At 64.8% G+C, this 56,371-nt stretch carries 48 protein-coding genes and 1 other RNA gene; 23 read left to right on the top strand and 26 right to left on the bottom strand.

What is annotated here, in order from left to right:
- Window positions 1-130: 130 nt before the first annotated feature.
- The gene (locus tag AC1Q6X_RS17035; RefSeq protein ID WP_070312834.1) at window positions 131-460 is read left to right on the top strand and encodes a hypothetical protein; all 330 of its coding nucleotides are present in this window, start codon (window positions 131-133) and stop codon (window positions 458-460) included.
- A gap of 57 nt (window positions 461-517) precedes the next feature.
- On the opposite strand, the gene AC1Q6X_RS17030 is transcribed toward AC1Q6X_RS17035, so the two are convergent.
- From AC1Q6X_RS17030 to phaP, 5 genes are all read right to left on the bottom strand, one after another.
- Window positions 518-2,371 carry a sensor domain-containing diguanylate cyclase gene (locus tag AC1Q6X_RS17030; RefSeq protein ID WP_492497980.1) on the bottom strand — a complete coding sequence of 618 codons (1,854 nt, stop codon included), beginning with the start codon at window positions 2,369-2,371 and terminating at the stop codon, window positions 518-520.
- Between the two features lie 383 nt (window positions 2,372-2,754).
- Window positions 2,755-4,455 carry a methyl-accepting chemotaxis protein gene (locus AC1Q6X_RS17025; protein WP_492497887.1) on the bottom strand — a complete coding sequence of 567 codons (1,701 nt, stop codon included), beginning with the start codon at window positions 4,453-4,455 and terminating at the stop codon, window positions 2,755-2,757.
- Window positions 4,456-4,580: 125 nt separating this feature from the next.
- Window positions 4,581-6,389, bottom strand: a complete 1,809-nt coding sequence (locus tag AC1Q6X_RS17020) for an ABC transporter ATP-binding protein (RefSeq protein WP_492497886.1) — start codon at window positions 6,387-6,389, stop codon at window positions 4,581-4,583.
- Window positions 6,379-8,130 carry an ABC transporter ATP-binding protein gene (locus AC1Q6X_RS17015; RefSeq protein WP_492497885.1) on the bottom strand — a complete coding sequence of 584 codons (1,752 nt, stop codon included), beginning with the start codon at window positions 8,128-8,130 and terminating at the stop codon, window positions 6,379-6,381. The genes AC1Q6X_RS17020 and AC1Q6X_RS17015 overlap by 11 nt, the downstream gene beginning before the upstream one ends.
- A 166-nt stretch (window positions 8,131-8,296) precedes the next feature.
- Window positions 8,297-9,175: a TIGR01841 family phasin gene (phaP, locus tag AC1Q6X_RS17010; RefSeq protein WP_492497884.1), complete on the bottom strand. Its 879-nt coding sequence runs from the start codon at window positions 9,173-9,175 to the stop codon at window positions 8,297-8,299.
- Window positions 9,176-9,557: 382 nt separating this feature from the next.
- On the opposite strand from phaP, the gene AC1Q6X_RS17005 reads away from it, so the two are divergent.
- From AC1Q6X_RS17005 to AC1Q6X_RS16950, 12 genes are all read left to right on the top strand, one after another.
- Window positions 9,558-10,832, top strand: a complete 1,275-nt coding sequence (locus tag AC1Q6X_RS17005; protein WP_409027957.1) for an amidohydrolase family protein — start codon at window positions 9,558-9,560, stop codon at window positions 10,830-10,832.
- 36 nt (window positions 10,833-10,868) lie between these two features.
- Window positions 10,869-11,387 (top strand): GNAT family N-acetyltransferase, encoded by a 519-nt coding sequence (locus AC1Q6X_RS17000; RefSeq protein WP_492497883.1) that lies wholly within the window; start codon window positions 10,869-10,871, stop codon window positions 11,385-11,387.
- An 8-nt stretch (window positions 11,388-11,395) separates the two neighbouring features.
- A complete protein-coding gene (locus AC1Q6X_RS16995; protein ID WP_492497882.1) occupies window positions 11,396-11,926 on the top strand; it encodes a GNAT family N-acetyltransferase in 531 nt (176 codons plus the stop codon).
- Between the two features lie 173 nt (window positions 11,927-12,099).
- Window positions 12,100-13,344 (top strand): ABC transporter substrate-binding protein, encoded by a 1,245-nt coding sequence (locus tag AC1Q6X_RS16990; RefSeq protein WP_492497978.1) that lies wholly within the window; start codon window positions 12,100-12,102, stop codon window positions 13,342-13,344.
- Window positions 13,345-13,464: 120 nt separating this feature from the next.
- On the top strand, window positions 13,465-14,355 hold the full coding sequence (locus AC1Q6X_RS16985) for a carbohydrate ABC transporter permease (protein WP_121671187.1): 891 nt from the start codon (window positions 13,465-13,467) through the stop codon (window positions 14,353-14,355).
- Window positions 14,343-15,170, top strand: coding sequence for a carbohydrate ABC transporter permease (locus tag AC1Q6X_RS16980; RefSeq protein WP_070289186.1), 828 nt, complete (start codon window positions 14,343-14,345; stop codon window positions 15,168-15,170). The genes AC1Q6X_RS16985 and AC1Q6X_RS16980 overlap by 13 nt, the downstream gene beginning before the upstream one ends.
- Before the next feature lie 10 nt (window positions 15,171-15,180).
- The gene (locus AC1Q6X_RS16975) at window positions 15,181-16,221 is read left to right on the top strand and encodes an NAD(P)-dependent alcohol dehydrogenase (RefSeq protein ID WP_492497881.1); all 1,041 of its coding nucleotides are present in this window, start codon (window positions 15,181-15,183) and stop codon (window positions 16,219-16,221) included.
- A 2-nt stretch (window positions 16,222-16,223) separates the two neighbouring features.
- Window positions 16,224-17,360, top strand: coding sequence for an ABC transporter ATP-binding protein (locus AC1Q6X_RS16970; RefSeq protein WP_492497880.1), 1,137 nt, complete (start codon window positions 16,224-16,226; stop codon window positions 17,358-17,360).
- 35 nt (window positions 17,361-17,395) lie between these two features.
- Window positions 17,396-18,286, top strand: coding sequence for an AraC family transcriptional regulator (locus AC1Q6X_RS16965; protein ID WP_070289188.1), 891 nt, complete (start codon window positions 17,396-17,398; stop codon window positions 18,284-18,286).
- Between the two features lie 17 nt (window positions 18,287-18,303).
- On the top strand, window positions 18,304-19,779 hold the full coding sequence (gene xylB, locus AC1Q6X_RS16960; protein ID WP_492497879.1) for a xylulokinase: 1,476 nt from the start codon (window positions 18,304-18,306) through the stop codon (window positions 19,777-19,779).
- Window positions 19,780-20,005: 226 nt separating this feature from the next.
- Entirely contained in the window at window positions 20,006-21,634 is a 1,629-nt protein-coding gene (locus tag AC1Q6X_RS16955) for a methyl-accepting chemotaxis protein (protein ID WP_492497878.1), read from the top strand.
- A gap of 168 nt (window positions 21,635-21,802) precedes the next feature.
- Window positions 21,803-23,611 carry a putative bifunctional diguanylate cyclase/phosphodiesterase gene (locus AC1Q6X_RS16950; protein WP_409027964.1) on the top strand — a complete coding sequence of 603 codons (1,809 nt, stop codon included), beginning with the start codon at window positions 21,803-21,805 and terminating at the stop codon, window positions 23,609-23,611.
- Here AC1Q6X_RS16950 and AC1Q6X_RS16945 read toward each other — a convergent pair.
- The 8 genes from AC1Q6X_RS16945 to AC1Q6X_RS16910 form a co-directional block, all read right to left on the bottom strand.
- The gene (locus AC1Q6X_RS16945; RefSeq protein WP_070221888.1) at window positions 23,598-23,966 is read right to left on the bottom strand and encodes a DUF3325 domain-containing protein; all 369 of its coding nucleotides are present in this window, start codon (window positions 23,964-23,966) and stop codon (window positions 23,598-23,600) included. The genes AC1Q6X_RS16950 and AC1Q6X_RS16945 overlap by 14 nt on opposite strands.
- Complete coding sequence (locus AC1Q6X_RS16940) at window positions 23,966-25,588, bottom strand: PepSY-associated TM helix domain-containing protein (protein WP_492497877.1); 1,623 nt, start codon at window positions 25,586-25,588, stop codon at window positions 23,966-23,968. The genes AC1Q6X_RS16945 and AC1Q6X_RS16940 overlap by 1 nt, the downstream gene beginning before the upstream one ends.
- Window positions 25,585-25,920, bottom strand: coding sequence for a DUF3649 domain-containing protein (locus AC1Q6X_RS16935; protein ID WP_230502443.1), 336 nt, complete (start codon window positions 25,918-25,920; stop codon window positions 25,585-25,587). The genes AC1Q6X_RS16940 and AC1Q6X_RS16935 overlap by 4 nt, the downstream gene beginning before the upstream one ends.
- A 2-nt stretch (window positions 25,921-25,922) precedes the next feature.
- Window positions 25,923-26,669, bottom strand: coding sequence for a DUF4198 domain-containing protein (locus AC1Q6X_RS16930; RefSeq protein WP_099409562.1), 747 nt, complete (start codon window positions 26,667-26,669; stop codon window positions 25,923-25,925).
- A 59-nt stretch (window positions 26,670-26,728) separates the two neighbouring features.
- Window positions 26,729-28,990 carry a TonB-dependent siderophore receptor gene (locus AC1Q6X_RS16925; RefSeq protein ID WP_230502445.1) on the bottom strand — a complete coding sequence of 754 codons (2,262 nt, stop codon included), beginning with the start codon at window positions 28,988-28,990 and terminating at the stop codon, window positions 26,729-26,731.
- A gap of 274 nt (window positions 28,991-29,264) precedes the next feature.
- On the bottom strand, window positions 29,265-31,688 hold the full coding sequence (locus AC1Q6X_RS16920) for a TonB-dependent siderophore receptor (protein ID WP_492497876.1): 2,424 nt from the start codon (window positions 31,686-31,688) through the stop codon (window positions 29,265-29,267).
- A gap of 85 nt (window positions 31,689-31,773) precedes the next feature.
- Window positions 31,774-32,868 carry a FecR family protein gene (locus tag AC1Q6X_RS16915; RefSeq protein ID WP_492497875.1) on the bottom strand — a complete coding sequence of 365 codons (1,095 nt, stop codon included), beginning with the start codon at window positions 32,866-32,868 and terminating at the stop codon, window positions 31,774-31,776.
- Between the two features lie 8 nt (window positions 32,869-32,876).
- Window positions 32,877-33,371: a sigma-70 family RNA polymerase sigma factor gene (locus AC1Q6X_RS16910; protein ID WP_492497874.1), complete on the bottom strand. Its 495-nt coding sequence runs from the start codon at window positions 33,369-33,371 to the stop codon at window positions 32,877-32,879.
- Between the two features lie 168 nt (window positions 33,372-33,539).
- Between AC1Q6X_RS16910 and AC1Q6X_RS16905 the strand changes: the two genes are divergently transcribed.
- A complete protein-coding gene (locus tag AC1Q6X_RS16905; protein WP_492497873.1) occupies window positions 33,540-35,171 on the top strand; it encodes an alpha-D-glucose phosphate-specific phosphoglucomutase in 1,632 nt (543 codons plus the stop codon).
- 111 nt (window positions 35,172-35,282) lie between these two features.
- On the opposite strand, the gene AC1Q6X_RS16900 is transcribed toward AC1Q6X_RS16905, so the two are convergent.
- Together AC1Q6X_RS16900 and AC1Q6X_RS16895 are read right to left on the bottom strand one after the other, a co-directional pair.
- Complete coding sequence (locus tag AC1Q6X_RS16900; protein ID WP_070311781.1) at window positions 35,283-36,857, bottom strand: POT-type proton-dependent oligopeptide transporter; 1,575 nt, start codon at window positions 36,855-36,857, stop codon at window positions 35,283-35,285.
- Window positions 36,858-36,939: 82 nt separating this feature from the next.
- Window positions 36,940-37,509, bottom strand: coding sequence for a GNAT family N-acetyltransferase (locus AC1Q6X_RS16895; RefSeq protein ID WP_492497872.1), 570 nt, complete (start codon window positions 37,507-37,509; stop codon window positions 36,940-36,942).
- Window positions 37,510-37,655: 146 nt separating this feature from the next.
- On the opposite strand from AC1Q6X_RS16895, the gene AC1Q6X_RS16890 reads away from it, so the two are divergent.
- Window positions 37,656-38,846 (top strand): MFS transporter, encoded by a 1,191-nt coding sequence (locus AC1Q6X_RS16890; protein WP_492497871.1) that lies wholly within the window; start codon window positions 37,656-37,658, stop codon window positions 38,844-38,846.
- A 4-nt stretch (window positions 38,847-38,850) separates the two neighbouring features.
- On the opposite strand, the gene AC1Q6X_RS16885 is transcribed toward AC1Q6X_RS16890, so the two are convergent.
- The 3 genes from AC1Q6X_RS16885 to groES all read right to left on the bottom strand — a co-directional run bounded on the left by AC1Q6X_RS16885 (window position 38,851) and on the right by groES (window position 41,535).
- Complete coding sequence (locus AC1Q6X_RS16885) at window positions 38,851-39,360, bottom strand: hypothetical protein (protein ID WP_492497870.1); 510 nt, start codon at window positions 39,358-39,360, stop codon at window positions 38,851-38,853.
- Window positions 39,361-39,544: 184 nt separating this feature from the next.
- The gene (gene groL / locus AC1Q6X_RS16880) at window positions 39,545-41,194 is read right to left on the bottom strand and encodes a chaperonin GroEL (RefSeq protein WP_128142111.1); all 1,650 of its coding nucleotides are present in this window, start codon (window positions 41,192-41,194) and stop codon (window positions 39,545-39,547) included.
- 50 nt (window positions 41,195-41,244) lie between these two features.
- Window positions 41,245-41,535, bottom strand: coding sequence for a co-chaperone GroES (gene groES / locus AC1Q6X_RS16875; RefSeq protein WP_010400979.1), 291 nt, complete (start codon window positions 41,533-41,535; stop codon window positions 41,245-41,247).
- 524 nt (window positions 41,536-42,059) lie between these two features.
- Between groES and AC1Q6X_RS16870 the strand changes: the two genes are divergently transcribed.
- The 5 genes from AC1Q6X_RS16870 to AC1Q6X_RS16850 all read left to right on the top strand — a co-directional run bounded on the left by AC1Q6X_RS16870 (window position 42,060) and on the right by AC1Q6X_RS16850 (window position 44,321).
- Entirely contained in the window at window positions 42,060-42,806 is a 747-nt protein-coding gene (locus tag AC1Q6X_RS16870) for a hypothetical protein (RefSeq protein ID WP_492497869.1), read from the top strand.
- 156 nt (window positions 42,807-42,962) lie between these two features.
- The gene (locus AC1Q6X_RS16865; RefSeq protein WP_034747342.1) at window positions 42,963-43,226 is read left to right on the top strand and encodes a hypothetical protein; all 264 of its coding nucleotides are present in this window, start codon (window positions 42,963-42,965) and stop codon (window positions 43,224-43,226) included.
- On the top strand, window positions 43,226-43,537 hold the full coding sequence (locus tag AC1Q6X_RS16860; protein WP_034747344.1) for a cell division protein ZapA: 312 nt from the start codon (window positions 43,226-43,228) through the stop codon (window positions 43,535-43,537). Before AC1Q6X_RS16865 ends, AC1Q6X_RS16860 begins: the two co-directional genes overlap by 1 nt.
- A gap of 54 nt (window positions 43,538-43,591) precedes the next feature.
- Window positions 43,592-43,769, top strand: a non-coding RNA gene (ssrS, locus tag AC1Q6X_RS16855) — 6S RNA.
- 87 nt (window positions 43,770-43,856) lie between these two features.
- Window positions 43,857-44,321, top strand: coding sequence for an EVE domain-containing protein (locus tag AC1Q6X_RS16850; protein ID WP_070289203.1), 465 nt, complete (start codon window positions 43,857-43,859; stop codon window positions 44,319-44,321).
- 8 nt (window positions 44,322-44,329) lie between these two features.
- Here the strand turns inward: AC1Q6X_RS16850 and lgt are convergent, their stop codons facing one another.
- Together lgt and AC1Q6X_RS16840 are read right to left on the bottom strand one after the other, a co-directional pair.
- Window positions 44,330-45,154, bottom strand: coding sequence for a prolipoprotein diacylglyceryl transferase (lgt, locus tag AC1Q6X_RS16845; protein ID WP_070311784.1), 825 nt, complete (start codon window positions 45,152-45,154; stop codon window positions 44,330-44,332).
- Between the two features lie 79 nt (window positions 45,155-45,233).
- Complete coding sequence (locus AC1Q6X_RS16840; RefSeq protein ID WP_492497868.1) at window positions 45,234-46,145, bottom strand: LysR family transcriptional regulator; 912 nt, start codon at window positions 46,143-46,145, stop codon at window positions 45,234-45,236.
- Window positions 46,146-46,318: 173 nt separating this feature from the next.
- Here AC1Q6X_RS16840 and ilvD point away from each other — a divergent pair, with 173 nt between their 5' ends.
- Both ilvD and AC1Q6X_RS16830 read left to right on the top strand, forming a co-directional pair.
- Window positions 46,319-48,184, top strand: coding sequence for a dihydroxy-acid dehydratase (gene ilvD, locus AC1Q6X_RS16835; protein ID WP_070221904.1), 1,866 nt, complete (start codon window positions 46,319-46,321; stop codon window positions 48,182-48,184).
- A 220-nt stretch (window positions 48,185-48,404) separates the two neighbouring features.
- A complete protein-coding gene (locus AC1Q6X_RS16830) occupies window positions 48,405-48,716 on the top strand; it encodes a c-type cytochrome (RefSeq protein ID WP_070221905.1) in 312 nt (103 codons plus the stop codon).
- A gap of 21 nt (window positions 48,717-48,737) precedes the next feature.
- Here AC1Q6X_RS16830 and AC1Q6X_RS16825 read toward each other — a convergent pair whose 3' ends face one another.
- On the bottom strand, window positions 48,738-49,757 hold the full coding sequence (locus AC1Q6X_RS16825) for an NAD-dependent epimerase/dehydratase family protein (RefSeq protein WP_492497977.1): 1,020 nt from the start codon (window positions 49,755-49,757) through the stop codon (window positions 48,738-48,740).
- Between the two features lie 108 nt (window positions 49,758-49,865).
- Between AC1Q6X_RS16825 and AC1Q6X_RS16820 the strand changes: the two genes are divergently transcribed.
- A complete protein-coding gene (locus tag AC1Q6X_RS16820) occupies window positions 49,866-50,768 on the top strand; it encodes a LysR family transcriptional regulator (protein WP_492497867.1) in 903 nt (300 codons plus the stop codon).
- Here the strand turns inward: AC1Q6X_RS16820 and AC1Q6X_RS16815 are convergent.
- From AC1Q6X_RS16815 to folD, 5 genes are all read right to left on the bottom strand, one after another.
- The gene (locus AC1Q6X_RS16815) at window positions 50,761-51,903 is read right to left on the bottom strand and encodes a branched-chain amino acid ABC transporter substrate-binding protein (RefSeq protein WP_070289205.1); all 1,143 of its coding nucleotides are present in this window, start codon (window positions 51,901-51,903) and stop codon (window positions 50,761-50,763) included. The genes AC1Q6X_RS16820 and AC1Q6X_RS16815 overlap by 8 nt on opposite strands.
- Before the next feature lie 382 nt (window positions 51,904-52,285).
- The gene (locus AC1Q6X_RS16810) at window positions 52,286-52,660 is read right to left on the bottom strand and encodes a DUF2486 family protein (RefSeq protein ID WP_070289206.1); all 375 of its coding nucleotides are present in this window, start codon (window positions 52,658-52,660) and stop codon (window positions 52,286-52,288) included.
- Window positions 52,657-53,082 carry a DNA polymerase III subunit chi gene (locus AC1Q6X_RS16805; protein ID WP_492401874.1) on the bottom strand — a complete coding sequence of 142 codons (426 nt, stop codon included), beginning with the start codon at window positions 53,080-53,082 and terminating at the stop codon, window positions 52,657-52,659. Before AC1Q6X_RS16805 ends, AC1Q6X_RS16810 begins: the two co-directional genes overlap by 4 nt.
- 8 nt (window positions 53,083-53,090) lie before the next feature.
- The gene (locus AC1Q6X_RS16800; protein ID WP_492497866.1) at window positions 53,091-55,160 is read right to left on the bottom strand and encodes a M3 family metallopeptidase; all 2,070 of its coding nucleotides are present in this window, start codon (window positions 55,158-55,160) and stop codon (window positions 53,091-53,093) included.
- A 47-nt stretch (window positions 55,161-55,207) separates the two neighbouring features.
- The gene (gene folD / locus AC1Q6X_RS16795; RefSeq protein ID WP_070311789.1) at window positions 55,208-56,053 is read right to left on the bottom strand and encodes a bifunctional methylenetetrahydrofolate dehydrogenase/methenyltetrahydrofolate cyclohydrolase FolD; all 846 of its coding nucleotides are present in this window, start codon (window positions 56,051-56,053) and stop codon (window positions 55,208-55,210) included.
- Window positions 56,054-56,371: the final 318 nt, after the last annotated feature.

Genomic DNA, 56,371 nt, shown 5'->3' with positions numbered 1-56,371 from the left:
CAAGATACCATTGCTTACAACTACGCTACAAAAGCCTGTTTTTATGTGCGTTAGCGCACGCTAGAAAATTTTAGGCAGGTGTATATTGCGAACTGATCTGTGTCTTTTGATAACAATGAAAGGGAATACCATGAAAGTAAGCAAAAATTGGATGACCGTGTGCGCCGCCGGCATGATGGTTGTGGCATTGGCTGCCTGCCAGAAGAAGAGCGATGTCGCCGCCGGTCCTGCGGAACAAGCTGGCCAGAAGATCGATGCGGCCGCTGCCAAGGCTGAAGCCGACATCAAGGCCGCAGCAACCAAAGCTGACGCCGCCGTGAGCCAGGCCGCTTCCGATACGGGCGCCAAGATGGACCAGGTCGCCGCTGACGCCGACAAGAAAATGAGCGAAGCGGCCGACGCCGTCGGCAAGAAAGTGGAAAAAGCCGGTGAAAAGATGCAGGACGCCGCGCACAAGTAATCACCGTCATCACCGCGCCAGGACCAGCTAACGCCGGCCCGGTTCCCGCAGCTGTCGTCAGGTGACGGCAGCTGCGGCGACGCCATCGCCCGCTTGGCCGCCTGGCGTCAACGTTTGCGTTCCAGCCGTGTCCGGCCTGTCCGCCTCGTCCGTCCCCCCCAGTACCACGCTCAAATCGACAAAGCCGTCGCGCCACGCGCGTTCCAGGTCTTGCTCCACCACTTCCAGGGTCGTTCTTTCCACATGATGAAAACCGCGCAAGCCATACGCCCGGTTGCGCCCGTGCGCCTTGGCCAGGTACAGCGCCATGTCGATCAGGTTGACGCTGCGTTCCCACGTGAGCGGCCGTCCCAGCGGCGCCAGCGGATAGGGCGCAAAGCCCACGGACACGTGCACCTGAATGGTCTGCCCCTGGTAGTCGATGCGTTGCGCCGCCATGCCGTTGAGGATGCGCCGCGCGATCTCGTCGAGCCCGTCGCGCGCGACGGCCGGCAGGAAGGCAAGGAATTCCTCGCCGCCCCAGCGCACGATCATGTCCGTTTCGCGCAACACGTCGTGCAGGGTTTCGGCGATCGTCGTCAGCACCAGGTCGCCCGCCGCATGGCCGTAAGCGTCGTTGATGTGCTTGAAGTGGTCGACGTCGAGCAGGAACAGCGCGCCCACGACATCGTCGCCGGCATAGGCGGGCTGCGGCTTGCCCGCATGGCTGCGCATGAATTCCTGGAAATGGCGGCGGTTGTACAGGGCCGTCAGCGGGTCGCGCGAACTCTGGCGCTTGAGTTCCTGGTTTTTTACCTTCAGCTGCACGTTCGCATGGCGCACCTTGCGGTACAGCAAGCCAACGATGGCGGACGCCATGGCCAGTACCAGCGCCAGCAGCCACCACACGCGCTGCTGCAGACGGCGGTTGTCGATTTCGGTGCTCTTGAGCTGATTTTCGCGGCTCAGCAGCTCGATCTGGCGCTGTTTCTTTTCCGCCTCATACTTTTCTTGCAGTTCATACACGGCCTTTTGCCGCTGCTTTTCGAACAGCTGGTTGGAAATGCCGCGCTCGCGGTGGTACGCGGTGACGGCGCCGCGCAGGTCGCCCGCCTTTTCCAGCGCCATGCCGTATTCCAGCAGCACGGCCTGCATTTCCGGCTGGTTGGCCGTGCGTTCGTAGTAGGCCAGGCCCGTGGCCACGCTTTGCTTGCCTTCCTGCAGCCGTCCCTGGCCGATCAGCGCCTGGCCGATGTTCAGCCGCGCCGTCGCCTCCACCTGTTCATCGTTGACGAGGTCCGCCGCCGTGATCGCTTCATTTGCATAGCGCAAGGCGCGCGCGTAGTCGCCTTCCTTGAGGTAGCTGTCCGACAGGTTGACGAGGGTGACGGCCACCATGCCGCGCGCGCCCAGCTGGCGTTCCAGCGCCAGGGCCGCCAGCAGGGCGCGCTGGCCCCGCTGCGGCTGCTGCGCGTCGAGCGCCAGCCCGTATTCCGTATTCTTTGCCTGCGCCATGCGGCCCGGTGACGCCAGTCTCGCGGAGACTGCCAGCAATTCGTCGAGCACTTCGAAGCCCTTGTCGTATTCGCGCATCTGCGTGTACAGCAGGGTGAGGGCATTCAGGGCGGCGGCCAGGCTGGACGGGGATTTGCTCTGGCGCGCCAGGTCGACGGCTGCCTGCAGCTTGGCCAGCGCAAACGGAAAATTGCCTTCCTCGGCCCACGACTGGCCCGCGCTGATGGTCGCTTGCACGCGCACGGGCAAGTCGTCCGTGCCATTGGCGATCTTTTCCGCCTCAAAGGCCAGCAGGTGCGAGGCGCGGCGCTCGTTGCGGGCAAACGTGATGTAGGCCTTGTTGAGTATGCCTTTTGCCAGCGCCACATCGCTCTTGTTCATGCGGGCGTAGGCAATCAGTTCCTCGGCCAGCTGCATGGCGATGTCGTTCTGCCCCAGGCGCATGCGGGCGTTGCTCAGTTGGGTAAGGAATTCCGCGCGCACGGGCAGGGGAGCGCTGCGCGCCTGCGTTTCGACTTCCTGCAGCCGTTGCAGCGCGCGCGCTGGCACGTAGCGGCCGTCGTCGCGCACGGCGGCAAGATACTGCTCAAGGTCGCTGACCTGGGCGTGTGCGGCAGGCGGCAGCAAGCAGGCCAATACCAGCAGCCAATGCGCCTTTCGCCATGATGCCCGTCTCTGTCTGCCTGCCAACGTCCCGCTCCCGCAATGACCACCTGTCTGTAACAGATTATATTCTGTTGCAATCCAGAAATATCATGCAGTGCGCGGAAATTTGCGAAAGTGCACACTTTGGCCGCACGTCAGCGCAGGGGCAGGGCGGCCGTGGCCGGCGGGCTGCCTTTCAGGCGGAAGATGGCGACGGCCGCGATCAGGGCTTGTGCCTGTTCCTGCAGGCTTTCGGCCGCGGCGGCCGCCTGCTCGACCAGGGCGGCGTTCTGTTGCGTGATGTTGTCCATCTGCGTGACTGCCTGGTTGACCTCGCTGATTCCCGCGCTTTGCTCGTGGCTGGCGCTGGTGATTTCGCTCATGATGGCGGCCACCTTCTGGATCGATTCCACCACCAGCGCCATGGTGCGCCCGGCCTCGTCGACGAGCTTGCTGCCGGCGTCGACCCGTTCCACGGAGGCGCCGATCAAGGTCTTGATTTCCTGGGCGGCGGCAGCGCTGCGGTGGGCCAGGCTGCGCACCTCGCCGGCGACGACGGCGAAGCCGCGTCCCTGTTCGCCTGCCCGCGCCGCCTCGACGGCCGCGTTCAGGGCCAGGATGTTGGTCTGGAAGGCGATGCCGTCAATGACGCCGATGATGTCGGCGATCTGGCTCGAGCTTTCCTTGATCGCGCCCATCGTGCTGACCACCTGGGCGACAACGGCGCCGCCCTGCACGGCGACGGCCGAGGCGGTGGCGGCCAGCTGGTTCGCCTCGCCGGCGTTGCTGGCGTTTTGCCGCACCGTCGCCGTCAGCGTTTCCATCGAGCTGGCCGTCTCTTCGAGGGAACTGGCTTGCGCTTCCGTGCGCGCGGACAGGTCCGCATTGCCCAGCGCGATTTCGTGCGTGGCCACCGACATTTCGCCGGTGCCGCTGCGGATGTCGCCGATCAGCCCCGTCAGGTTGGCGTTAATGGTGTTCATCGCATGCAGCAGCACGCCGATTTCATCGGCTCGTTCGATGACGGCGTCGATGCTCAGGTCGCCGCCGGCGATCAGCTGCGCCGTGGCGATCGCCTGGTCCAGGCTGCGCTTGATGTGGCGGTACACGAGGAACAGGCACAGCAGCGAGACCATGACGGATACCAGCAGCACGCCGACCGTGACGGAGTAGGCGGCCATGGTGCCGCTCATCGCCGTCCGCACGGCCGTGCCCGTGCGCTGGTCGAGCAGGGTGAGGAATTCATTCACCGGCTGCATGATCTTCGCCTTGTTGCTGTGGTATTGGGCATCGTGCATGATGGCGCGGGCCATTTCCAGGTCCGGCGGCCCGGTTTTGGTGAAGTTGCCGCTGCCGTCGTCGAAGCGGCCCTTGACGGCGTTCATGGCGATCACTTCGGTCTTGACCAGGCCGTCCGAATTGGCTTGCGCTTCGCGCAGCTTGGCGAATTCCTGCTCGCTGAAGCCGGCCTTGCGCATCAGTTCTGCCAGCGGCACGGCAGGCCCCGTCGATGCGGGCACGGGCACGCCTGCCGCCACGAAGTCCCAGTAGATGCGCTCGTAATGGGCGGGGCGCGGCTTCTTGCCGTTGCGGATGTCGAGGATGTCCAGGTATTGCTGTTCGTACCTGGCGTCGCCGGTGACGACGTAGGTGCGGGCCAGCCGGGTCAGGTCGTCCGAGCTTTGCCGCAGTTCGTCGGCCAGCAGGTAGGACTGGTAGCGCGTTTCAGTGACGCGGTTCGCCTCGGCCTGCTTGCCCGCCACGCGGAACAGCGCCCACAGGCTGATGACGGAGAGCGCCAGGCTGAGCAGAAAAATGGCGGCAAAGATATTCCTGATCGACAGTTTGCTGCGCATGGTATCCCCCGGAAGTGTGGTTGGGGCCGTTGGCGCTGCCCGCCAGATGAATATACTCCCGTCTGTACGGCATTTTTAATGCCGTACAGAAAAAAAGTGGCGCCATGCAACGGCGCCCATGGCTATCAAATTGCCAGTTGCTGCAGCAGGTAGAGACGCTGGTACAGGCCGCCTTCGATCTGCATCAGTTCCTCGTGCGGTCCCGCTTCCGTGATGCGGCCATGGTTGAGCACGATGATACGGTCCGCTTCGCGGATGGTCGACAGGCGGTGGGCGATGGCGATGATGGTGACCTTGCCGCGCAACTCGTTGAGGGCCGTCTGCACGATCTGCTCCGTCTGGCTATCGATGCGCGACGTCGCTTCGTCGAGCAGCAAAATGCGCGGCTGGCCGGCCAGCGCGCGGGCAATCGCGATCAGCTGCTTCTGCCCCGACGACAGGCGCGAGCCGCCTTCGCCCAGCGGCGTGTCGTAGCCGTGTTCCAGCGCCGCGATGAAGTCGTGCGCATGCGCGGCGCGCGCGGCCGTCTCGATCTGCTGCTGCGTGTAGCCGCGGCCCATGTCGATGTTTTCGCGTGCCGAGGCGGCCAGCAGGAAGGGGTCTTGCGGCACCAGGCCCACGTCGGCGCGGAAGTGCTCGTTGTCGATGCTGTCGAGGGCGACGCCGTTGATGGCGATGCTGCCCTGCGTGACGGGGTAGAAGCGCAGCAGCAAGGAGAGCAGGGTCGACTTGCCGCTGCCCGTGTGGCCGACGATGCCGAAGAAGGCGCCTTGCGGGATCTGCAGCGACAGGTCGTGCAGCACGGGCTGGTTTTCCACGTAGGCGAAGGTCAGGCGGGCGATGTCGACTGCGGGCACGTCGCTGCCCGTTTTCGCCTGCCGCAGGGCCGGTGTCTCCCTTCCCTGTGCGTGTTCCAGCGCCTGCGCTTCGTCGAGCAGGGCCGAGACGCGCGCCGTGGCCACCACCGACTGCTGCAGCTGGCTGAACTGCATGGTGATCTGGATCAGCGGTTCGATCACGCGCGCGATGTAGCTGATGAACGCATACAGCACGCCCACTTCCACGGCACCCATGTCGCGGCGGCCGAAGCTGAAGATGACGACGGCCAGCAGCACGATGTTGAGCATGTCGAGCGCGGGGCGCAGCAGCCAGGCGTTGGCGCGCAATTCCTGCATGCGCGCCGTGTAGTGGTCCTGGTTGATGCCCGTGAAGCGCGCGCCGAAGCGCTTTTCCGCGTTATTCGCCTGCAGCACGCTCATGCCGCCGATCGATTCGGCGATCTGGCCGTTGATCTCGCTGCGCAGGGCGCGCGCGCGCGTGACGGCCGGCGCGCTCCAGCGCTGGTACAAAAAGACGATGAGCAGCACGGCCGGCAGCAGGGCCAGCACGATCAGCATCAAGCGCCAGTCGAGGAAGGCCATGGCGGCCATGGTGCCGACCAGGACGATGGAGCTGTCGAGGATGACGAACAGCACCTGCACGTACAGCGATTTCACCGCTTCCGTGTCGTTGGTGACGCGGCTGACCAGCTGGCCCGTGATGGCACGGTCGAAAAAACTCATCGGCAGGCGCAGCACGTGCTGGTAGACGGTTTCGCGCAGGCGCTGCACCGAGCGCATGGCCAGGCCGGACAGGCGCACCAGCTGCAAATAGCGCAGGCCGGAAGCGACCCAGCCCGTCAGCAGGCAGCCGCCCAGCAGCAGCGACATGCGCGTCCAGTCCAGGTGGCGCGGCAGCAGATGCTGGTCGATCAGAGCCTTGCCTAAAATGGGACCCGTGACTTCGAGGGCGGCGGCGAGGATCAGCCAGAACGTGGCCCAGTATAAATGGCGCAGGTCGGGCGCGGCGGCGCGGCGCAGCAGGCCGACGGCTTGCGCGGCCTGGCGGCGCACGGATGGCGTGGCGGTGTTGGCTTGGTCGTTCTTAGATGGCATCGAGGCTGGCCTCCAGTTGTTGATAGCGCCACTGGCTGGCGTACCAGCCGTCGCGCTGCATCAGCGCGTCGTGGTTGCCCGTTTCCGTCACGTGGCCATCGCGCAGCACGAGGATCAGGTCCGCGTTGACGACGGCGCTCAGGCGGTGGCTGGCGATGATGGCGCTGCGCTCGGGGCGCTTGCGGCGCAATTCCTCCAGGTGCTGCAGGATGCGCGTTTCCGTGCCCGTGTCGACGGCGGACAGCGCATCGTCGAGCAGCAGCAAGCCGTTGTCGGCCAAGAGAGCCCGGGCAATCGCCACGCGCTGGCGCTGGCCGCCGGACAGGGTGATGCCCTTTTCGCCCACATGCGTTTGATAACCGTCCGGGAACTGCAAAATGTCCGCGTGGATGTCGGCCAGCTGCGCCGCCCGCTCCACTTCCTCGTGCGTGGCGCCGGGGCGGGCCAGCGCGATATTGTCGGCGATGGTGGCGGAGAATAAAAAGGACTCCTGCGGCACCCAGCTGATCGCCGCGCGCAACGCGTGCAAGGTGTAGGCGTCCAGCGCGTGCCCATTCCACGTGGCCGTGCCCGATTGCGGCGTGACCTGGCGCAGCAGCACGCGCAGCAGGGTCGACTTGCCGCTGCCCGTCGGGCCGACCAGGCCCAGGGTCTGGCCCGGCTGCAAGCGCAGCGAAATGCCGGACAGGGCCGGCGCCGTCTGGCCCGCATACGCAAAGCCGACGTCCTGCAATTGCAGGGGGCCGGGCGTCAGCGTGGCGATGCTGCCATGGTCGTCGATGGCCAGCGGCGCGTCGAGCATCGGCTGCAGGCGCTGCCAGGCGGCGCGGCCCCGTTCGATCAATGACAGCACCCAGCCGGCGGCGAACATGGGCCAGATCAGCTGGCCCAGGTACATGGAAAAGCTCGTCAGCGCGCCGATGGTCAGCTGGTCTTGCCACACGAGGTAGCCGCCCAGGCCCAGGGTCAGCGCCGTGGCCGCCGTCAGGGTCAGGCCGACGGCCGGTTCATACGCCGCTTCCCAGCGCTGCGCCGTCAGGCTGGCGTTGGCCGCGTGGCCGGCCAGGGTGGAGAACTGCTTGCTGCTGCGCTCTTCCAGGCCCAGCGCGCGCAGGGTGCGCACGCCCGACAAGGACTCTTGCACGTGGTCGTTCAGCGCGGAAAAGCGTTGCAGCGAATCCGTCGACGCCGTATGGATATGGCTGGAAATGCGCCAGAAGGCCAGTCCCATCAGCGGGAAGGGCAAGAGGGCGATGCAGGCCAGGCGCCAGTCCACGCCCAGCAGCATGATGCCGAGCACCATCAGCAGGGTCAAAGTGCCGTCGAAACCGGCCAGCATGGCTTCGCCGGCGGCCATTTCGATGGCGTCGATATCGTTCGTCGCCAGCGCCATCAGGTCGCCCGTGCGCTGGTTCTGGTAGAACGACGCGCCCTGCTGCGACATGCGCGTGTAGAAGCGCGTGCGCAGCATCACGCCCAGCTGGTAGGCGGCCTTGAACAGGGTGATGCGCCAGCCCACGCGCAGGAAGTAGATGACGACGCCGACGGCGAGCAGAGTCAGCAGCTCAAGCCACAGTTCGGCGGCCGTCATGCGGTGTGCGGCCAGCGCGTCGATGATGGCGCCCACGCGGCGCGGGATCCAGACGGTCAGTGTTGCCACGCCTGTCAGCATGACGGCGGCGGCGGCATACGCCGGCCAATGCTGACGCACGAAGCCGGCGATGAGCCTCGATAAACTCATGGTTACCTTTTGTTTTGAGTAATGGGGTGTCGCGGGGCGGAAGGACGGGCACGCGGACGGAAAAGTACGCGTAGGATACAACAAGGCGGAAAAGCGCGCTGTGGACGAGCACGCAAAAAACGGGCCGTAGCCCGTTGTTTTGCTGCGTCAGTGCCGTGCGCGCGGCTTACTTGCGGCCGCTGCCTTTGCCGCCGCCCAGCATGTCGAGCTGTTTCGATGGCGTGCCCTTGGGCGCTGCCTTGGCTGCCGGCTTGGCCGCTGGCGCAGCGGCGTGCTGCACGGCGGCCTTGGCCACGGTCTTGCCGGCGGTGCTGGCCGGCTTGGCGGCGGGTTTGCTCGAAGGAAATGACTTCGCGGCTGGCTTGGCGGGGGCTGGCGCGGCGGCTTTCGCTGGTGCGGCGGCGGGTGCCGCTGCGTGCTTGGCTGCTTCAGGCTTGGCTGCCGGTTTGGCCGCCGGCTTGGCTTCCACCGCTTTGGCGGCAGGCTTGTCGGCAACCTTCTCGGCCGCCTTGGCAGGCGCTGCTTCCGGTTTGGCTGCCGGGGCGGCGGCAGGTTTGGCTACTTCAGCAGGCTTGGCGGCAACGGGGGAAGGCGCCGCGGCCGGTGCTGGTGCAGGCGCAGCGGCAGGCGCGGCAGCGGGCGCGGGCGCCGCGACGGCCAGGACAGGTTTGGCTGCGGCAGGAGCCGGGGCCGTTGCTGCGGCTGGCGCGGCCGCATCGAGGCGGGCCTTGGCCGAGGCCAGCAATTCCGCCTGCGTGCCCGAGGCGATGCCGAACAGCTGGCGGCTGTAGGCCAGCACGCTCTCGATGCTTGGCTGCGCCTGGCTGGTGCTGTAGCTGAAGAAGTCGCGCGGGTCCTGCGTAACGAGCAGGTGCTGCGCCGTTTCCGCCGTCTGCGAAATGGCGGCCTTGCCGGCGTTCAGGTTCAGGGCGATGATTTTTTCGGCGCTTTCAAAGACTTTGCTGGTCAGAAGGCTGAAGATTTGCAGCTGGCTTTCCAGTTGCGACTTGGCGGCGCTGGAAAATTGTTCAGGAAGCGGAAACATATTTACTCCTTTGTACGGATTAAAATGCTGGCAAAACGCTCTGCAAAATCCCGAAAACCAGAGTTGGCCGCGTTTTGTAAAGTGGGTAGCGTGCTGAATAGCTGATCATAGACTTTTTATGATGCAACGCAATATGAATATTCTAGCGGTGATTCGAGTTAGTTGAAAGTTATTTTCTCAAGGGCGTGCGCCGTATGTTTTGCGCTATTCATGCGCCTGGCGGCATTTGCGGGAAGTTTGCGCGCGCGCAAAGCGCTGCCAAGGAATCTATGGCTACGCTTTTGCCAGTGCCTTGTTTCTTGCACTGCAACATCCGCGAGAAATATGTAAATGATCATTAACTGAAACACCAGACACAGTCGTCAACCGAAGGAGTGTCCGCATGGACCTAGTCATCCGCAATGCCAGCCTGCCCGACGGGCGCCGCGCCATCGATATCGCCATCGAGGGCGGCCGCATCGCCGCCGTCGGCCCCGCCTTGCCCGTGACGGGCGTGCAAGAGATCGACGCCGCCGGCGACCTCGTCACGCCGCCCTTCGTCGACGCCCACTTCCACATGGACGCCACGCTCAGCTATGGCCTGCCGCGCGTCAACGCCTCCGGCACCCTGCTCGAAGGCATCGCCCTGTGGGGCGAGCTGAAACCGCAACTGACGCAGGACGCGCTGGTCGAACGCGCCCTGCAGTATTGCGACTGGGCCGTGGCGCGCGGCCTGCTGGCGATCCGCTCGCACGTGGATATCTGCGACCCGCGCCTGCTGGCCGTCGAAGCGCTGCTCGACGTCAAGCGGCAAGTGGCGCCGTATCTCGATTTGCAGCTGGTGGCCTTTCCGCAGGACGGCATCCTGCGCAGTCCCGGCGCCTTCGATAATCTAAAACGCGCGATCGCCATGGGCGTCGACGTGGTGGGCGGCATCCCGCATTTCGAGCGCACCATGGCCGACGGCGCGGAATCCGTGCGCCTGCTGTGCGAATTCGCCTGCGAGCGTGGCCTGATGGTCGACATGCATTGCGACGAATCGGACGACCCGCTGTCGCGCCACATCGAAACCCTGGCCTTCCACAGCCAGCGCTTGGGGCTGCAGGGCAGGGTGACGGGCTCGCACCTGACGTCCATGCATTCGATGGACAATTATTATGTGAGCAAACTGCTGCCCCTGATCCGCGAGGCGGGCGTGGCGGCCATCGCCAACCCCCTCATCAACATCACCCTGCAGGCGCGTCACGACACGTATCCGAAGCGGCGCGGCATGACGCGCGTGCCCGAGATGCTGGCCGCCGGCATTCCCGTCGCCTTCGGCCACGACTGCGTGATGGACCCGTGGTACAGCCTCGGTTCCGGCGACATGCTGGAAGTGGCGCACATGGGACTGCACGTGGCGCAGATGACGGGCCAGCAGGCGATGCACGAGTGCTTCCTGGCAGTCACCGAGACGCCGGCGCGCATCCTGGGCCTGGACGGCTACGGCATCGCGCCCGGCTGCCACGCGGACTTGCTGATCCTCGATTGCGGCTCCACGGTGGAAGCGCTGCGCCTGCGCGCGGCGCGGCGCCTGGTGCTGCGCCGCGGGAAAGTCGTCAGCGAGGCACCGCGCGCGCAATCACGCCTGCATCTGCCGGGGCGGCCCGAGAGTGTGAACTTCCGCCTGGGGCGCTGATACAATCGGCCATCACTTGTTATCGGGAGCACCGCCTTGAAAGAAATTGATATCCGTCCGGCCAATGAAGGCGATTTCGACGCCATGTGGGCCATCTTCCAGACCCTGGTCGCCGGCGGCGACACCTATACCTTCCCCGCCGGGACCACGCGCGAAGAGTGCCACGCCTACTGGTTCGGTCCCGGCGTGCAAAGCTTCGTCGCCGTGATGGGCAGCGAGCGCCTGCTGGGCATGTACAAGCTGGTGGCGAACCAGCCGGGCCATGGATCGCACGTGGCCAATGCCTCGTTCATGGTCGATCCCGCCGCGCAAGGCGTGGGCGTGGGCCGCCTGATGGGCGTGCACTGCATGGAAGAGGCGCGCCGCGCGGGCTACCTGGCGATGCAGTTCAACTTCGTCGTCAGCACCAACCTGGCCGCCGTCACTCTGTGGAAAAAGCTGGGTTTCACGGTGGTCGCCACCCTGCCGCTGGCCTACCGCCACGCGCAGCTCGGCTATGTCGACGCCTACGTGATGTACCAGCTGCTGACCGACCCGATGCAGTGGCCGGCATGAGCGGCGCCATGACAGAGCCGATTACCGTCATCGAGACGCCCCGTCTGCGTCTGCGCACCGCCACCCTGGACGATGCGGCCTTCTACATGGAGCTGGTCAACGACCCGTCGTGGATCGCCAACATCGGCCAGCGCAACATCGACACGCTGGAAGCGGCCCGCGCCGCGCTGGAGTCGGGACCGATGGCGCAGTTCCGCGACCATGGCTATTCGCTGTACATCGTCGAGCGCCGCAGCGATGGCGCGCCCGTGGGCATGGCCGGCCTGGTGCGCCGCGACAGCCTGCCCGGCCCCGATATCGGCTACGCCATGCGTCCCGCCTACTGGGGCCAGGGCTATGCCTGGGAGGCGACGGCGGCCATCGTGCGGCATGCGCAGCACGTGCTGCGCCTGCCCACCCTGTACGGCATCACGTCGCTGCAGAACCAGGCGTCGATCAATCTGCTCAACAAGCTGGGGCTGCGCTTCGAGCGCTTTACGCGCCGCCAGCCGGACGGCAAGGATACGAATGTCTACCGCCGCGATTTTCGTTTGGATTGACGCGGCAAATCCGTATCGGAAAAGTGAAAAAAAGTATTTAGAAAGCCGCGTCTTTTGTAGTGGTGGCGCGCGGGCTTTGTTTTTATAGTTGGCATACCGGTGGAAAACCGCCGGACTATAAAAACTGGAGACTCGTGATGAAAATCGTTACTGCTATTGCATGGGGCGGCGTCATGTCCGCCGCCTGTGCATCGATGCCGGCGGCATCGGCGCAAAGCTGCTCGGTGCCCGTCCTCAAGGTGCTGGCGCAAAAAAGCCTGGGCCTGACTGTGATGGAAAAGACCCTGGCCGAGTATGAAAAGAAAAACGGCACCAAGGTGCAGATCAGCTATTTCGGCGAAAACGATCGCCGCTCGAAAGCCCGCCTCGACGCTTCCACCAAGGCCGGCTCCTACCAGATCTATTACATCGACGAAGCCAACGTGGCCGAATTCGCCACGGCCGGCTGGGTCGTTCCCCTGCTCAAATACCTGCCCAAGGACGCCGACTACGACGACTTCCTGCCGGGCCGCCGCGCCGTCGCCTCGTACAAGGGCGTGGCGTATTTCGCGCCCCTGATCGGCGGCAGCGACTTCCTGTTCTACCGCCGCGACCTGCTGGAAAAGGCCGGCATCGCCGTGCCGAAGACGCTCGACGAACTGGTCGCCGCCGTGAAAAAACTCAACAACCCGCCGAACGTGTACGGCTGGGCGGCGCGCGGCCAGCGCGGCTCGGGCATGAATGTGTGGCGCTGGGCGCCGTTCATGCTGGCCGCCGGCGGCAAGTGGGAAAACAATGGCGTGCCGGCCTTCAATTCGCCGCAGGCCGTGAAGGCCACCACCCTGTACCGCGAACTGTTCAAGTATTCGCCGCCGGGCGGCGCCACCTACGACTGGAGCAATGCGCTCGAAGCATTCAGGTCGGGCAAGGTGGCGTTCATGGTCGAATCGACGCCGTTCGCCGACTGGATGGAAGACCCGAAAAAATCCTCGGTGGTCGACAAGGTGGGCTATGTGCGCCCGCCATCGCCGCTGCCATCGGCCGCGTATGGCCATGGCCTGGCCATCTCCGCCACGGGCGCGAAGGATGAATGCACGCGCCAGGCGGCCGGCAAGTTCATCGCCTGGGCCACGGGCAAGGAGCAGGAACAGGCGCGCCTGAAGGACAACGTCTTCAGCGACTACAACCGCAGCAGCACCATCGCCAGCGAGTACTTCCGCAAGCACGTCAAGCCGCAGATCCAGGCGGGCCTGACGGACACCACGCCCGTCTCGCGCGTCACCATCTGGCCTAGCCCCGAGTGGCCGGACATCGGCGACAACCTGGGCGTCGTGCTGGAAGAAGTGTTTACGGGCACGCGCGGCGACGTGCAGAGCGCGCTCGATGAGGCCAACGAGTACGCGACGGAAGTGATGCAGCGGGCCAGCAAGCGTAAATAAGCCCATATCGCCAACGACTCCACCAGCTAAAACCAGGGGTCAGACCCGACGGGTCTGACCCCAGCTCTTGCTTTTGGGGTAACGCCAGCGCTTGTCCGTTCTCGTTTGAAAGCCATGACCATGCCGCACACCATCCGTAAAAAACGCCACACCTGGCTGCCGGCCGTGTTCCTGACGCTGCCGCTGCTGGTCCTGCTGGTACTGGGCCTGGTGCCCAGCATCGCCGCCATCAACCTGGCCCTGCAAAACCGCGTGCTGCGCTACAGCGACAGCGACTACGTCGGCTTCGCCAATTTCATCCGCCTGTTCGGCGACCGCCGCTTCCTCAATGCCGTGCAGGTATCGGCCATCTGGGAAGTGGTCACCGTGGCCGGCTCGCTGCTCGTCGGCGTGCTGCTGGCCGTGTTCCTGTTCGAGAAAGTCAAGGGACGCACGCGCGATCTTCTCGCGCTGCTGCTGATCGTGCCCGTGCTGCTGCCGCGCGTGTCGGCCGCCTTCATCTGGAAGTTCATGTATTCGCCGCTGATGGGCATCCTCAACTGGCTGCTCGAATGCGTGGGCATGGGCGGCACGGCGCTGCTGTCGGACCCCGCCACGGCCCTGTATGCGGTGGCGCTGGTCGATATCTGGCAGTGGGGGCTGTTCTTCGGCGCCGTCATCCTGAAGCTGCTCGAAACCCTGCCCGCCGAACCGCTGGAAGCGGCGCGCCTCGATTACGCCAGCACGCTGCAGGTATATGCCTACATCGCGCTGCCGATGCTGAAGGTACCGATCATGAGCCTCGTGTTCATCAAGATGGTCGAGTCGCTGCGCTCATTCGACCTGATCTACGTGATGACCAAGGGCGGCCCCGGCATCTCCACCGAAACGCTGGACATGTACGCGTATGCGCAAGGCATCGGCCTGATGGGCAAGGTGTCGTACGCATCGAGCATGGCCGTGCTGATGATGCTGGCCACGACTGTCATCTTCACCTTACTCTGGAAGCGGGTCGCCAAATGGGAAAACTGACTCTGACGCGCGGCGCTGGCGCCGTCACCACCACCGCCATCACCACCGTGATTATCCTGGTGGCGCTGTTTCCCATCCTGTGGGCCGTGCTCAATTCCTTCAAGGAGCTGATGGACATCGTCACGCCCGTGCCGCGCTTTTTCTTCAGCCCGACCCTGGCTAACTACCAGCAGGTGCTGGCCAGCCCCGAGGTACTCACGGGACTGGGCAACAGCGTGGCCATCGTCGGCGTGGCCGTGCTTGCCGGCGCCGTGCTCGGTGTGCCGGCCGCATATGCGATCGCCCGCTATCCGATTCCGGCGAAGAAGGATATCCAGTTCTTCCTGCTGTCCCTGCGCTTTTTGCCGCCCGTGGCCGTCGCCATTCCGCTGATCTCGATCTGGATCGACCTGGGCCTGTACGACTCGCGCCTGTCGATGGTGGTGACGTATCTGCTGGTGACCCTGTCGACCATCATCTGGCTGTCGATTCCCGCCTTTGCCCGCATTCCGAAGGAGATCGAGGAAGCGGCCGCGCTCGACGGCTACGGCCCCTACCAGGTGTTCTGGCACGTGGCCCTGCCGGTGGCCTCGAAGACCCTGATGGGCGGCATCGTCTTCAGCTTCGTGCTGGTCTGGAATGAACTGATGATCGCGCTGGCGCTCACCTCGTCGAAAAGCATGACCCTGCCCGTGGTGGCGTCGGCGTTTACCTCGATGGGCCAGGAAGTGCCGTGGGGCGTGGTGAACGCTTCCACCGTGCTGCTGGCGCTGCCGCCGCTGCTGTTCGTCGGCATCCTGGGACGGCTGCTCAACTCCATGCTCAAACATAAATAAGGAATTCATCATGCAAGCACTCGTACTGGAACAGGCGGAAAAAATCACCTTGCGCGACATCGACGTGCCGCTCGTCGTCGGCCCGCGCGACGTGAAGATCAAGATTCATACTGTCGGCATCTGCGGCAGCGACGTGCATTACTTCAAACATGGCAAGATCGGCCCCTTCGCCGTCGAAGCGCCGATGGTGCTCGGCCACGAAGCGTCCGGCGTGGTCGCGGAAGTGGGGGATGAGGTGACGCATTTGAAAGCGGGCGACCGCGTCTGCATGGAGCCGGGCGTGCCGCAGTTCGACTCGCCGGCCACCATGCGCGGCCTGTACAACCTCGACCCGGCCGTGCGCTTCTGGGCCACGCCGCCCATCCACGGCTGCCTCACGCCGTACGTCGTGCATCCTGCCGCATTCACCTTCAAGCTGCCCGACAACGTCAGCTTCGGCGAAGGCGCCATCGTCGAGCCGCTGGCCATCGGCCTGCAGGCGGCCAAGAAGGCGGCCATCAAGCCGGGCGACGTGGCGGTGGTCATCGGTGCCGGCACCATTGGCGCGATGACTGCGCTGGCGGCGCTGGCGGGCGGCTGCTCGCGCGTGATCCTGGCCGACCTGGTGCCGGAAAAGCTGGCCCTGTTCGCCGATAACGCGGCCGTGACCACGGTCGACGTGCGCCAGGCCAGCCTGGCCGACACGGTGCGCGTGCTGACGGATGGCTGGGGCGCCGACATCGTCTTCGAGGCCAGCGGCAGCATGCGCGCCTACGACCACATCGTCGACCTGCTGTGCCCGAACGGCTGCCTGGTGCTGGTCGGCATGCCGCCGGATAAGGTGCCTTTCGATATCGTCGCCATCCAGGCCAAGGAAGTGCGCATCGAGTCGGTGTTCCGCTACGCGAACATCTTCCCGCGCGCCATCGCCTTGCTCGCCTCGGGCAAGATCGACGTGAAACCCTTCATTTCGCGCACCTTCGGCTTTGCCGACGGCGTGCAGGCGTTCGAGGAAGCGGCCCAGGGCCATCCGCGCGACGTCAAGATACAAATCGAACTGGCAGGAGACTGATCATGGCAAATATCGCCTGCAGGCAGCTGCACAAGACCTATGACCAGAAGACGGCCGTGCTGCAGCCGTTCGACCTGGAGATCGCCGACGGCGAATTCATCGTCCTGCTGGGGCCTTCGGGCTGCGGCAAGTCGACTCTGCTGCGCATGATCGCGGGCCTGGAAGACATCAGCGGCGGCGAGCTGCACATCGGCGGCGCCATCGTCAACGATTTGCCGCCCCGCGCGCGCAACGTGGCGATGGTGTTCCAGAACTACGCGCTGTATCCGCACATGACGGTGTACGACAATATCGCCTTCGGCCTGCGCCGCCTGAAGGTGCCGAATGACGAGATCGAGCGCCGCGTGCGCGAGGTGGCGGCCATCCTCAGCCTGGACAGCCTGCTGGAACGCAAGCCGCGCGCCATGTCGGGCGGCCAGCAGCAGCGCACGGCCATCGCGCGCGCCATGATCAAGACGCCGCAGGTGTTCCTGTTCGACGAACCGCTGTCGAATCTGGATGCCAAGCTGCGCGCGCAGCTGCGCGCCGACATCAAGCGATTGCACCGTCGCCTGCGCACCACCACCCTGTACGTCACGCACGACCAGCTCGAGGCTATGACTCTGGCCGACCGGGTGGTGCTGATGAAGGGCGGGCATATCGAGCAGATCGGCACGCCGGCGGAACTGTACAACCATCCGCGCACCCTGTTCGCGGCTGGCTTCATCGGCACGCCGGCCATGAACTTCATCGACGGCGTCGTCGAAAAAGACGGCGGGCAAACGGTGCTCGTGTGCGCCGGCTACCGCTGGCCATTGACGTCGCCCCGCTTCGCGGCGCTGCAGGCGGGGGCGCGCGTGGTCTTCGGCCTGCGCCCGAACCACTTGCGCGCGGCGCAAGCGCAGGCACAAACGCGGGAGCCGTCAGGCACGCATGACCTGGCGTGCGTGATCGACCTGGTCGAGCTGCTGGGGGCCGAAGCGCTGATCAGCTTCCAGTGCGGCGCCTTGAGCCTGTCCGCCCTGCTGCCGGCGAATGCGGCCAACAGTGCGGCGCAGGTGGGGCAGACCCTGGCGCTGGCCTTCGACGAGGAGCACATGCACCTGTTCGACGCCGACAGCGGGCTGGCCGTGGCGGTCGGTACTCAGGTAAGTGGTTAGAATAGCTGGCAACGAGACCGCGCAAGGGAACTGCCGTGACGCCTGACCTGGAACTGATCCACAAACCGATCCACGAATCGTTTCGCGCGTGGGCGCACGGCTTTCCGCACACCGTGGCGAAATGGCATTTTCATCCCGAGTACGAACTGCACTTCATCATCACATCGAACGGCAAATTTTTTATCGGCGACCATATCGGCAGTTACGGGGCGGGCAATCTGATCCTGACAGGGCCGAACCTGCCGCATAACTGGGTCAGCGAACTGCCGGAAGGCGTGGTGCTGCCCGAGCGCGATTTGGTGCTGCAGTTTTCCAGCGATTTCATCGAACGTTGCGCGCTGCTGTTCCCGGAAATGGCGCCCCTGAAAAGCCTGCTGGGCGAGGCCGCCAGGGGCTTGCAATTTCCCGATGCGCTGGGGCTGCGCCTGGTGCCGCTGATGAAGGAATTGACGACGGCGCAGGGCTTGCGCCGGGTCGAACTGTTTACGCGTTTGTTCGGCGAGCTGTGCGAGTGCCGCGAGCGGCGGCCCCTGGCCAGCGTGACCTATCTGGCGCAGGCAGGCCGCTACATGTCGTCGACCATCAACCTGGTGCTCGCCTACATCAAGCAGAACATCACGCTCGATTTTTGCGAGCAGGACGTGGCCGACGTGGCGGAGATGAACACCTTGAAATTCACGCGTTTCTTCCGCAAGCATACGGGCACCTCGTTCATTCAATACGTGAACCAGGAGCGCATCGCGCTGGCCTGCGAGCTGCTGATGAACACGGACATGAAGGTCACCGATATCTGCTACCGCACGGGATTCAACAACCTTTCCAATTTCAACCGCCAGTTTTTGGCGCACAAGCAGATGTCGCCGTCGAAGTTCCGCTCCTGCCTGCTGATGAACATGCCCGAGCCGTCCGGCGACGGCCATTCTTAACTCTCTTTTGGAATCAAATGACTTATCTCGGTATCGATATCGGCACTTCCGAAGTCAAGGCCATCCTCACCGATGACGCGCAGACCATCCTTGCCAGCAGCGGCGTGACCCTGCGCGTCTCCAGCCCCCATCCCGGCTGGTCGGAACAGAATCCCGAAGACTGGTGGCATGCCACGCTGGACGTGATCGCCGCCATCCGCGCCGCGCAGCCGGTGGCGTTTTCCGGCTTGCGCGGCATCGCCCTGTCGGGCCAGATGCATGGCGCCACCCTGCTCGACAAGCAGCAGCACGTGCTGCGCGCGGCCATGCTGTGGAACGACACGCGCGCCTTTGCCGAATGCGTGGAACTCGAGGCGCTGGTGCCCGAGTCGCGCGCCATCACGGGCAACCAGGCCATGCCCGGTTTCACGGCGCCCAAGCTGCTGTGGCTGCAAAAGTACGAGCCATCGCTGTTCCGCGCCACGGCCAAGGTCCTGCTGCCCAAGGATTACGTGGCCCTGCGCCTGACGGGCGAGTATGTGTCCGACATGTCCGACGCTTCCGGCACCCTGTGGCTGGACGTGGCCAAACGCGACTGGTCCGAGCGCATGCTGGCCGCCACGGGCCTCACGCGTGAGCACATGCCGCGCCTGGTCGAAGGCAGCCATGCCGCCGCGCAGGTGCGGCCCTCGCTGTGCCAGGAATGGGGCATTGCGCACGCGGTCGTGCTGGCTGGCGGCGCGGGCGACAACGCCGCGGCGGCTGTCGGCCTGGGCGTGGTGGAGCCGGGCGCCGGCCTGCTGTCGCTGGGGACCTCGGGCGTGCTGTTCGCCGGCAGCGACGGCTTTGCGCCTAATCCGGGCCAGGGCGTGCACGCGTTCTGCCATTGCCTGCCCGAGCGCTGGCACCAGATGAGCGTGATCCTCAGCGCCGCATCCAGCCTCAGTTGGGTGGCGCGGCTGACGCAGTCGAACGACATCGGCGAATTGGTGACGCTGGCGGAAAACGTCGAGGCGCGCACGGCCCCCGTCTTCCTGCCGTATTTGAGCGGTGAGCGCACGCCGCACAACGACGCTTCCGCGCGCGGCGTGTTTTTCGGATTGTCGACGGAACACGGGCGCGCGGAACTGGCCTACAGCGTGATGGAAGGCGTGGCCTTTGCCATGGCCGACGGCAATGCGGCCCTGCGCAGCGCCGGCACGCATCTGAAGGAAGCGTCGTTCGTCGGCGGCGGCTCGCGCAGCCGCTTCTGGGCCCAGCTGTGCGCAAATGCCTCGGGCTTGCACGTGCTGCGCCACGATCACGGCGTGGCCGGCGGCACCCTGGGCGCGGCGCGCCTGGCGCAGATGGCGGCGACGGGCTTGCCGCCTGCGCAAGTGTGCACGCGCCCTGCCGTGCAGGAAACGGTGGCGCCGCAGGCCTCCGGTGTGCTGGACGAGCGCCTGGCGCGCTACCGGCGTTTGTATCCGCTGTTGCGCGAAGAATTCGCGGGGGCGGCGGCGGCAACGCGCTGACGGGGCCGGCAAGATTGCCGGCCCGGCCATGCTGCGTCGGCGGGAATATGGCCAGACAGTCAATCTTCCCGTGTAATTTGTTGTTTCTATGTTGAAAGTGTTTCTCTAGCGAAAGCGCCGCTTGGTTTTTCGCGGGGCGGGCCGCATGATTTCCCTGTTTGGTGGGAATTGGATAGATTTGGCGACGCCTTTGTTGCCATCCTGTTCTTGCCGCCGGGAGAAACATATGCAACTCGCGAATCTGAAAATCTCCGTCCGCCTGGGTCTGCTGGGCGCCTTCTTCTTTCTTGCGCTGGTGTTCGTCGGCGCACGCGGCTGGAGCGCGCTCGACGCGGCCAGCGCGCGCAGCAACGAAGCCATGCAGCGCTCCGTGGCACTGACGGAAGCCGTCGATGCGGCGCGCAGCGCGCAGGTGGAATTCAAGATCCAGGTGCAGGAATGGAAAAACATCCTGCTGCGCGGCGGCGACGCGGCCGCCTTCCAGCGCTACCGCGAAGCGTTCGTCGCCAGCGGCGCGCAGACGCGCAAGGAATTGAAAGGCCTGCAGGCCATGATGGAGGCATTGAAACTCGATACGGCGCCCGTCGAGCGTGCGCTGCAGGCGCACGATGCGCTGGGCGTGAGCTATCTGGCGGCGCTGCAAAAATTTGATGGCGCGCGCGCCGACAGCGCCCAGACGGTCGATGCGCTGGTCAAGGGCATGGACCGCGAACCGACGCGGCAGATCGACGCCATCGTCGCGGCCATCGGCAAGCAGTCGCACGGCCTGATGGCGCAGATGAAGGAGCAGGATGACGCCGCGCACCGCAGCGCCAGCATCGCCATGCTCGTCACCGTGCTGGTGACGCTCGTTGTCGGCAGCGTCACCGTGTGGTGGCTGATCCGCAGCATCACGGTGCCGCTGGGCGCGGCCGTCGGCATCGCCCAGCAAGTGGCGGCCGGCGACCTGCGCGCCGTGGTGGCCGGCGGCAGCCGCGATGAAATCGGCGACCTGCTGCGTGCGCTGAAAGCGATGAGCGGCAACCTGGCCGCCATCGTCGGCAGGGTGCGCGTCGGCACGGACGCCATCGCCCTAGCGTCCGGTGAAATTGCCAGCGGCAATATGGACTTGTCGTCGCGTACGGAAGAACAAGCCAGTTCGCTGGAAGAAACGGCCGCCTCGATGATCGAGCTGACCACCACCGTGCGGCAGAATAACGACAACGCCGACCAGGCGCGCCAGCTGGCCGGCGGCGCGTCCGACGTGGCGCAGCGCGGCGGCGCGGCAGTGGCGCAGGTGGTGCAGACCATGAACCATATCAATGCCTCCTCGAAGCGCATCGTCGACATCATCGGCGTCATCGACGGCATCGCCTTCCAGACGAATATCCTGGCCCTGAATGCGGCCGTGGAAGCGGCGCGCGCGGGCGAGCAGGGACGCGGTTTCGCCGTCGTGGCCAGCGAAGTGCGCAGCCTGGCCCACCGCTCGGCCGCGGCGGCCATGGAAATCAAGCAGCTGATCGGCGAATCCGTGCGCACGGTGGAAGAGGGCAGCGTGCTGGCCGGCCAGGCCGGGCGCACGATGGATGAGGTGGTGAGCAGCGTGCAGCGCGTGAACGCCATCATCGGCGAGATCGCCGTGGCCAGCGTGGAACAGCGCGACGGCATCGAACAGATCAGCATCGCCATCAGCCAGATGGATGGCGTGACGCAGCAGAACGCGGCCCTGGTGGAGCAGGCCGCCGCCGCAGCGGACGCGCTGCAGCAGCAGGCGGCCAGCCTGGCCGACGCCGTCAGCATCTTCAAGCTGCACGGCACGCCCGGCGTGGCCGCATCGGTGGGCGCCGCCCTGGCGCGAAAGCTGTCGCTGGCCTGAAGCCGGCGTGCCCTGCGCCGCTTGATGCCAGTCAAGCGGCACCCGATCAGGCAAATATCGCGCCAAAATTCTTATACTATTTCCTTTCAGCATGTATCTGCGCCCGGCCGCATGGCGCGCGTTGCAAAGGAAAACCATGTTCCCTACGTTCCGCCTGCCGGGTGACGCATGACGGCGCTGCTGCTGGCGCTGTGCCTGACCCTGACCATGGTGCTCGCCGTGCTGCTGGCCTGCCAGTGGCGCGCGGCGCGCACGTGGCGCATGCGTCATGCGACCGGCGCGGTGCTGCAGGCGGCGCAGGCGCGGCGCATGGCGGAGGCGCTGGCGCTGTTGCACGCCTTGCCGGCGGCCGTCATCGGCACCGACCACGACGGCGTGGTGCAGTATCTGAATCCCCGCGCCAGCGCCATGGGCGGGCTGCTGGGCGACGCTGGCCTGGGCCAGCCCGTGACCGGGCTGCTGCCGCTGTTCCATGACGGCACGCCCATCGATGCGGCGCGCCAGGTGCGCGACTGCGTGGCGCGGCAGGAGGTGCTGGAAGTGGCGCGCGGCGCCGTGCTGCTGCGCCATCTCGACGGCAAGCGCATCGACGTGCAGTACAGCTGCGCGCCGCTGGCGCAGGGCGGCGCGGTGCTGCTGCTGCACGATGTGTCGGCCCGCAGGCGCGCCGAGCAGCAGCTGGAATTCATCGCCCACCACGATGGCTTGACGGGACTGCCGAACCGCCTGCATTTCCAGATCCGCTTCGAGCACGGCATCGCCTACGCGCGCCGCCACCAGGGTTTGCTGGCCGTGCTGTTCGTCGACATCGACCGTTTCAAATCCATCAACGACAGCCTGGGGCACGACGTGGGCGACCAGGTGCTGACGGAGTTCGCGCGCCGGGTGCAGCAGTGCGTGCGCAAGGTCGATACGGTGGCGCGCCAGGGCGGCGACGAATTCATCATCCTGCTGACGGAACTGCGCACGGCGCACGATGCCGAACGGGTGGCCGAAAAGATCGTCGCCGCCATCGCCGCGCCCTTCGTCATCGGCGAGTACAGCCTGTCGGTGGCGGCCAGCGTGGGCGTGGCCCTGTATCCGGACGACGACGACGACGTCAATGCGCTGATCGAAAAGGCCGACCTGGCCATGTATGCGGCCAAGCGCCACGCACCCGGTACTTGCCAGCGCTATGCGCCGCGCATGCAGACGCAGTCGTATTCGCGCACCATCCTCGAGACGGCCCTGCGCCACGCGCTCGAACGCGATGAATTCGCCCTGTTCTACCAGCCGCGCATGGACTTGAAGACGCGCAGGATCACGGGCGTGAAGGCGCTGCTGCGCTGGAAGCACCCGGAACTGGGCTTGATGATGCCGCTCGACTTCTTGCCGGTGCTGGAGGAAAGTGCCTTGATCCTGCCGGTGGGCGCCTGGGTGCTGGCCACGGCCGTGGAGCAGGCGCGCGGCTGGATTGCGCAGGGGCAGATGCTGACGGTGTCCGTCAGCCTGTCGGCGCGCCAGTTCTACCAGCGCGATATCGCGCGCAATTTCGCCGCCGCGCTGCAGGCGGCCGGGGTGCCTGGCCATTGCATCGAACTGGAAATCGCCGCCGGCATCTTGATCGACAGCAACCAGAACTGCGAGCTGATACTGCGCCAGTTCCGCCAGCTGGGCATGGCGATTGCCATCAGCGATTTCGGCACGGGCGACGCTTCGCTCACTTACCTGAAACGCTTTCCCACGGATGCCGTGAAGATCGAAAAGTGTTTCATCGACGACCTGGACAAGCCGGGCGGCGATGGCGCCATGGTGCGCGCCATCGTGGCGATGGCGCGCACGCTCGGACTGCGCACCATCGCCGGCGGCGTGGAAAGCGGCGAGCAGCTGGAACTGCTGGCCGAGATGGGCTGCGACGAGGCGTTCGGCTATTTTCTCGGCCGCGCCATGGCGCCCGAGGGCATCGAGGCGCTGCTCAAGTCGCCTAGCCCGGCCTGACGGACAGCGCCGCCAGCAGCACGGCGGCCAGCACGGCCGCGCCGCCGATGACGCGCGCCAGGCGCATGGCCTGGCGCGGCGCATACGGCAGCAGCCAGATCAGCAGCAAGCCGCAGCCCGTCAGGCTGCCGACCCAGTAGACGAGGCCATAGCCGCCGCCGGCGATGTGCATGGCCCAGGCCAGGCCGGCCGCCAGCGCCAGCCAGCCCGTCCACTGCAGGCGGCGGCGCAGCGGGGCGGGCGGTTCGGCGCCGCGCCCGTGCAGGTCGGCGTAGTGGCGGTCCATGGCCAGGCACAGCGAAGACAGGCCCGCATAGCACAGCGCGAAGACGAGGAAATTGGCTAACAGTTCCATCACGCGGCCTCCATCGTCGTCGGCGCCGGCTTGGCCGGTGCTGGTTTGGAGGCTTTCACGGGCAGCGGTTTCAATTTGAACGCCGCATACGCGAGGCCCAGGCCCAGCACCAGCACCACCAGGTCGAAGGCGGCCACCGCCACGGGGCCGCGCCCCAGGAACAGGGTCACGCCCAGGTGCGAATGGGTGGTGAAGACGTTCAGCACGGGCAGCGCCGCGAGCAGGAAGGCGCCGGCGGCCAGCTGCAGGCGCCACATGGCGCGCGACGGGCGCAGCTGGGCGATGATGGCGGCCAGGGCCCAGGCGCCGAAGAAGCAGGCGATTTCCTCTTTCGAGCGCTCCTCCATCGCCGCCGGCAGCAGGCGGTTGGCCCAGAAGTAGGCGCCGAAGGCGATCGGGATGCCGGCGATGGCGCCGATGTTGAGCGCTTCGACCAGGCGCAGGCCGAAGCTGGCGCGCTTGCCGGCGGCCAGCGCCTTGGCCTGCTTCTGGCGCGTCTTGACGGCCCACAGCAGGGCGCCCGTGGCGACCATGGCGCAGCCGGCCAGGCCGGAGAGGAAGAACAGGGCGCGCAGCAGCGGGCCGCCGAAATGCGCGACGTGCAGGCCGACCATCACGCCTTGCGTGGCGGCGGCGCCCGGCTGCGCCTCGCCGTCGGTCGACAGCAGCTTGCCGGACACGCCGTCGAATTCCATCGACGGCTGCTTCGACGACATGTCGCGTCCGCCGGCGCGCGTCAGCGTGATGGTGGCGTTGGCGTCGCCCGGATGGTTGACGGAGATGCGCTCGACCTTGCCGCCCCACTGCTGTTCCGCCTGGCGCACGAGGGGCGCGAGCGGCGTCATCGGCGCGGCCACGCCGGCCGGCTTGCTGTCGCCCGAGCGGCCCGGGAAGGCTTCGGCGAAGAAGGCGTCCTGGTCGCCTTTGTAGGCGGCCGTGACGCCGGACGGCATGTACAGGAACATCAAGGTGACCAGGCCCGTGTAGGTGATCATGATGTGGTAGGGCAGGGCCAGCACGGCCGTCACGTTATGCGCGTCGAGCCATGAGCGCTGGCCCTTTTTCGGCCGGAAGGTAAACAAGTCCTTGAAGATGCGCTTGTGCGTGACGATGCCGCTGATGATGGAGACGAACATGAACATGGCGCAGAAACCCACGATCCAGCGGCCCCAGATGGCCGACATGTAGTGCAGGTCGAAATGCAGGCGGTAGAGGAATTCGCCGCCGCGCGTCTCGCGCGGCTTCGATAGCACCTGGCCCGTGGCCGGGTCGGCTTTTTCGCTATGAAAATTGCCGCGCCGTCCGCGTTTCTTTTCGCCTGGTTGCGACGGCTTGCTCCAGCCCAGCTGCGTGGCGGGGCTGCGCTCGCCGGGCAAGCTGATGAACCAGCGCGTGGCGCCTTTGGCCCGTTCTTCCATCGCCTGCTGCGCGACCTTGGCCGCTTCCTCGGTGCTCACCTGACTGGCGGCGGCGCCGTGCAGCTCGGGCTGCATCCACAAGGTGATTTCATTGCGGTAGTAGCTGGCGGTGCCGGCGCAAAACACCAGCAGCAAGATCCAGCAGACGAGCAGGCCGGACCAGGTGTGCAGCCATGCCATCGACTGGCGGAAACCTTCTTTCATGCGAGACTCCAGGATAGTGCGCCCATCGACTGCAGGATGGCGGCGATGACGGCGGCCGGAATCAGGAGACCCAGCCACGCGCGCAGGGCGCTGCGCGTGGCGAAGACCCACATCACGGCGCAGGTGTAGATGGCAAACGACAGCAGGGTGGCCGTCATGACGGCTTCGGAACGGGCCATGGGCAGGCTCACCGACAGCAGCATGGTGACCAGTGCGGCCAGCACGTAGCCGCCAGCGATGGCGGCCACGCTGCGCGACGCCACGCCGAGGCGGTACACGACCCCGGCGGAGAGCCGCAGGCGCGGCATTTTAATGATGGCAGGCGCTTGCATGGTCAGTCGTGATCCTTGCTCGGCGGCTGGGCTGGGCCGGCCGGCAGCGGCGTCACGCCTTGCGGCTGCACCAGGCTCAGGGTGGTCACGAACATGGCCTTGTCATACGCTTGCGCGCCGCGCTGTCCGGCCGTCTTGTCCGTGTGCTGCACTTCCAGCACATACGTGCCTTGCCATGGCAGCGGGAAGCTGACCAGGCCTTGCGCATCGCTCCACGCTTCCTTGCCCCAGCCCGACTGCACCACGGCGTTGACCTTGGCCTGCGCCAGCGGCTTGCCCTGGTAGCTGACCTGGAACTGGCCCGGCGTGCCGGTCGGCACCAGGTCCAGGGTCAGCGCGGGTGCTTGCGCCTTGCCGTCGGCGATCAGGCGCGCGGCCGGCACCCACACGGTGCGCGTGGTCTTGCCATCCTTTTTCTCTTCCCATGACGGGTAGGCGTTTTCCTCGACGATGATACTTTCGCCGGCGCCCACCTTGCCATTGAGGAGGAAGGCGCCCGCCGTCTTGCTCGCCTGCAGCGGCTGCGCGCCCTTGGCCGACAGCCACGTCACGTTCTTGATGCTGAACTTGTCCAGCAGACCGGGCGACGCTTCGCGCAGGTTGTCGCCGAATTCGCCGAAGTACACGCTGGCCGCCTTGCCGTCCTGCTGCAGCCAGATCTGGTGCGCGCTGGCGCTGCCGCAGGCGAGGGCCGCGCCCAGCAGGGCGGTGGCGAGGGCGCCGGGGCGCGCGATGGAAGCGATGTGCATGGTGTATCCCTTATCTTGCTTATCTTGTTATGTGAGTGGAAAAAGCGGCCGGCGCTGCATCAGTACTGGTAGCGCAGGTTCAGCGCCACGTTGCGCGGCTCGCCGTAATAGCCGCCGTTATAGAAGCCCACGCGGCGGAAATACGTCTTGTCGAACAGGTTGTTGACGTTCAGGCTGGCCGACAGTTTCGGGCTGATCTGGTAGCGCGCCATCAGGTTGGCCAGCACGTAGCTGCCCTGGCTGACGCGGATCTTGCTCTTGTTCGGCAGGGTGGCCATCGTCCAGATCTCGCTCTGCCAGTTCAAGCCGCCGCCGATGGTGAGATTTTGCAGCTCGCCCGGCAGGCGGTAGGTGGTCGAGACGCGCAGCATGTTGGTCGGCTGGATGGTGTTGGTCACCACGCCCTTGCCCGTCTTCGAGCTGCTGTGCGTGTAGCCTGCGAACAGCTGCCAGCCGCGCAAGGGGCTGCCCGACACTTCTGCTTCGTAACCTTTGCTTTTCGTGCCCTTGCCCGTCGATATATACGGACGGCTGCCATCCGGCAGCACGAAGGTCGGCGGCACCGACTTGTCTTCCTCGCCCAGATTGTCCTGCTTCGCTTCATACACGGCGAACGAGGCATTGACGGCGCCGTCGAGGAATTCGCTCTTCACGCCCGCTTCCACGTTGCTGCCCGTGATCGGGTCGAGGAAGGCGTTGTTCTTGTCCTTCAGGTTTTGCGGCTTGAACAGGTCGGTATAGCTGGCGTACAGCGACGTGCTCTTGCTCACGTCGAGCACCAGGCCCGCATACGGCGTGACGACATCGTCCGTTTTATACGCGGAGCTGCGCTTCACAAAACGGCCCCCGGTGTCGTAACGGTCGTTATACGTTTCCCACTTCGACACGCGCGCGCCGGCCAGCACCTTGACGCTGTCGGCGACGTTGATGCGCGTGGCGATGAAGGCGCCCGACTGTTTGGTGGTGGCGACGTCGCGCGCGCCCGTGCGCGTGAGCGCCGGCTCGGGCACGTCGCCCGTCCAGTTGCGGAAGTCGGGGATGGTGGTGGCGAACGGCAGCGGATCGGGCAGCAAGGTTTCATTCGTCGTGCCCTTTCGCTTCCAGCCGTTCACGCCCAGCACCAGGTCGTGCCGGCGGCCGAACAGGGGGAAGCTGCCATTGGCCGACAGGTCGAAATTGTCCTGCTTTTCCTCGTAGGGGAAGGCGCCGCTCCAGACTTCCAGGCCGCTGCCGTCGCGTTTCGGATAGCCGCTGCCGCCGTAGAACAGCTTGCCGTTCGAGGAGCTGTCCAGGCGCCCGTAGGCGGCCTTGAGCTTCCAGTCGCTGGCGAAGCGGTGCTCGAGGTAGACGTACTTGTTCTGAAACTCGCGTTCCCAGCTGCTCCACTTGGCCGCCATATTGAACGAGCGGGGCATGTTGGCCGGCGTGCCGTCCGCGAAGAACAGGGGCGTGGTGCCCCAGCTCGTGCCTTTCGGCGTGTTCTTTTGATAGTCGATGCCGGCCGTGAGCAACGTTGCCGGCGTCAGGTCCGCCTCGACGATGACGGCGCCCGCCAGCTTGCGTTCCTTGTACAGGTCCATGTAGGAATGGCGGTTCTGGCCGGCCACCACGACTCTTCCGCGGATGCTGCCGTCCGCATTTAGCGGCGCGCCGATGTCGCCTTCGAGCCGGACCTTGCTCCACGAACCCAGCGTCAGGCCGGCCGAGGCGGCGAACTCCTTGCCGGGACGCTTGTGCAGCATGTTGATGGTGGCCGACGGGTCGCCATTGCCGCTGACCAGGCCCGTCGCGCCGCGCACGATTTCGATGCGGTCGTAGATGGCCGTGTCGAACAACGCATTGGAGCCCGAATTGACGGCCACGCCATCGATCTGGTAATTGCCGATGGAAAAGCCGCGCGCGGAAAAGCTCGTGCGTTCGCTGTCGTTTTCCTGCACCGTCACGCCCGTCGACTGCACCAGCACCTCGGCCAGGCTGTTCAAGCCCATGTCGTCCATGCGCTGGCGCGTCACCACGGAAATCGATTGCGGCGTTTCGCGCATCGACAGGCCCATGCGCGTGGCCGTGGCCATTTCCCTTGTCGTGTAGGAACCCGTATGCTCGGTCGATGCCTTGTCTTGCTGGGCTTGCACCTTGATTTCGCTCAGGGTGGCTTCCTCCGGCTTGGCGCTCGTATCGGCGGCCAGCGCCGTGCCTGCGCCCAGGGCCGCCGCCAGCAATGCCGCCTGCACGGCGGCGGCCAGCGGACGCAGGGCGGTATTGCCAACGGTTGGGGAAAACGGGCCGGCCACCATGCCGGCCAGCGAAACTGCTCGCGCCATGAAACATCCTTCTTCTCGCATGCCCGCCGTCGGACGGCGGGCGTTTTTGGTAGGGGAGGCTTGCTTGGCGGTGTGGCCTGGCTGGCGCAGCGTGTCATCCAGCCATATGGCAGTCAGGCGACTGCGTGCAGACTCTGGCGAGTCCAAATGTGAATGAGAACTATTCTTATTATAGTGCGGGGTTGTGAGACATGCAAGAGTGCGATGTTGTAAACGCGCACGGCCGCCCGGTACTGGGGGCGGCCGTGGCGCGCGATGCTGGCTGCGCGGGCGCTTACAGCGCCGGCGTGTAGCGCACGGTGAGGATGATGTTGCGCGGTTCGCCGAAGTAATTACCACGGCGCAATTCGCCCGTGGCGGCCCAGTAGGTCTTGTCCGTTACATTGGCGATGCTGAGGCTGGCGCTCCAGTGGCGGTTGAAAATATACGCGGCGCGCGCGTCCCACACCGCGCGTCCGCCATTGCGGAAACGCACGTCGGGATTGTCATCGGCCCGGTAGACATAACCGCTTTGCGCCGAGACGCCGCCGCCCACCGTCCAGTGGTTCCAGGCGCCGGGCAGGCGGTAGCTGGTCGATACGCGCAGCATGTGCTTGGGCGTGACGGTGGGCGGCGTTTCGTCGCCTTCGCCGCGCGCGATATTGTAGGTGTAGCCGGACGACAGCTGCCAGCCCGGCAGCACTTCGCCGCTGGCGTCCGCGTCGATGCCCGTGCTGCGGATGGGGCGGCCATTGCGGTAGCAGCTGCCCGTGACGTCCCACTTCAGGCAATCGTCGTTGCTGGCCTCGTCGTACACGGCCGTGTCGCGCTTGTCGATGCGGAAAGCGGCCAGCGCCACGTTCAGGCGGCCGTCGTACAGCTCGCCCTTCACGCCCGCTTCATAGGTGTCGCCGACGACGGGTTTCAACGGTTGTCCGCCCAGGGTGTAGTACAGGCTCTGCGGCTGGAAGATGCTGGCGTAGCTGCCGTACACGGACCAGCGCTTGTCGAGGTCGAGCACCAGGCCCGCGTACGGCGTGAATTCGCGGCTTTCCTTGTAACGGCTGACGGGGTCGGTCGCCAGCTTGCCCGTGGTCTGCTTGTCGAACCAGCTCAGGCGGCCGCCCAGCAGCAGATGCAGGTCAGGCCGCAGTTCCCAGCGCGTGCTGGCGTAGGCGCCGTAGTGCTGCTCGTTCAGGTGCGGCAGCGAGTCCCAGGTCGGATGCGGGGGACGGGCAAGCAGCGTATTGTTCGGATGGAAGACGTCGAAGGGCAGGCCGGGCGAGGTCGAGGCCGCATGATCGTCGGTGACGGCGCGCGAGGCATTCATGCCCAGCAGTACCTCATGCCTGCCGCCCCAGGCCTGGAAGCTGCCGCCCACGTTGGCATCCACGCCCGTGGTGACGATATCCTGCTTGCGGTAGTTGATCGTGTACAGGCGCGCCCCTTGCTGCGTGGCGGGGGCTATGCTGCCGCGCACGATGGCCGCCTGCTGATCGAAGGCCCCATACGTGCGGTTGAGGGCAACTTTGGCCTTCCAGTCGCCGCCAAAACGGTGTTCGAGGTCGGCGAACAGTTCGCCGATGGTGGCGTCGTGGCGGTTCCAGTCCTGCGCCAGCGACGTCGAGCGGCGCACGGGCAAGGTCGCGCCGTCGCTGTAGCGGGGCAGGCCAAACAGCCAGTAGCCGTCCGTCACCGTGTGCTGGCGGCGCGCGCCGGCGCGCACGGTGGTGGCGGCGTCAAGGTCCGCCTCGACGATGCCGTAGAACAGGGGCATGCGGCTGTGCGCCGCGTCATAGAAGTAATCGCGGTCTTCATAGGCCACCAGCGCGCGCCCGCGCACGGTGCCGGCCGCGTTCAGCGGCGCGCCTGCGTCGAGTTCGATGCGGCGCTGGTTCCAGCTGCCCACGGTGGCCGTCACGTCCGCATGGGCTTCGGCGCGCGGGCGCTTGCGCACCAGGTTGGCCACGCCGCCCGGCGTGCCGGCGCCGACGATCAGGCCGGCCGAACCGCGCAGGATTTCCACGCGGTCATACACGGCCATGTCGGGGATCAGCCAGCCCGTGGCATTGTCGGAAATGCCGGGCATGCCATCGATCAGGTAAGACAGGGCATTGCCGCGCGACAGGAATTCATGCGAGCCGAAGCTGCGGTTCATGCGCGTCAGGCCCGTGCTTTGCTCCAGCACCTGGTCCAGGGTGAACAGGTTCTTGTCGTCCATCTGCTGGCGCGTGACCACCGACACCGATTGCGGCGTGTCGCGCAGCGCGCGTTCCGTGCCCGCCAGGGTCACGGCGCGTGTCGTGTAGGCGCCCGTGCCTTCGCTGGTGGCCGTGCGCTCGCCATTGGCCGTCACGGTGATTTCCGACAGGGTCGCCGTTTCGCCCGTGGCCTTGGGCGCCGCCTTGATGATGACGGCATTGCCGTCGATCGACGCCTGCAGCCCGCTGCCGGCCAGCAGACGATCGAGGCCGTTGCGCACGCTGAGCGTGGCGTTGATGGCGGGCGCCGTCTTGCCGGCCACCAGGTCGGGCGAAAACAGCAGTTGCAGATTGGCTTGCCGCGCCAGTTCATTCAGGGCTTGCCCCAGCGGCTGGGCGGCGATGGACAGTTTGACGGTGGGCAAAGTTTGCGCCTGTGCGGCGCTGAGCGTGCCCAGGGCCAGCATGGCGGCCAGGGCGAGGGGGGCAGGTTGCAGATTGAAGCGGGGGGACCACATGCGGCATTCTCCAGGTTACTTGTTGTCGATACACCTGGTAGACGCGGCAGTGGATAAAATCCTCACCTGCGAATGCGACTTATTTTCATTTATTTTGTTGCAGATGCATGGCGGGCGCCTGCGCAGGCATTGTTGCCGCCATGCGGATCTCGCTGGCAGTGCCGCTGTGCACGAGCTGCACGGGCAGCAGCTGGGGCAGGGCGGCGGCAAAGCGGTCGAGCTGGGTCAGGCTGAAGCTGCCGCCGATGCGCAGGCGCGCCACGGCCGGATCGCGCACGAGCAGGCCCGTGTCGCCATAGCGCTCGAACTCGGCCAGGGCCGCGCCCAGCGGCACGTTGTCGAAGGTGATCCTGCCGTCGCGCCAAGGCGCCACGCTGCCGGGGGCCAGGCTGGCGACGGCCGACAGGCGGCCGCCGGCATCGCTGCTGACGCCCTGGCCGGCCGTCAGGTCGACTTGCTCTTGCCGCGCGCCGGCCACGCGCACGTGGCCATGCTGCACGGCCACGCGCAGCTGGCCGTCCTGGGCCAGGGTGTTGCGCACGGCAAACTGTGTACCCACCACCGTCACCGTCAAAGGGCCGCTGAGCACGTCGAACGGCTGCCCTTGCTTTGATTGCACCTGGAACAGCGCTTCGCCCTGCGCCAGGCGCACTTCGCGCCGCTGGCGGTACACGGTGACGTGCAGCTGCGTGGCCGTGTCGAGCTGCAGCTTGCTGCCGTCGGGCAGGGCGACGGCCAGGCGCTGGCCCCGCGCAGTGGCATACGACTGGCTGAACGTGGGTTGCTGCCACCACTGGTAGCCGCCCGCGCCCACGCCAAGCAGCAGCATGGCGGCGGCCGCATACGGCAGCGCGCGCAGCCAGTGCCGGCGGGGCGCGGACACTGGCGCAGAGGAAGCCGGGGGCACCGTCCAGCGCGCGGCGACGTGCGCGGGAATCCGGCGCGCCGCGCGGTGCGTCTCCTTTAGCTGCGCATACGCATGGGCGTGACGCGCATCGGCCGCCAGCCAGGCGGCAAATTCGGCCTGTTGCTGCGCATCAAGGTTGCCGCGCCGGCCAAACCAGCTTGCAGCGGCCAACGCCACACCGTCCTGCGTGGCGGCAAAGTCGGCGTACTCGCGCAAGTCCGCCTCGTCCTGGGCGGAGGGGCCGAAATCATGGCGGGGCGGGCGGGCGGTCATGGGCGCCATTATGTGGCTTCCCGCAAGGAATGCAACTGCAGCAACTGCCCCCGGCAACTGAGCATGCCGCGCGCGATATGTTTTTCCACCATGCTCACGGAAATGCCCATGCGCGCGGCGATCTGCGCGTGCGGCAATTCCTCGAAGACGTGCAGCACGAAGGCGTCGCGGCAGCGCGGCGGCAGGGCGTCGATGGCGGCCACGCAGGCTTGCCAGTCCTGGCTGCTTTCCAGTGCCTGTTCCGGCTGCAAATGCTGGGGTCCTGCCGGATGCGCCGCTTCCGGCAGGGCGTCAAGTTCCTCGTGCTGGCGCAGGGCGGCGCGGCGGTGCTGGTCGATCATCAGGTTGCGCGCCGTGCGGTACAGCAGCGCGCGCGGTTCGCGCACGGCCTGTTCGCCCAGCACGCGCGCATAGCTTTCCTGCACCAGGTCCAAGGCAGCCTCGCGGTTGCGCAAGCTGCGCCAGCAAAAGTTCAACAGTTCTTGGTAATAGCGTGCAATCACGGCGTCCGATGTCTGAGTCCGCAGCCAGGAATGCCGCATATGAGAATGATTCTCATTATACGATATGCGGGGATGCGGCGTTAAGCGGCTTGCCGCACCGTGGCAGGCGTACAACGCTTTGCCGGGCGGCCGGCATCGGTTAACATGGGAAGTTAACAGGGAGGCAAGATGGCTATTCAAGTTATCAATACGGCGCCGGTGGCGGGACAGCGGCCCGGCACGTCGGGCTTGCGCAAGAAGGTGGCGGTCTTCAGCACGCCGCAATACCTGGAAAACTTCGTGCAAAGCGTGTTCGACACGCTGGGCGACTGCCGCGGCCAGACCCTGGTGCTGGGCGGGGACGGGCGTTACTACAACCGCGCCGCCATCCAGACGGTGCTGCGCATGGCGGCCGCGCACGGCTACGCGCGCGTGCTGCTGGGGCAGGGCGGCATTTTGTCGACGCCGGCCGTCAGCTGCGTGATCCGCAAGCATGGCGCCAGCGGCGGCATCATCCTGTCGGCCAGCCATAATCCGGGCGGCCCCGATGGCGATTTCGGCATCAAGTACAACATCGCCAATGGCGGCCCGGCGCCCGAAAAGGTCACGGAAGCCATGTTTGCGCGCACGCAAACGCTCACCGAATACCGCATCAGCGACGCGGCCGACATCGACCTCGACGCCTTGGGCACTGTGCGCATCGAGCAGATGACGGTCGAAGTGATCGATCCGGTGCTTGATTACGCTGAACTGATGCAGCAGCTGTTCGACTTCGACGCCATCCGCGCCCTGTTCGCGGGCGGCCTGCGCATCTGCTTTGACGGCATGCACGCCGTTTCCGGCCCGTATGCGACGGCCATCCTGGAAGGCATGCTGGGCGCACCGAAGGGCAGCGTCATCAACGGCGTGCCCCTGGAAGACTTTGGCGGCGGCCATCCCGACCCGAATCCCGTCAACGCGCAGGAACTGATCGCGCGCATGGCCGGCGACGATGCGCCGGACTTCGGCGCCGCTTCGGACGGCGACGGCGACCGCAACATGATCGTCGGCCGGCGCTTCGACGTCACGCCCTCGGACAGCCTGGCCATCCTGGCCGCCAACGCCACCGTGGCGCCCGGCTACCGCGCGGGCTTGTCCGGCATCGCCCGCTCCATGCCCACGTCGGGCGCGGCCGACCGGGTCGCCAGCGCGCTGGGCATCCCCTGCTACGAGACGCCCACGGGCTGGAAATTCTTCGGCACCCTGCTCGACGCCGGCATGGCCACCCTGTGCGGTGAGGAAAGCTACGGCACCGGTTCGAACCACGTGCGTGAAAAGGATGGCCTGTGGGCCGTGCTGTTCTGGCTCAACCTGCTGGCGGAGAAAAAACAATCGGTGGAAGAAATCGTGCGCGCGCACTGGGCCACGTATGGCCGCAACTACTACTCGCGCCACGACTATGAAGACATCGACAGCGCTGGCGCGGCGCAGCTGATGGCGGCCGTGCGCGGCCAGCTGGCCGCCTTGCCGGGCCAGCAGTTCGATGGCTACACGGTGGCGCTGGCCGACGATTTCAGCTACACGGACCCCGTCGACGGTTCCGTGGCGACGCAGCAGGGCATCCGCATCATCATGACGGACGGCGCGCGCATCGTGCTGCGCCTGTCCGGCACGGGCACCGAGGGCGCCACCCTGCGCCTGTACCTGGAGCGCTACGAGGCCGATCCCGCGCAGCATGACATCGCGACCCAGCAAGCGCTGGCGGGATTGATCGCCGTGGCCGAGCAAGTGGCGCAGATCCGCGCACGCACGGGGCGCCACGCGCCGACGGTGACGACGTAAAAAAAGGGCGCGTAGGTCGGATTAGCGTGGCATCGCCACGCGTAATCCGACGACATTGTCAGCAGCGTTGTCGGATTACGCCCTTTGGGCTAATCCAACCTACTTGTATGATTACGCCTTGCCCGGGACAGCCGCCTGGCGGTAGTTGTCCACCATCTTGTAGCGCTTCGCATACAGGCCGAAGGCCAGCATGGCGACGGCGGCAAAGGCGGCGAAGAAGAACATCTGGAAAGCCGTCACGCTGATGCCGCTCTCGGCGATCTTGCCGATCACGCCTTCATTCATGACGCTGCGGTTGACGATCAGCACCCACAGGTTGCCCACCGTGGTCGACAGGTTCCAGAAGCTCATGATGGCGCCCTTCATCGACACGGGCGCCTGGCTGTACGCAAACTCCAGGCCCGTGGCCGAGACCAGCACTTCGCCGAACGTCAGCAGGGCGTACGGCAGGATCTGCCACATGATGGAGACGGCGTTGCCGCTGTCGAGGGCCAGCTGCAGCAAGCCGATGACGATCCACGCCAGCGAGGAAAAGCCGATACCGGCCGTCATGCGGCGCAGGGCCGTCGCTTCCAGGCCGAAGCGGTTGAGCATCGGGTACAGCACCAGGTTGTTGAACGGGATCAAGAGCATCACCAGCATCGGGTTCAGCGCCTGCATCTGCGCCGGCAGGAACCAGCTCGGTTTTTCCATGGTGTTCGCCTGCACGATCCATGTCGAGGCCTTCTGGTCGAACAGCGAGAAGAACGGCGTGACGAGGGCGAAGATGACGAGGATGCGCAGCACGGCGCGCACGCCTTCGACGGCTTCGTCCGGGTGGATGCCGCGCGCGCGTTCCAGCTGCATGGCCGTGCCGATGCTGCCGAAGGCCAGCAGCAAGACCAGCGCGGTACACGCGGAAATCACGAAGCCCCATTCGGGAATGCTGTAGAACGCGTACAGGGCGCCGATCACGCCGACGTAGGCGACGTACAGGCCGGGACGCGAACCGCCGTCGACGCGCGCCAGCAGGGCCGTGCGGGCCACGCGGGTGAACGAATCGGGATTCGGCGGCGCCGGCGGCACGTGCACGTATTTCTTGGCGCCCATCCAGAAGACGACGGTGGCGGCCAGCATCATCAGGCCGGGGATGCCGAAGGCGATCGACGGGCCGAAGTCGCGCAGGAACATCGGCATCAGCAGCGAGGCGAAGAAGGAGCCGAAGTTGATGATCCAGTAAAACAGGTCGAAGACCAGCTTGGCCTTGTGCTTGTTGGTCTGGTCGAACTGGTCGCCGACAAACGAGGCGACGAGCGGCTTGATGCCGCCGGAACCGAAGGCGATCAGGAACAGGCCGAAATAGAAGCCGTTGACGCTGTTTTCAAACAGGGCCAGGCAGGCGTGGCCCGCGCAATACACGAGGCTGAGCCAGAAGATGGTGTTGTACTTGCCGAAGAAGCGGTCGGCCAGCCAGCCGCCCAGCAGCGGGAAGAAATATACGCCGATGACGAAGGTGTGGAACACGTGCTTGGCTTCGCCCGTGCGCTGGTCGATCGGGATCATCAGCAGCAGGGTGCTGATGAGGAATGGCGTCAGGATGTTGCGCATGCCGTAAAAGCTGAAGCGTTCGCAGCCTTCGTTGGCGATGATGTACGGTATTTGCCGCGGCATTTTGCCCGTGGCGGTTTGTGTCTCGGCCGATGACATTGGCTCTCCCCCAAGTTTTTTTTGTAAGCCGCGATGCTAAGGCCTGCCGCGTTTGCTTGCAACAGAAAAAACGGCCTGTCCGCTATTTCGCAGGGATTTGTAAGGTATTGATTTCCATAAAGACATTACTTTCGGCACTTGCGCTTGCACTTGCACACGCCGGGCGCGGCAGCCACAGCTGCATTTGCAGCATGCCGTCCGATGCGGGGCCGTCCGCCAGGGTAAAGCCGCAGCCCAGGTACAGGGTCAATGCCGCGTGGTTGTCCTGCGCCACGGCCAGGCGCAGGCGGGCCAGTTCGGGGATGGCGCAGGCATGGGCGATGGCTGCCTGCAGCAGTTGCCGTCCCGCGCCATGCCCGCGTGCCTGCGGCGCCACGTACACGCCCCACAGGCTGGCCTTGTCATGCACGACGGCGATCGGTTCGCGGCGCAGGCCGGCAATGCCGATCAATTGATCCTTGTCGAAAGCGCCAAATATTATTTGGTGGGGCGTGATGCGCAAGCGCTCGGCTATCCGTGCCAGCGGCAAGCCGCTCTCCGCCGCATGCGTCGTGCAGAAGGCGGCGGGCAGTTCGGCGATGCCGGCCAGGCGCAGCGCGCGGTAGGCGGCAACGTCGTCGGGCGTCAGGGGGCGGACGGTGGTGGCGGGCATGTGGGCGAGTATCGGGCTTCGATGCCAGAAAGTAAACCTTGCCGTTCACCGCCGCCATCCTTAATATCTGCCGCATGAAACCTGTACCGAGCCCTTCCCCTGATATGTCCGCTGGCGCGGCTCTGACGCCGGCGCGCGAGCGCGCGATGCTGTGGCTGCTTGTGCTGACGCAATTTACCGTGATCATGGATTTCATGGTGATGATGCCGCTGGCGCCCCAGCTGATGCAGGCTTTCCACATCGGCCCGGCCGCCGTCTCGGGCGCCGTTTCCGCCTACGCCTGGTGCGCGGGCCTGTCCGGCTTGCTGGCGGCCACGTATATCGACCGCTTCGACCGCAAGAAGCTGCTGCTGACCATGTTTTGCCTGTTCACCCTGTCGAACCTCGCTTGCGCGCTGGCGCCGAACTTCCACGTGCTGCTGTGGTCGCGCGCGTTTGCGGGGCTGACGGGCGGCGTGCTGGGCGCCATGGTCATGGCTATCATCGGCGACGTGATTCCTTCCGAGCGGCGCGGCGCGGCCACCGGCATCGTCATGACCTCGTTTGCCATGGCGGCCGTGGGCGGCGTGCCCATCGGCGTAGTGCTGGCCGCGCACTTTGGCTGGGCTTCGCCGTTTTTCCTGCTGGTCGTGCTGTCGCTGCTGGTCTGGCTGGGCGCGGCGCGCGTGCTGCCCTCGCTGACGGCGCACATGGGCGCGGCTGCCACGCCGCTGCGCCAGGTGCTGCCGAACCTGCTGGCGCTGTTCCGCGAGCGGCGCCACCTGAAAGCGTTCTCCTTGTCGATTGTCAACATGACGGCCGGCATGCTGGTCATTCCCTTCATTTCGCCCGTGCTCGTGGGCAATATGGGGCTGGCGCCGGCCGACGTCACCTGGGTGTATCTGGCGGGCGGCTGCGCCACGATCTTTACGGCGCGCCTGATCGGCCGCTGGGCGGACCGGGCCGGCAAGCAGCAGGTGTACCGCTGGGTGTCCCTGTTGTCGATTGCGCCGCTGCTGTTCATGACGCACTTGCCCCAGCTGCCGTTGCTGGGGCTGATGCTGGCGTTTCCCTTCTTTATGGCCCTCGTCTCGGGCCGCATGGTGCCGCTGCAGGCGCTGCTGACGACCATCCCGGAACCGCACAAGCGGGGCGCGTTTCTCAGCGCCAATTCGGCTCTGCAAAGCTTTGGCAGCGGCCTGGGCGCCTGGCTGGGCGGCCTGACCCTGCAGACGGACGCGGCCGGCCACATCAGCGGCTACGGCATCAATGGCTGGCTGGCGGCGGGCTTGTCGCTGTGGACGGTGTGGTGGGTGGCGCGCGTGCGCGGCGCGGCGCCGCAGGGGGCGCCGGCGTAGGGGATTACTGCGTGGCGATGCGCTGCATGGGCGCATTGTCCTTGCGCCATTGTTCCAGGCTGATCAGCTCACCGCTGACAACGTCGTCGACGAGGATGCGCTTGCCATCCTGGGAGACGACGAAACTCTCCCAGCGGTGCGCCGCGTCCGGCGTGTTTTCCACAAAGTTCAGGTCATAGTAGGGCTTGCCATCGATGAGACGCACGTCGGGCGACGTTTCCATCACGGCGCCGTGGGCGCGGCCGCCCGAAGCCTTTTCGATATGCGCCGACCAGGCCTTGATTTCCGGCAATGCCATCAGCGCATCGACGGCGTGCGCGCTCTGTTCTGGCGCCGCCTGGCTGCTCGCGGCCGGGGCATTGGTGCCGTGCGGCGCGCCTTGCTGGTGCAGGTAGAAAGCGCCGAGCCCGGCGGCCAGCAAGCCGGCCAGGATGCCGGCGATGATGGTGGTTTTGGAAGAAGAGGCGCGTGGCTGCATGATGGTGGCGTGAGAAAGAGGGACGATGGCGGCCATGCTAAAGCAAAACGTGCAGGCGGGCAATCGTTGAAATTTCTAAAAAGCAAGACGAAAAAAAGCCACCTTCCGTAGAAGATGGCTCTCGGGGCTGCCGGGCAGGCGCAAGCAGCTTTTGGTCTGCCTGTCCCGTCCCGGCGTGGCGGCTGCGCGCGCCGTCGCCTGCGCGCGGGGATGCCGGACATTACATCATGCCGTCCATGCCGCCCATGCCGCCCATACCACCCATGCCGCCGCCCATGCCGCCGGCTGCCTTGTCGTCAGCGATTTCGCAGACCATGCAGTCGGTCGTCAGCATCAGCGAAGCGATCGAAGCGGCGTTTTGCAGCGCCGAACGGGTCACTTTGGCTGGGTCCAGGACGCCCATTTCCACCATGTCGCCATACGTGCCGTTGGCAGCGTTGTAGCCGTAGTTGCCCGTGCCAGCCAGTACGGCTGCCACGACGACCGAAGCTTCTTCGCCGGCGTTTTGCACGATCATGCGCAGCGGCTCTTCCATTGCGCGCAGGACGATCTTGATACCAGCGTCTTGATCAGGATTGTCGCCCTTGACCGTGATGTTGGCGCGTGCGCGCAGCAGGGCTACGCCGCCGCCTGGCACGATGCCTTCTTCCACGGCAGCGCGCGTGGCGTGCAGTGCATCTTCAACGCGGGCTTTTTTCTCTTTCATTTCGACTTCGGTGGCTGCGCCAACCTTGATCACGGCAACGCCGCCAGCCAGTTTGGCCACGCGCTCTTGCAGTTTTTCACGGTCGTAGTCCGAGGTCGCTTCTTCGATCTGTACACGCACTTGTTTCACGCGTGCTTCGATCGAGGCAGCTTCGCCGGCGCCATCGATGACGATGGTGTTTTCCTTGCCCACTTCGATGCGTTTCGCCTGACCCAGTTCGGCCAGGGTCACTTTTTCCAGGGTCAGGCCGACTTCTTCAGCGATCACCTGGCCGCCCGTCAGGACAGCGATGTCTTCCAGCATGGCTTTGCGGCGGTCGCCGAAGCCTGGTGCTTTCACTGCGCAGGTTTTCAGGATGCCGCGGATGTTGTTCACAACCAGGGTAGCCAGCGCTTCGCCTTCGATGTCTTCCGCGATGATCAGCAGTGGACGGCCAGCCTTGGCGACTTGTTCCAGTACCGGCAGCAGGTCACGGATGTTCGAGATTTTCTTGTCGCACAGCAGGACGAATGGGCTGTCCAGGACGGCAACTTGCTTCTCTGGGTTGTTGATGAAGTATGGCGACAGGTAGCCGCGGTCGAACTGCATGCCTTCGACGATGTCCAGCTCGTCGTTCAGCGACTTGCCGTCTTCCACCGTGATGACGCCTTCTTTGCCGACTTTTTCCATCGCTTCAGCGATACGCTCGCCGATCGAGTAGTCCGAGTTCGCCGAGATCGCGCCAACCTGGGCGATTTCCTTGGTCGTGGTGCAAGGACGGGCGATTTTCGCCAGTTCTTCGACGGTCGCTGCAACAGCTTTGTCGATACCGCGCTTCAGGTCCATCGGGTTCATGCCGGCGGCAACGAACTTCATGCCTTCGCGCACGATGGCTTGTGCCAGCACGGTCGCGGTGGTGGTGCCGTCGCCGGCGTTGTCGCTGGTGCGGGAAGCCACTTCCTTGACCATTTGCGCGCCCATGTTCATGAGCTTGTCTTTGAGTTCAACTTCTTTCGCTACCGACACGCCGTCCTTGGTGACGGTAGGGGCGCCGAACGAGCGCTCCAGGACCACGTTGCGGCCTTTCGGGCCCAAGGTGACTTTGACTGCGTTGGCGAGGATGTTGACGCCTTCGACCATCTTGGCGCGCGCTGCGTCGCCGAATACTACTTCTTTAGCTGCCATGTTCAATTCTCCTGAGTTTCGGGATGTATCTGTCTACAACGTGGAAACAATTACTTGACGACGATCGCCATGATGTCTTCTTCGCGCATGACCAGCAGCTCATCGCCGTCAACTTTGACGGTTTGGCCGGCGTACTTGCCGAACAGGACGCGGTCGCCCACTTTGACATCCAGAGGACGGACTTTGCCGTCGTCGAGAATCTTGCCATTGCCTACGGCAAGGACTTCGCCTTGATCCGGTTTTTCAGCAGCTGCATCAGGAATGATGAGGCCGGACGCAGTCTTGGTTTCCTGGTCGAGGCGTTTGACGATGACGCGATCGTTCAATGGGCGCAGATTCATACAAAACTCCTTAAAGTTCAATGGATAGGTGTTGCTAAATGAATACATGCCTGGCACAGCGCCAGGCGTGCTTTCAGTGACCGCCGTTGAAAGCAGCCCGCAACGGTCAAGCAAACCCCATGGCATCGTGTGCATGCCGGCGCTGGGCAGTGGTGGCATCGCGGCGTCGCCCGCCGCGTAGCGTTCCCTGCTGTTGCCCGGCAGACACCATCATGTCTTGAGGATTGCTACGAAAGAGTTTGTTAGCACTCTCTACTAACGAGTGCTAATTATAGGGACGGTAGGGGGCTTATTCAAGGGCTTATTCTCCGGGAAGATAAGCTTGGACGTTCTGCGCAGCCTGCATTTACGCAGGGTTTGCGCAAACGCAAGCCTCGTTCCCGGGCGTCAGCAACAGGCGCGACTCTAGCATGCCCGTCAGGCGAACGGCGTTCCTGTACGCACAGGAAACAGAGTTTTGCTATGGACTTTGATAAGATGATTGCAATTGCATATCAATATTCCCCTGTACCAGAAAGCACACCATGCCATCGACTCTTTCCCGTCCCGCCCTGCGCCTGCTCGGTGCCGCCCTCGTCGGCCTCGCCTGCCTGGGCAATGCCGCCGCGCAAACGCCCACGATCGTCGACGAAATCACCGTGGCCACCCTGACGCCGCTGGAAAAGGAGATGCTGCTCAACGAGCTGTTCAACGACCTGAACAAGGATGACGACGACCAGGAAGCCCATGTGTGGGACAATGGCGGCGACCGTGGCATGCGGGTGAAGGTCACATATAACTTCAGCAACTCCGGCATGACGGAACACAGCCTGAAGGCGCACATCTGCCGCGACCTGAAATTCGTCGTCACGGCGGGCGACAAGTCGCAAGACCTGAGCCGCCGTACGTGCTCGCAGAACAGCGGCCGTTGGGATGTGCAGGGCAAGGACCCGGCGCCCGTCGTGTATCCGCCCTTCCTGTCCGACGTGACCATCGCCAAGCTGAATGCGAAGGAACAGAAATCCTTGCTGACGGCCGCCGTGCGCACCCTGAAAGATGAAGAGGATGGCAAGAGCCGTGAATGGAGCAACAAGGGACTGGGCAATGCCGTGCCCTTGCGCGTCACTTTGACGCCCTCGCGGACGGACGCCAAACCTGGCAGCTACCACCGTACTTGCCGCGACTTGACGATGGTGCTTGATGGTAAGAGCGGCAAGCAGGAATTGACGCGCCGCTCGTGCGAAAACCGCTATGGCGGTCTCGATATCGAACCCGATTACGTCGACGAGTAAAACGCTGGCATCGCGGCGCCGGCGGATGCGTGCAGATGGCGAAAAGCGCCGGAAAAAGCGTGTATTTCACGGCAACTGACCTGCATTGATGTAAATATGTGTGACAGCGGCGTGATTCGATTGACGCCCATGGAGCGTCCGCCCTATAGTGGCGGGATGATTTCCGAATTCAACGAATTATCCGACAAAATAGGCCTGCTGGCCGAAATGACCCATGCGCTGCGCCGTGAAAACGCGCAATTGCGCAAGGACAATGCCGCGCTGGCCGCCGAGAACGCCCTGTATGTGCAACGCATGCGCGAGGCGCAGGAGCGGGTGGAAGCGTTGCTGGAAAAAATTCCCGAACTGGTGCAAGCCGGCCTGGAGCAAGCCGCTTCCGAGGCGGGCGCCTATATTGCCGAGAACGAGAAGGAAGCGTAATGCCGCGTGTCGATGTCAATATCATGGGCCAGTCCTACAGCATGGTGTGCCGCGACGGCGAAGAGCGCGCGCTGCGCGAAGCGGCGATCTATCTCGATAGCAAAATGAAAGCCATCCGCGACGCGGGCAAGGTCAAGGGCAATGACCGCATCGCCGTGCTGGCCGCGCTGGGCGTGGCCGCGGAATTCCTCTCCGTGAAGTCGCCGCAAGGTCCGCTGTCGGAACTGACGATCCTGGAAGTGAAGCAAAAGATCTCGGCCATGCACACTGTCCTCGACAGCGCATTGACGCCCCAGGAAAACCTTTTTTAAGCGGACACGGTACGATTTGTCTTTGCGATGCGAGATCAAAGGAGTAAACTTGGGTCTACCCTGCGGTGTTCGCGATTGCCATATATTCCTTGAACCATTTATGCGCATCGGTTGCGAATTTTGTTTGATGGGAGTGAGCGTCGCTCGTTCGACGAACCCGAAATTGAACTAACGTGACCACCTTGAACCGTTTGGTTCGGGATGCCGGCATAGCGGCACAGGCGGGGCCCAATTTGCAGTACAAAAAACGGTTGCAGCATCAGCATGCGCAGCCGTTTTTTTACGCCTGTCGCTTTTATTCTTTGACCTGGGGAATGTAATGAAACAGTACTGGCTGATGAAATCCGAACCCGATGAAGTGAGCATCGACGACCTGATGGCCGCGCCCGGGCACACCATGCCCTGGTTCGGCGTGCGCAACTACCAGGCGCGCAACTTCATGCGCGACGGCATGCAGGTCGGCGATGGCGTGCTGTTTTATCACTCGAGCTGCCCGCAGCCGGGCGTGGCGGGCGTGGCCGAAGTGGCCAGCGGCGCGTATCCCGATCACAGCCAGTTTGAAGAGGGCGGCAAGTATTTCGATGCCAAGGCCACGCAGGAACAGCCGCGCTGGATCAGCGTCGACGTGCGGGGCCTGAAGAAGACGGCGCTGTTGCCCCTGTCCGAGATGCGCCAGATGCCGGAGCTGGAAGACATGCTGCTGCTCAAGAAGGGCAGCCGGCTGTCCATCACGCCGGTAACGCCGGCGCAATGGAAAGTGATTACAAGCAGGTTACAGGCTTAAACTGTTCATCAGGCAGCGCGGGCCTTGGTGGGCGGCGTGCCCATCACCTGGCTTTTATATGCCCACACCAGCAGCGCGATGGCGCCGACGATCATCGGCAGGGACAGCATCTGGCCCGACGTGATCGGCACGCCCAGCCACACGACTTCCCAGTCCGGCGTGCGGAAGTATTCCGTGAAGAAGCGCGCGCAGCCGTACAACAGGGTGAACATGGCGCCCACGGCCATGCGCGGACGCTGCTTGCGCGCATACAGCCACAGGATGATGAACACCAAAATGCCGTCGACCAGCATCTGGTAGATCGGCGACGGGTGCACGGGATACGGAATGCCCGGCCACTGCATGGCCCACGGCAGGGTTTCCGGCGCGATGCGGCCCGGCAGTTCGGCATTGATGAAGTTGCCCAGCCGACCGGCCGCGTAGCCGAGCGGCACCAGCGGGGCGATGAAGTCAAGCACGTCGAACAGGTTGCGGCCCGCCTTGCGGCTCCACAAGTACATGGCCAGGATGACGCCGAGGAAGCCGCCATGGAAGGACATGCCGCCATGCCAGACCATGAAGATCTCGAGCGGATTGTGCAGGAAGTATTCGGGACGGTAGAACAGTACTTCGCCCAGGCGCCCGCCGATTACCACGCCCAGCATGCCGTAGAACAGCATGTCGTCGAGGTCTTCCTTCTTCCAGCCCAGCACGGCGATATGCGGCTGCTTGATGCGCACGCGGCCCAGGATAATGAACAGGGCAAAGGCCAGCACATACATCAGGCCGTACCAGTGCACGGCAAGCGGACCGATCTGGATGGCTATCGGGTCGGGCATCGGGTGTATCAGCATGGGGTTTCTTTCTTTGTTTAAAGCCAAGGTTGCGTAGTATGGGGGCGCTGGCGGTTTTTTGCCTTAGCGGCCACTTAATTTAATCGGCGGCAGCGCTGATCTGCTTGCGCAGCAGCGCCAGGAAACCTTGCAGCACGGCCGACGGATTGTCGCGGCGCCAGGCCAGGCCCGTTTCCACCAGCGGCGTGGCGTCCTGCAGCGGCCTGTATTCTACGCCCGGGCGCATCAGATTCGATACCGATTGTGGCACAAGCGCGATGCCCATGCCAGCCGAGACGAGGCTGACGATGGTTTGCATCTGGATCGCTTCCTGGCCGATCTGCGGCGTGATGCCGGCCGCGCGGAACACGCCGAGGATGGCGTCGTGCAGGGCGGGCGAGATCGCGCGCGGGAAAATGATCAGGGGCAGGGGCGGCAGGTCGCGCAGGCGCACGGGGCCCGGCGTGTTCAGGATGGCGAGGCCGGACGGCGCGGCCAGCACCAGCGGCTCGGCCAGCACGGGCAGGTAATCGAGCTCCCCTTTCGCCTTCTCGGGCAGGGGCGGGATCAACAGGCCCGCATCCGTGCGCCCGGCCAGCAGTTCATCGAGCTGCAGGTCGGAAGTGGCTTCCTGCAGCGCGATCTGCACCTGCGGATAGGCCGTCTGATACGCGCGCAGCAATGGCGGCAGCACGCTGTAGTCGGCCGACGAGACAAAAGCCAGGCTCAGGCGGCCCGCCTCGCCCTGCGCGGCGCGCCGCACCAAGGCGGGCAAGTCTTGCGCCTGCGCCAGCAGCCGGCGCGCCTCGGGCAGCAAGGCCGTGCCGGCTGGCGTCAGCTGCACTTCGCGGCGCGTGCGCACGAACAGCGGTGCGCCCAGCAGTTCTTCCAGGGCCATGATGGTTTGCGACAGGGGTGGTTGCGTCATGTGCAGGCGCGCGGCGGCGCGGCCGAAGTGCAGCTCCTCGGCGACGGTGACGAAATAGCGCAGCTGGCGCAGTTCGAGATTCATATGCGTTTCCATGTGGAGTAAGTGCTGTGATATGCAAAACGACTCACAGGAACGTGCATCATATATTTGACAGTGCGGCGCGCGCAAGGCAATCTGGCGTACCCCCACTGCATGCAGGGTTTTGCTGAAAATCCGCGCAGTCAGGCATCAATCATCCTTGGAAGGACCCCATCATGCCGCAATACCGCTCCCGCACCACCACCCACGGCCGCAACATGGCTGGCGCCCGCGCCCTGTGGCGCGCCACCGGCATGAAGGATGGCGACTTCGACAAGCCGATCATCGCCGTCGTCAACTCGTTTACCCAGTTCGTGCCCGGTCACGTGCACCTGAAAGACCTGGGACAGATGGTGGCGCGCGAGATCGAGGCGGCCGGCGGCGTGGCCAAGGAATTCAACACCATCGCCGTCGATGACGGCATCGCCATGGGCCACGGCGGCATGCTGTATTCGCTGCCTTCGCGCGACCTGATCGCCGATTCCGTCGAATACATGGTCAACGCCCACTGCGCCGACGCCATGGTCTGCATCTCGAACTGCGACAAGATCACGCCGGGCATGCTGATGGCCGCCATGCGCATCAACATTCCCGTCGTGTTTATTTCCGGCGGGCCGATGGAAGCGGGCAAGGTCGTCAAGGTGGTCAACGGCACGCAGAAGATCATCAAGCTGGACCTGGTCGACGCCATGATCAAGGCGGGCGACAGCACCGTCTCCGACGCTGACGTGGCCGAGATCGAACGCTCGGCCTGCCCCACCTGCGGTTCGTGTTCCGGCATGTTTACGGCCAACTCGATGAACTGTCTGACGGAAGCGCTGGGTCTGGCCCTGCCCGGCAACGGCACGATTTTGGCCACGCACTCGGACCGCCAGCAGCTGTTCCTGCGCGCGGGCCGTCTGATCGTGGAACTGGCCAAGCGCCATTACGAGCAGGACGATTACTCGGTGCTGCCCCGTTCCATCGCCACCAAGGCCGCGTTTGAAAACGCCATGGCGCTCGACGTCTCGATGGGCGGCTCGACGAATACCGTGCTGCACCTGCTGGCCGCCGCGCACGAGGCGGAAGTGGAATTCACGATGGCCGACATCGACCGCATTTCGCGCAAGGTGCCTTGCCTGTGCAAGGTGGCGCCGATGACGGACAAATACCATATCGAAGACGTGCACCGCGCCGGCGGCATCGTGGGCATTTTGGGCGAACTGGCGCGCGCCGGCCTGCTCAACACGACTTTGCCGACGATCCACGCGCCGACCCTGGCCGACGCCATCGCGCAAAACGACATCATGTGCACGGATAACCCCGCCGTGCATGAACTGTTCCGCGCCGCGCCGGGCGGCGTGCCGACGCAGACGGCGTTTTCGCAGTCGGAGCGCTTCGCGGCCGTCGACACGGACCGCAGCACGGGCTGCATCCGCGACAAGGCCCACGCCTATTCGCAGGATGGCGGCCTGGCCGTCTTGTACGGCAACCTGGCGGAAAAGGGCTGCATCGTCAAGACGGCGGGCGTCGATGAAAGCATTTTGAAATTCTCGGGCAAGGCGCGCGTGTTCGAAAGCCAGGATTCCGCTGTTGAAGCGATTTTGGCCGATACCGTGCATGAAGGCGACGTCGTTATCATCCGCTACGAAGGCCCGAAAGGCGGCCCCGGCATGCAGGAAATGCTGTACCCGACCTCGTACATCAAGTCGAAGGGCCTGGGCAAGGCGTGCGCGCTGTTCACGGACGGGCGCTTCTCGGGCGGTTCTTCGGGCCTGGTGATCGGCCACGCCTCGCCGGAAGCGGCAGAAGGCGGTGCCATCGGCCTGGTGGAAGAGGGCGATTTCATCGACATCGACATCCCCGAGCGCACCATCAACCTGCGTATCACGGCTGCCGAGCTGGCCGCGCGCCGCGCCGCCATGGAAGCGAAGGGCGACGCGGCCTGGCTGCCCGTCGACCGCGAGCGCTACGTGTCGCAGGCGCTGCAGGCGTATGCGGCGCTGACGACGTCGGCCGACCGGGGCGCCGTGCGGGATCTGTCGCAGCTGAAAAAACGCTGATCTGTTGCGTCAGTGCGACGGCCGGCCCCGTTTGACGATGCGGGGCCGCCTGTCGTTACATCGCCTTACAAACAACATGGTCATGGGCGCGCAGATGGGGCAGAATAGCTATGCCTTCTGACGACATTGCGTGACTACATTGAAACGCTTGATCTGGGCTCGTGGTGCATCTGCGGAAACACAGTAAAATGCCGCAGGAAGTAACTTTGGAGAAAAGACAATGAAACGTTTTATGTTGGTGAGTGTATTGACTGTATCGGCTCTGGCATCGCAAGCAGCGTTGGCCAATCCGGACCTGGCGAAAGCAAAGAACTGCATGGCTTGCCATGCGGTGAGCACGAAACTGGTGGGCCCTGCGTTCAAGGACGTGGCTGCCAAGTACGCTGGTCAGAAAGACGCGGAAGCCAAGCTCGCGGCGAAAGTCATGAAGGGCGGTTCCGGCACCTGGGGCGCGATCCCGATGCCAGCCAACCCGCAAGTGAGCGATGCGGAAGCCCATACCCTGGTTAAATGGGTACTGGCACAGAAATAATCTGTGCCGCAGTACCTGCAATTAGCGCGCCGGCAATCCCGGCGCGTTTTTTTTGCCCGCTGTTTTATGCAGATTGCCCATGCCCTCCAGTGTCGCCCGCACCGCCTCGTCGAGCGGCGTATGCGGCTCCTGGCCCAGCACGGCCAGCAGCCGCGCATTGTCCATGGACAAGGGCGCTTGCCACAGATAGCGCATCTCGCGCATTTCGCGCAAGGTCGCCACGAACGGCGACGCCAGCGCCACCAGCCACCACGGAAAACGCCGGATGGCGGGCGCCGCTCCTGTCGCCTGTTCCACCACGCGGGCGATCGCGGCCGTCATTTGCCGGCCGTCGTGGTCCCAGTGGCCGGCCATGTGAAAGCGCGCAAACGCGGGCAAGGTGGCGCGTAAAGCCAGCAATTGCAGCATCGTGCGCGCTACGTCGGGCAGGTAGGACCACTGGTGGCCCACGCCGGGCGCGCCCGGATACAGCACCTTGCGCACGCTCTGGCCTGGTTTCACCAGTCCCTGCGAAAACCAATTATTGCCGGCATGGGGACCGAAGAAGTCGCCCGCGCGCACGATCAGCACGCGCGCGCCCTGCGTGCTGGCCCGTTCCAGCCGTGCTTCCAGTTCCACGCGGATGGCGCCCTTGCGCGTCTGCGGGTGCTGCGGCGCGTCTTCCGCAAGTAAGTCCCCCGCTGCGGGGAAGGCGTCGGGACCATAGTTGTACACGGTGCCGGGCAGCACGATGGTGGCGCCTTCGGCCATCGCCGCGGCAATCGTGTTGTCGAGCATGGGCAGCACCAGCTGGCCCCAGTTCCGGTAGCCGGGCGGGTTGACGGCGTGCACGATGACGGCGCAGCCTTTGGCGGCCGCCAGCACGTCCGTGCGCGACAGCGCGTCGCCGCGCAGCCACTCGATGTTATCGCCGCGCGGAGACGGCGTTGCTCCCCGCGTCAGGGCGCGCACCTGCCAGCCTGCCGCCAGCAGCTGGCGCACCATCTCGCCGCCGATGCCGCCCGTCGCGCCCAGTACCAATACTGTTTTCGTGTTCTCCATCATGACCTCCGTGTGGTTGATGGTGCCAGTATCTGCCGCGCAAGGCTAATTGGGAATTGACGAACATCGCGTACAAGCTATACATTTATGCATGACCAAGTTGACGCCATGAACCCATCCATTGCCTGGGAATACTACCGCTCCTTGCTGGCCGTGCTGAAGCACGGTTCGCTCTCCGGCGCCGCCCGCGCGCTGGGCATCACGCAGCCCACCGCCGGCCGGCATATCGCGGCCCTGGAGCAGGCGCTGGGTGCGACGCTGTTTACGCGCTCGCAGCAGGGCTTGCTGCCCACGGAAGTGGCGCTGGCGCTGCGTCCCCATGCGGAAACCATGGAGCACACTGCCGCCCTGATGGAGCGCGCGGCCAGCAGCCAGGGGCAGGGCGTGGCCGGCGTCGTGCGCATCGCTGCCAGTGAAGTCGTGGGCGTGGAAGTGCTGCCGTCCATCCTGGCCCGCCTGCGCGCGCGCCATCCGGGCTTGACCATTGAATTAGTATTAAGTAACAAGGTGCAGGATTTGCTGCGCCGCGAGGCGGATATCGCCGTGCGCATGCTGCGTCCGCGTCAGGAGCAGCTGGTGGCGCGCAAGGTGGGCGAGATCGAACTGGGACTGCATGCGCACGCCGATTACCTGGCGCGCCATGGCACGCCGGCGGGATTGCTTGATCTGGCGCAACACGCCGTCATCGGCTACGACGAGGCGAGCCCCTTCGTGCGCAACGCGGGCGCGGCCTTTCAGGGATTTACGCGGGAAAGCTTTGCCTGGCGCAGCGACAGCGATCTGGCGCAACTGGCATTGATACGGGCGGGCGCCGGCATCGGCGTGTGCCAGGCAGGGCTGGCGGCGCGCGATCCGGCCCTGCGGCGCGTGCTGCCGCAAGCGTTTTCGCTGCCGATGGAAACCTGGGTCACCATGCATGAAGACTTGCGCGGCAGCCTGCGCTGCCGCGCCACCTTCGACGCGCTGGCCGAAGGATTACTGGCTTACGTGGCCGGACAGCCGCTTACTTGACCACTTCCATCTTGGTTTTCTTGCCATCCCGGTAGGTGAACAAGGTCAGCGCGCCATCCTTGATGTCGCCGTTGGCGTCGAACGAGATCGGCCCCGTCACGCCCTGGTAGTGCACCTTGGCCAGATACGGCAGGTAGACGGACGGTTTCGACGATTTCGCATCCTGCATGGCGGTGGCCATGGTCATCACGGCATCGTAGACGTATGGCGCGTACAGCTGCACTTCCATATTGTATTTCTGCTTGTAGCGGGCGCGGAAATCGTCCATGCCTTTTTGCTGCGCGCCCGTCACGCCGCCCGCTTCCGCGCAGGTGACCATGTCTTCGCCGACGGCGTCGCCCGCCAGCTTGCCCAGCGGTTCCGTGCACAGGCCGTCGCCGCCCATGAACTTGGCCTTGATGCCCAGCGCCTTCATCTGGCGCAGCATGGGGCCGCCCACGGAATCCATGCCGCCGAAGAAGATCAGGTCGGGATTTTTCGACTTGATGCTGGTCAAAATCGCATTGAAGTCCGTCGCGTTGGCATTGGTAAATTCCTTGCCGACGATTTGCACGCCTGGCGCCGCCTTCTTGGCGCCCTTGACGAACTGTTCCGCCACGCCCTGGCCGTAGGCCGTGCGGTCGTCGATGACGGCGATTTTCTTCGCCTGCAGCTTGCCCACGGCATATGCGCCCAGGGTGCCCCCCAGCTTGTTGTCATTGGCCACGACGCGGAAGGCCGTGTTGAATTTTTGCTGGGTATAGGTCGGGTTGGTGGCGGCCGGCGAAATCTGCGGGATGCCGGCATTGAAGTAAATGCGCGAGGCGGGAATCGTCGTGCCCGAGTTCAGGTGGCCGACGACGCCGTTGACCTTGGCGTCGACCAGCTTTTGCGCCACGGCCGTGCCCTGCTTGGGATCGGCCGCGTCATCTTCGGGCACCAGCACGAATTTCACGGCTTTGCCGTCGATCTTGAAGCCTTTGGCGTTCAAATCCTCGATGGCCATCTTGGCCGCGTTCTCGTTATCCTTGCCCAGGTGGGAGCTGGCGCCAGAGACCGGGGCGACGTGGCCGATCTTGATGATTTCCTGCGCGCCCGCATGGCCGGCAAAGGCGAGGGCGAGGGCGAGAGGAAGGACTTTGGTCTTGAGCAGCATAAACATTCTCCAATGGATAAAGATACGGCGGCGTCTCGTGAAAACCGCTTCGAATGGCGGTACGTGTGAAGAAAGGTACAACAAAAAACAGGCGGCGCAAAGCCGCATTTCGGGCTTTTTACATTTTGTCGCAACAATCACCAAAGTGAGGCGCGATGCACCGATTTCGCAGGCGCGAGCGCACCAAAGAATGGCGTTGGAGGAAAGAATAGGGTAGGTCGGGCAGGTCGGGGTAGGTCGGGTTAGCGCGCAGCGCGTAACCCGACATTGCGCGGCATGCTCATAACCCAACGGCAAGGACGGGGAATGCCGGGGTCAGACCCGTCGGGTCTGACCCCAGATTTTTGTCGGTGATGAAATGGTCGCAACGACAGGTGTGTGCTTACTGAGCCGGCGGATGCAAATGCCCGAGCTCATGGCTGACCGCATGCGCGACGATCTGTTCCAGCGATTGCTGCAAGTCTTCGCGCAGGGCGCCGCGCATGCCGATCAGGGCGTTTTGCAGGGCCGTCTGCAGGACGTGGGCGATGCGCTCTTCCAGCAGATGGTCGATCTTGCCCTGCACCTGATGCAGGATGCGCTGCGTGAGCCGCTGTTCGATGGCGTCCCAGTCGGGCTGCGCCACCGTAGGCGGCAACGCCGGCGCTTCCTCGACGGCAGGCGCCGCTGCGGCGGGCGCGACGGCCTCGGCCACTTCCGGCCCCAGCAGCACCTCTGTCAACAGGGGGATGCCCTGGTCGAATGGCTGCTGGCTCATGTCTTCCCTGCCACGAAGTGGGTCGGCTGCACGTCTTGCTGTCGGTAGTGCAGGAAGCGCTGGCGGCCCGCCTGCGCATCCTGTTCATCCATGGAGACGATCTCGAAGACGCGCTGGAAATCGGCGTAATTGGCGGGCGGCAGCTGCGACAGGTTGACGAGGATGTCGTGGTGCGGCAGCTCGGCGGCCGCGTCATCGGTCAGGATGATGGGCGTTTGCGGGGCCAGCGGGTCGCCGGCCAGCACGTGCGGCAGGAAATCCGTGGCGGAAATGGTCCACATGGCGCTGTTCAAGGCGTCGAGCTGGGTGCCATCTTGTACCAGCACGACCACCTTGTTGCCGGCCATATACGCCTTGCGTGCCAGACGGCAGGCGTAGGCCAGCTTGTCCGGCACGTTGGTATGAAAGTCGACGCGCGTCATGTCGCCCTTCACGCTGCCATGCCGCTGTGGCGCAGCAGGGCGTCGATGCTCGGTTCGCGGCCGCGGAAGGCCGTGAACGATTCCAGCGCGGGGCGCGAGCCGCCGACGGACAGGATTTCCTGCAGATAACGCTTGCCCGCCGCCGTGGTGGCGGCCGGTCCCAGCGCCCTGGCTTCCTCGAATGCCGCATAGGCGTCGGCGGACAGCACCTCGGCCCATTTGTAGCTGTAGTAGCCAGCCGCGTAGCCGCCGGAGAAGATATGCCCGAAGGAATTCTGGAAGCGGTTGAAGGCGGGCGGGATGATCAGCGCGAACTTGGCGCGCACGCCGTCGATCAGCTGCTGCACGCTCTGGCCCGTGCCGGCATCGTAGTCATAGTGCAGATGCATGTCGAGCAGGGAGAATTCCACCTGGCGCAGGGTTTGCAGGCCGGACTGGAAATTCTTGGCCGCCAGCATCTTGTCGTACAGCGCGCGCGGCAGCGGCTCGCCCGTGACGGCATGCGCCGTCATGTGTTCGAGCACTTCCCATTCCCAGCAGAAATTTTCCATGAATTGCGACGGCAGTTCCACGGCATCCCATTCGACGCCGGCAATGCCCGACACGCCCAGTTCGTCGACGACGGTCAGCATATGGTGCAGGCCGTGGCCGAACTCGTGGAACAGGGTGATGACTTCATCGTGGGTGAACAATGCAGGCTGTGCCTTGCCGTCGACCACGGCCGGTTCCGTGAAATTGCAGGTCAGGTAGGCGATCGGCGTCTGCACGTGCTGTGCGTCGGCGCGGCGGCCGCGCGCGTCATCCATCCAGGCGCCGCCGCTCTTGCCGGCACGCGCATACAGGTCCAGGTAGAACTGGCCCACCAGCTGGCCGTCGCGCTCGATGCGGTAAAAACGCACGTCCGGGTGCCAGACGGGCGCCGTATCCAGTTTGATCTCGACCGCGAACAGGTTCTGGATCTGGCGGAACAGGCCGTCGATCACCTTGTGTTCAGGGAAATATTGTTTGACTTCCTGGGCCGAGAACGCGTAGCGGCGTTCCTGCAGCTTTTCGGAGGCGTACGGCACGTCCCACGCCTGCAGTTCGTCGATGCCCAGCTCTTCGCGGGCGAATTGCTTCAGTTCGGCCAGGTCCTTCTCGGCGAACGGGCGCGCGCGCTTGGCCAGGTCTTCCAGGAAAGCGATGACTTGCGCGGGCGAAGTGGCCATCTTGGAGACCAGCGACACTTCGGCGAAGTTGGCGTAGCCGAGCAGTTTTGCCTCTTCGTTGCGCAGCCGCAACAAGGTGACGATGTTGTGCGTGTTGTCCCAGTCTTCTTTCTTGCTGAAGACCTCGCCCTGGTCCGATGCCTTGGTGGCGTTGGCGCGGTAGATGGTTTCGCGCAGCGCGCGATTGTCGGCAAATTGCAGGATCGGGTAATAGGACGGGAAGTGCAGCGAGAATTCATAGCCTTGCTTGCCGGCTTTGTCGGCCGCGGCGCGCGCGGCGGCCTTCACGTCGTCGGGCAAGCCGGCCAGGTCGCTTTCGTTCTCGACCAGCAACTTGTAGTCATTGGTGGCGTCGAGCACGTTTTCGGAAAAACGCGTACCTACGGCCGCATGTTCTTCCTGGATGGCGCCGAAGCGCTCTTTCTTGTCCTCGGGCAACTCAGCGCCGCCCAGGCGGAAGTCGCGTACGGCATTCTCGACGATGCGCCGGCGCGCCGGCGACAGGCTGGCGAAAGCGGGGCTGGCCTGCAATTGCTTGTATTTGCCGAAGAGGATTTCGTTCTGGCCCAGCTCGGTCAAGAACTCCGTCACCTTGGGCAGGTTGGCATTGTAGGCGGCGCGCAGTTCCGGCGTATCGATCACGCTATTTAAATGGTTGACGATGCTCCAGGCGCGGCCCAGGGTTTCGGCGATCTGGTCCTGGGGCGCGACGAAGTTTTCCCAGCTCACTTCTTCCATGGGCGCTTCCAGCCGCGCCACCGTGGCGCGTGCCTGTTCCAGGAGGGTATCGATGGCGGGCGTGACATGCTCGTGCGTGATCGCGTCGAAGCGTGGCAGGCCGGAAAAATCAAGCAGGGGATTGGTGTTCATCGTCGCTTCCATATATTAAAAGGGGCGGTCATGCCGCCCCGGTGTTGTTACACGCGCTCGGCGGCCTCGACCGTGTTCATGAGCAACATGGTGATCGTCATCGGACCCACGCCACCCGGTACCGGGGTGATGTGGGAGGCGATTTCTTTCACTCCGGCAAAATCCACGTCGCCGCACAGCTTGCCGTCATCGTCGCGGTTCATGCCCACGTCGATGACGATGGCGCCCGGCTTGACCATGTCGGCCGTCAGGGTGTTGCGGCGGCCGACGGCGGCCACGACCACGTCCGCCTGGCGCGTGTACAGGCCCAAGTCCGGGGTCGCACTATGGCAGATGGTGACGGTAGCGTTCGCTTGCAAGAGCAGCAGGGCCATCGGCTTGCCGACCGTGTTGCTGCGGCCGATGACGACGGCGTGCTTGCCGCGCAAGTCGACGCCCGTGCTTTCGATCAGTTTCATGCAGCCGTACGGTGTGCAAGGGCGGAAGCCGGGCAAGCCCGTCATCAGTTCGCCGGCGCTCAGGACGGAATAGCCGTCCACGTCTTTCGTCGTGGCGATCGCTTCGATGACCTTGTGCGGGTTGATGTGCTTGGGCAACGGCATTTGCACGAGGATGCCGTGGATGGCGGGATCGGCGTTCAGGCTGGCGATGCGTGCCAGCAAGTCGGCTTCGGACAGGTCCGCTTCATATTTTTCCAGCACCGAGTGGAAACCCACGTCGCCGCACGCCTTGACCTTGTTGCGGACGTACACCTGGCTGGCCGGGTCTTCGCCGACGAGGATCACGGCCAGGCCGGGCTGGGTGCCCTTGGCGGTGAGGGCGGCGGCGCGCGTGGCGATCTCGCTGCGCAGTTTTTGGGAGAGGGCGATTCCGTCGATCAGTTGTGCTGGCATGGTAGGGGGCTGTGTGGGAAGGAAAAGACAGATTATAAAGCCGGGCGGCGCAAAGGGGCGGTTTTGGCTATGCAAAGGCTTAACAACAGCGGGCCGGAGACGCAGGCCCGAAAAAATGCCGATGGCGGCGTTGCAGCTCCTTGCCGTACTGGCGTACTGTCTGTGTCGCCGCGCCTTGCCCTCGACGTTTTTCAGGCCCGCTTGGCCCGGCATAAAAGCGGGCCGGAGACGCGGGCCTGAGAAAATGCCGATGGCGGCGTTGCAGCTCCTTGCCGTACTGGCGTACTGTCTGTGTCGCCGCGCCTTGCCCTCGACGTT

Source organism: Janthinobacterium sp. GW823-FHT06H09 (genome assembly GCF_058794735.1).
This window is presented reverse-complemented; position numbering and strand designations above follow the sequence as displayed.

What these genes read in the sequence shown, in the direction of transcription:
- AC1Q6X_RS17035 (WP_070312834.1), top strand. Translation starts at nt 131, where the DNA reads ATGAAAGTAAGCAAAAATTGGATGACCGTGTGCGCCGCCGGCATGATG.
- AC1Q6X_RS17030 (WP_492497980.1), bottom strand. Translation starts at nt 2,371, where the DNA reads ATGCAGCTGGCCGAGGAACTGATTGCCTACGCCCGCATGAACAAGAGC.
- AC1Q6X_RS17025 (WP_492497887.1), bottom strand. Translation starts at nt 4,455, where the DNA reads ATGCGCAGCAAACTGTCGATCAGGAATATCTTTGCCGCCATTTTTCTG.
- AC1Q6X_RS17020 (WP_492497886.1), bottom strand. Translation starts at nt 6,389, where the DNA reads ATGCCATCTAAGAACGACCAAGCCAACACCGCCACGCCATCCGTGCGC.
- AC1Q6X_RS17015 (WP_492497885.1), bottom strand. Translation starts at nt 8,130, where the DNA reads ATGAGTTTATCGAGGCTCATCGCCGGCTTCGTGCGTCAGCATTGGCCG.
- phaP (WP_492497884.1), bottom strand. Translation starts at nt 9,175, where the DNA reads ATGTTTCCGCTTCCTGAACAATTTTCCAGCGCCGCCAAGTCGCAACTG.
- AC1Q6X_RS17005 (WP_409027957.1), top strand. Translation starts at nt 9,558, where the DNA reads ATGGACCTAGTCATCCGCAATGCCAGCCTGCCCGACGGGCGCCGCGCC.
- AC1Q6X_RS16995 (WP_492497882.1), top strand. Translation starts at nt 11,396, where the DNA reads ATGACAGAGCCGATTACCGTCATCGAGACGCCCCGTCTGCGTCTGCGC.
- AC1Q6X_RS16990 (WP_492497978.1), top strand. Translation starts at nt 12,100, where the DNA reads ATGTCCGCCGCCTGTGCATCGATGCCGGCGGCATCGGCGCAAAGCTGC.
- AC1Q6X_RS16985 (WP_121671187.1), top strand. Translation starts at nt 13,465, where the DNA reads ATGCCGCACACCATCCGTAAAAAACGCCACACCTGGCTGCCGGCCGTG.
- AC1Q6X_RS16980 (WP_070289186.1), top strand. Translation starts at nt 14,343, where the DNA reads ATGGGAAAACTGACTCTGACGCGCGGCGCTGGCGCCGTCACCACCACC.
- AC1Q6X_RS16975 (WP_492497881.1), top strand. Translation starts at nt 15,181, where the DNA reads ATGCAAGCACTCGTACTGGAACAGGCGGAAAAAATCACCTTGCGCGAC.
- AC1Q6X_RS16970 (WP_492497880.1), top strand. Translation starts at nt 16,224, where the DNA reads ATGGCAAATATCGCCTGCAGGCAGCTGCACAAGACCTATGACCAGAAG.
- xylB (WP_492497879.1), top strand. Translation starts at nt 18,304, where the DNA reads ATGACTTATCTCGGTATCGATATCGGCACTTCCGAAGTCAAGGCCATC.
- AC1Q6X_RS16955 (WP_492497878.1), top strand. Translation starts at nt 20,006, where the DNA reads ATGCAACTCGCGAATCTGAAAATCTCCGTCCGCCTGGGTCTGCTGGGC.
- AC1Q6X_RS16950 (WP_409027964.1), top strand. Translation starts at nt 21,803, where the DNA reads ATGACGGCGCTGCTGCTGGCGCTGTGCCTGACCCTGACCATGGTGCTC.
- AC1Q6X_RS16945 (WP_070221888.1), bottom strand. Translation starts at nt 23,966, where the DNA reads ATGGAACTGTTAGCCAATTTCCTCGTCTTCGCGCTGTGCTATGCGGGC.
- AC1Q6X_RS16940 (WP_492497877.1), bottom strand. Translation starts at nt 25,588, where the DNA reads ATGAAAGAAGGTTTCCGCCAGTCGATGGCATGGCTGCACACCTGGTCC.
- AC1Q6X_RS16935 (WP_230502443.1), bottom strand. Translation starts at nt 25,920, where the DNA reads ATGCAAGCGCCTGCCATCATTAAAATGCCGCGCCTGCGGCTCTCCGCC.
- AC1Q6X_RS16930 (WP_099409562.1), bottom strand. Translation starts at nt 26,669, where the DNA reads ATGCACATCGCTTCCATCGCGCGCCCCGGCGCCCTCGCCACCGCCCTG.
- AC1Q6X_RS16925 (WP_230502445.1), bottom strand. Translation starts at nt 28,990, where the DNA reads ATGGCGCGAGCAGTTTCGCTGGCCGGCATGGTGGCCGGCCCGTTTTCC.
- AC1Q6X_RS16920 (WP_492497876.1), bottom strand. Translation starts at nt 31,688, where the DNA reads ATGTGGTCCCCCCGCTTCAATCTGCAACCTGCCCCCCTCGCCCTGGCC.
- AC1Q6X_RS16915 (WP_492497875.1), bottom strand. Translation starts at nt 32,868, where the DNA reads ATGACCGCCCGCCCGCCCCGCCATGATTTCGGCCCCTCCGCCCAGGAC.
- AC1Q6X_RS16905 (WP_492497873.1), top strand. Translation starts at nt 33,540, where the DNA reads ATGGCTATTCAAGTTATCAATACGGCGCCGGTGGCGGGACAGCGGCCC.
- AC1Q6X_RS16900 (WP_070311781.1), bottom strand. Translation starts at nt 36,857, where the DNA reads ATGTCATCGGCCGAGACACAAACCGCCACGGGCAAAATGCCGCGGCAA.
- AC1Q6X_RS16895 (WP_492497872.1), bottom strand. Translation starts at nt 37,509, where the DNA reads ATGCCCGCCACCACCGTCCGCCCCCTGACGCCCGACGACGTTGCCGCC.
- AC1Q6X_RS16890 (WP_492497871.1), top strand. Translation starts at nt 37,656, where the DNA reads ATGCTGTGGCTGCTTGTGCTGACGCAATTTACCGTGATCATGGATTTC.
- AC1Q6X_RS16885 (WP_492497870.1), bottom strand. Translation starts at nt 39,360, where the DNA reads ATGGCCGCCATCGTCCCTCTTTCTCACGCCACCATCATGCAGCCACGC.
- groL (WP_128142111.1), bottom strand. Translation starts at nt 41,194, where the DNA reads ATGGCAGCTAAAGAAGTAGTATTCGGCGACGCAGCGCGCGCCAAGATG.
- groES (WP_010400979.1), bottom strand. Translation starts at nt 41,535, where the DNA reads ATGAATCTGCGCCCATTGAACGATCGCGTCATCGTCAAACGCCTCGAC.
- AC1Q6X_RS16870 (WP_492497869.1), top strand. Translation starts at nt 42,060, where the DNA reads ATGCCATCGACTCTTTCCCGTCCCGCCCTGCGCCTGCTCGGTGCCGCC.
- AC1Q6X_RS16865 (WP_034747342.1), top strand. Translation starts at nt 42,963, where the DNA reads ATGATTTCCGAATTCAACGAATTATCCGACAAAATAGGCCTGCTGGCC.
- AC1Q6X_RS16860 (WP_034747344.1), top strand. Translation starts at nt 43,226, where the DNA reads ATGCCGCGTGTCGATGTCAATATCATGGGCCAGTCCTACAGCATGGTG.
- AC1Q6X_RS16850 (WP_070289203.1), top strand. Translation starts at nt 43,857, where the DNA reads ATGAAACAGTACTGGCTGATGAAATCCGAACCCGATGAAGTGAGCATC.
- lgt (WP_070311784.1), bottom strand. Translation starts at nt 45,154, where the DNA reads ATGCTGATACACCCGATGCCCGACCCGATAGCCATCCAGATCGGTCCG.
- AC1Q6X_RS16840 (WP_492497868.1), bottom strand. Translation starts at nt 46,145, where the DNA reads ATGAATCTCGAACTGCGCCAGCTGCGCTATTTCGTCACCGTCGCCGAG.
- ilvD (WP_070221904.1), top strand. Translation starts at nt 46,319, where the DNA reads ATGCCGCAATACCGCTCCCGCACCACCACCCACGGCCGCAACATGGCT.
- AC1Q6X_RS16830 (WP_070221905.1), top strand. Translation starts at nt 48,405, where the DNA reads ATGAAACGTTTTATGTTGGTGAGTGTATTGACTGTATCGGCTCTGGCA.
- AC1Q6X_RS16825 (WP_492497977.1), bottom strand. Translation starts at nt 49,757, where the DNA reads ATGGAGAACACGAAAACAGTATTGGTACTGGGCGCGACGGGCGGCATC.
- AC1Q6X_RS16820 (WP_492497867.1), top strand. Translation starts at nt 49,866, where the DNA reads ATGAACCCATCCATTGCCTGGGAATACTACCGCTCCTTGCTGGCCGTG.
- AC1Q6X_RS16815 (WP_070289205.1), bottom strand. Translation starts at nt 51,903, where the DNA reads ATGCTGCTCAAGACCAAAGTCCTTCCTCTCGCCCTCGCCCTCGCCTTT.
- AC1Q6X_RS16810 (WP_070289206.1), bottom strand. Translation starts at nt 52,660, where the DNA reads ATGAGCCAGCAGCCATTCGACCAGGGCATCCCCCTGTTGACAGAGGTG.
- AC1Q6X_RS16805 (WP_492401874.1), bottom strand. Translation starts at nt 53,082, where the DNA reads ATGACGCGCGTCGACTTTCATACCAACGTGCCGGACAAGCTGGCCTAC.
- AC1Q6X_RS16800 (WP_492497866.1), bottom strand. Translation starts at nt 55,160, where the DNA reads ATGAACACCAATCCCCTGCTTGATTTTTCCGGCCTGCCACGCTTCGAC.
- folD (WP_070311789.1), bottom strand. Translation starts at nt 56,053, where the DNA reads ATGCCAGCACAACTGATCGACGGAATCGCCCTCTCCCAAAAACTGCGC.